This window comes from Polymorphospora sp. A560 (assembly GCF_045781765.1).
Taxonomy (GTDB): Bacteria; Actinomycetota; Actinomycetes; order Mycobacteriales; family Micromonosporaceae; genus Polymorphospora; species Polymorphospora lycopeni.
In genome coordinates, this window is sequence record NZ_CP122282.1 from 1,377,743 (window position 1) to 1,431,899 (window position 54,157).

Sequence of the window (54,157 nt, forward strand, 5' to 3'; positions counted from 1 at the left end):
AGGCGGTCCAGGAAGTCCCGGTAGCGGCGGACGGTGACCCGCAACCGCTCGGTGTCGTCGGCCCCCGAGGACCGCCAGCCACCGAGGTCGTCCTTCTGCTCGGCGAGTGCCGTGGCCAGCGTCTGCACCGCCTCGTCGACCAGGTCCTGCGCCTCGCCGGCGGCGGCGCGCGGATCGTCGACGAAGCGCAACTGGACCTCGCGCCACCGCTGCCGCAGGGCCTGCGCGGTGGCGGCCGGGATCAGCACGGCGACCGGCTCGCCCGGCACGTCACCGGGCATGAGCCCGGACCCGCCGGCCGGTTCCGCCTCCGCCGCGCCGTCGGCCGCGGGGTCGACGGCGACCGGGTCGGGCCGGCGGTCACCGGTCGTCGCGTCGGTCCGGTCGTCGTCGAACCGGTGGTCGACGGCGCCGGTGTCGGTCCGGTTGTCACCGGGCCGGTGGTCGACGGCGACGGTGTCGGCTGGGCCGTCGGTGGTGTCCGTGTCGGCCTTGGAAGCCGTACGGTCGGCGTGGAACCCGTTGACCGCCGGGTCGTGACCGTCGACGCCGTGGTCACCGGCCGGATCGGGCCGGTCCCGTCGCAGGTCCATGGCGTCCGGAGCGGCGCGTCCGGGGTGGTCGTGGCCGGGGTCGGGGGTGTGGTCGTACTCGGGGGTGTCGCGCGGGTCCGACGCGAACCCGTCGGCCCGGCGCGCGGACGTCCGGTCCGGGGCGTCGTCCTGCTCGGGTACGGGCACCGGGTGGGACCGGACCACGTCCGGTTCCCGCAGCTGCTGGTCGTGATGGCGCACGGCTGGCCTCCTCAGCGGATCGTGGCGTCGGCGGGTTCGGGCGACTCCGCGGCCCGGGGCGGCGCGGGAGCGTCGCCGAGCAGGTCGGCGAAGAGTTCCCGGTAGTGGACGATGGCCTGCCGCAGCTCCTCGGTGCTGGCCTCGCCCTTGGCGTTGCGGACCTGGATGTCGTGGGCGTCGCGATAGTGCCCCAGGGTGCGGGCGTGCTCGACGCTCAGGTGGGACACCTGGTCGTCGTAGTCGCCGGTGGGGTAGCCGCGCTCGGCGACGAGGCGGGTGACCAGCTCGTCGGCGGCGCCGACGGCCTCGGCGGGGGAGTCGACGAACCGGGCCTGGATCTCCTCCCACTCCGTGGCGTAGCGTTCCCGGGCCTCCGGCGACAGCGGCGTCAGGGTCAGTTCGGCGTGGCGGCGCTCCCGGTCCCGCAGCTCACGCTCGGCGTCGGCGCGGCTGTCCCGTTCGGACAGCAGGCGGTCGTACTCGGGCCCGAACCTGTTGCGCAGGTTGCGGCGCCGGCCGAACATCAACGCGGCGGCCACGGCGGCCACGACGACGACAACGAGAATCAGGGTGACGACGATCTGGGTGGTCGACATGGTGTCCTCCTTCGACACCGGTAGTTCCCGCTGGGGGGTGGTTGTCAATCCCCCTCCGGCCGACCAGTTGTCATCGATGGGCGAAACAGGTTCGAATCGGTCGAAAGTCGAGATATCAATCCATCGACGAAACGGTACGGATCGATCATCGGTGGTAGTGCCGAGGCCCTGGATTCCGTATCCTGCCCAAGGCGCACGCGCCGGGTCCTGCCGTATCCCCTAGGGCGAGGTCTGATGATTACCCGCAACTGGTCGATCCGGTCGAAGATCGTGGCCCTGGTCACCGTGCCGCTCGCCGCGCTCCTCGCACTGTGGATTTTCGCCACCACGCTCACGGTCGGGCCGGCGCTGAGCCTGCTCAGCGCCCAGTCGCTGCTCAACGACCTGGGCTTCCCCGGCCAGGCCATGGTGTCGGAGCTGCAACGCGAGCGGCGGCTGTCCCTGGTCTACCTGGCCGGCGACACCGACACCACCGAGCTGGGCCAGCAGCGGGTCAGCACCGACCGGGCGATCGCCGAGTTCCGCCGCCGGGCCCTGAACCCCGACTTCCGCGCCGGCGTCGACCCCACCCTCAACGCCCGCCTCGGCCAGCTCGCCACCGCCCTCGACACGCTGCCCTCCGGGCGCGGCTTCATCGACCGGCGCGACCTGGACCGCACCGGGGCCCTCGGCCTCTACACCAGCACCATCGACGCGGCGTTCCGCACCTTCAGCGCCCTCGCCGCCCTGCCCGACGACCAGATCAACAGCGAGGTACGCGCGCTGACGTCGCTCGGCCAGGCCCGCGAGGTGCTCGGCCAGGCCGACGCGCTGCTCGCCGGGGTGTTCACCGCCGGCCGGTTCGCTGACGGCGAGCACGGCCAGCTCGTGCAGATCCTCGGCACCAAGCGCCACCTCTACGGTGCCGCGGTCGCCGATCTCAACTCCGAGGACCGGGCCACCTACCTGCGCCTCGTCGAGGGCGAGACGTTCGTCCGGCTGCAGAACCTGGAGGACCGGCTCATCGCCGAGGGGCGTACCGGCGCGGTCTCCCCGGTCGACCCGGGCAACTGGGCCGCCACCTACGACTCGGCGCAGGAGCAACTGCGCGACTTCGAGTCGACCGCCTCGACCACGCTGGAGCGGCGCACCGTGCCGGTCGCCGTCGACATCCTGGTCCGGCTGGCCCTGGCCGCCGTACTCGGGTTGATCGCGGTCGCGATCTCGTTGTTCATCGCGTTGCGGGTCGGCCGGCAGCTGATCCGTCGGCTGGGCGACCTCCAGGAGTCCGCGCTGGAGATCGCCGACCGGCGGCTGCCGGACGTCGTCACGCGGTTGCGTCGTGGCGAGGACGTCGACGTCGAGGCCGAGACGCCGGTGCTGGAGTACGGCAACGACGAGATCGGCCGGGTCGGCCGGGCGTTCGACCAGGTGCACCGGCGGGCGGTGCGCTCCGCGGTCGACGAGGCGGACCTGCGCCGTGGCCTCAACGAGGTCTTCCTCAACATCGCCCGGCGCAGCCAGACGCTGCTGCACCGCCAGCTCGCGCTGCTCGACAAGATGGAGCGGCGCACCACCAACCCCGACGAGCTGGAAGATCTCTTCCGGGTCGACCACATGGCCACCCGGATGCGGCGGCACGCCGAGGACCTGGTGATCCTCGCCGGTGCCGTGCCCGGCCGGGGGTGGCGCAACCCGGTTCCGATGATCGACGTGGTGCGCGGTGCGGTGTCCGAGGTGGAGGAGTACGTCCGCGTCGACGTACACGCCATCCAGCCGGTGTCGGTGGTCGGCCGCGCCGTCGCCGACCTCACCCACCTGCTCGCCGAGCTGATCGAGAACGCGACCTCGTTCTCCCCGCCGCACACCCGGGTGCAGGTCGCCGGCCAGAAGGTGCCCAACGGCTACGCGATCGAGGTCGAGGACCGTGGCCTCGGCATGGTGCCGGACGCCCTCGCCGAGGCCAACCGGCGGCTGGCCGAGCCGCCCGACTTCGACCCGGCCAACAGCGCCCGGCTCGGGCTCTTCGTGGTCGCCAAGCTCAGCGCGCGGCATGGCATCCGGGTGCAGTTGCGGCCGTCGCCGTACGGCGGGGTGACCGCGGTCGCGCTGCTGCCGACGGAACTCGTCGTCGTCGCCCCCGACGCCCGGGCGCTGCCCGGCCGGGCCGGGGGACAGCCGGCGGTCGACGTCGACACCATGGAGGTCAAGGCACTGGACCCGGCCCGCCGGCCGAGCCCGATGCTGCTGCCGGCCGGACCGCCCGCGGCCGCCCCCGCCGAGCCCGAACGGCGGATCCGTACGACGACCCGGCTCACCGCCGTACCGACCCAGCCCTCGCCACGCCGGGAGATGCCGGCGCCCACGCCACGGGGTCCGGTGGCGCCGGCGACGCCGGTCGGCGACGACGGGCTGCCCCGCCGGGTCCGCCAGACCAGCCTCGCGCCGCAGCTCCGGGCCTCCGCGACCGACGACCTGGCCGGCCTCGCCAGCGAGGTGCGCGACCGGTGCCCCGAGGAGGTCCGGGCGAGGATGTCGGCGCTGCAGGCGGGCACCGCCCGGGGCCGGCGCGAATCCGAGGGCCTGACGAATCCACCGGCCGGCCAGCCCGGTCCGGTGACCGAATCCCAGCCGGTGCCGCCCGCTCCGGCCGCCCCCGACGGCGCCGCGGTGCCCGACGGGGCGCCAGCCGATTCCGAAAGGAACGCGTAGTGGTGTATCCGCACCCGATCAGGTCTGCCTCGAATCTCGACTGGCTGCTCGACGATCTCATCGAGCGTGTGCCGTCAGCTTCGCAGGCCGTGGTGCTCTCGGCCGACGGCCTGCTGATGGGCTCGTCGAGCGAGTTGAGCCGGGAGGACGCCGAGCACCTGTCGGCCATGGCCGCCGGCTTCCAGAGCCTGGCCAAGGGAGCCAGCCGGCACTTCGCCGCCGGCCCGGTCCGCCAGACCGTGGTGGAGATGGAGTCGGCCTACCTGTTCGTGACCGCCGCGGGGCAGGGCGCCTGCCTGGCGGTGCTCAGCACCGCCGACGCGGACATCGGCCTGATCGCGTACGAGATGGCGATGCTGGTTACCCGGGTCGGGCAGAACCTGAGTTCGCCGACCCGGCCACCGGCGGTGCACTCCGATGCGCGGTGACACATCGGACCCGCATCACTGGCTCGACGGCGACGCCGGGCCGGTGGTACGGCCGTACACGGTGACCGCCGGCCGGGCCCGCCCGGCCGCTGGCGGGTTCGACGTGGTCGCCTTCGTGGTCGCGGGTGCGCCGCCGGCCACGGCGGACCCCCGGCTGCAACCCGAGCACCACGCGATTCTCGGCAACTCCCAGCAGCCGATCTCGGTGGCCGAACTGGCCGCCCAGGTCGACCTGGCGCTCGGCGTCGTCCGGGTGCTGCTCGGCGACCTGCTCGCCGAGGGGCTGATCGCCATGTACGAGCCGCAGCCGGCGGCCAACTTCCCCGACGACAAAATTCTCAAGGCGGTGGTCAATGGACTCCGTGCGCTCTGACCGGCGGGGCACCGGCCCGCGCATCCCGCTCGCGCTGAAGATCCTCATCGCGGGTGGTTTCGGGGTGGGCAAGACGACGCTGGTGGGCTCGGTGAGCGAGATCCGGCCGTTGCAGACCGAAGAGGTCCTCACCGACGCGGGCATCGGCACCGACGACCTGACCGGCGTCGAGGCCAAGAACACGACGACCGTGGCGATGGACTTCGGCCGGATCACCATCAACTCCGACCTCCAGGTCTATCTCTTCGGCACGCCCGGGCAGGACCGGTTCTGGTTCCTGTGGGACGAGTTGTCGTTCGGGGCGCTCGGCGCGGTCGTGCTCGCCGACACCCGGCGGCTCGCCGACTGCTTCCCGTCGGTCGACTACTTCGAGCAGCGGGGTACGCCGTTCGTCGTCGGTGTGAACTGCTTCGAGGGGGCGCAGCGGTTCAGCCCCGATTCGGTCCGCAACGCCCTGGACCTCGACCCGGAGGTGCCGGTGGTACTCTGCGACGCCCGTGACCGGCAGTCCGGCAAGGCGGTGCTGGTGTCCCTTGTGGAGTACGTGGCCAGCCGGCGGGGGCATCCGGTCCCGGCGTACTGACCGTCGGGGCGGGGGCGCGAAGTGATGCTTCCCCGGCGCCCGGCCGCCGGTTCTGGTTGGATCGTAACCGGGGCCAATGCGGCGGATCAGGCAGAAGACGGAGCTTCGAGTGGCTGACAGTGGCGAACTGGTGCATATCGGGTGTTACACCCCGCAGGGCGGCGGACGCGGCAAGGGTATCGTCGCCGCCCGCCGCGACCCGCGTACCGGCCGGCTCGACATTCTCGGCACGGTCGCGGCCACCCCGTCACCGTCGTTCCTGACCCGGCACCCCCGGCTGCCGGTGCTCTACGCCGTCGGGGAACTCGACGACGGCGTGGTCACCGCCTGGGGCATCGGGCCGGACGGCGGACTGGCACCGCTCGGCAGCCAGCCGACCGGTGGCGCCCACCCCTGCCACCTCGCCGTCTCCGCCGACGGCGGCCACCTGTTCAGCGCCAACTACGGCGGGGGGAGCGTGGCCGTACACCCGCTGGACCCGGCCGGGGTCCCTGGCCCGCGCTCCGACCTGATCGAGCACCACGGGCACAGCGTCGACCCCGACCGGCAGGCCGAGCCGCACGTCCACATGGTCTCGCCCGACCCGGACGGCGGCCCGCTGCTCACCGTCGACCTCGGCACCGACGCCGTCTACCGCTACCAGCTCGACCCGGCCACCGGGCGGCTCGGCTCCTACGGCACCCCGGTGCGGACCTCGCCCGGCACCGGTCCGCGCCACCTCGCCAGGCACCCCGACGGCCGGTTCTTCCTGGTCGGGGAACTCGGCGCGACGCTCCACGAGTACGGCCCCGATGGCGCCGGCACCGTGCACGAGAGGTCCCGGGTCCCGGCCAGCGAACGCCGCGGCCACGTCCAGCCCTCGGAGGTCGCCGTACGCGGCGACGGCCGCTTCGTCTACGTGGGCAACCGGGGCGTCGACACGGTGAGCGTGTTCGCGCTGGACACCGCGCAACCGCGGCTGGTGGCCGAGGTCGGCAGCGGCGGGCACTGGCCCCGGCACCTCGTCGTCACCGGCACCCACCTGTACGTCGCCAACGAGCGTTCGGACACGATCGGCGTCTTCGCCGTCGACGCGGAGAGCGGGGTGCCGACGCCGCTCGGCGAGCCGGTCCCGGTGCCCAGCCCCACTTGCATACTTACGACCACCTGACGGCCGCTATGCGTAATAAGTGTGAAGTGTCGTCTCATTCGCCGGTTGGGTGATTGCTGAAACGCCCCGGGATCAGGGTGCTACCAGCGGTTACTGAAATTTCCTCCGAGGTTCCGCCTCCGTAACTTTCGACCGAACGTACGTGGCAGTCGCCGGGCGGCTTCAGCACTATGGGGACCGTGCCGGGCCGCCATCGCATGCGAAAAAGCTTCCGTGGAACGAGCGCCATCGCGTCCGCGATGGCGCTCGTCGTCGTAGCCGCCGGAGGTTGGTTCGCCTACCGGACCGTGCTCGGAGCCGACTGCTCCGGCCGGGTGCCGCTCAACGTCGCCGCCGCACCCGAGATCGCGCCGGTGATCGAGGCCGCCGCGGCCGAGTGGGTCGAGGACGGCGCGGCCGTCGACGGCACCTGCGTCGCGGTCACGGTCAGCGGCACCGACTCGGTCGACGTCGCGGCCGCCGTCGCCGGACTGCACGGCATCTCGCTCGCCGGGGTCGGCCGGGCCAGCGGCACCGCCGTCATGCCCGACGTCTGGGTGCCCGACTCGTCGACCTGGCTGCTGCGGCTGAGCGCGGCCGCGCCCGGATTCGCCCCGACCAACAACGCCCCGGTGGCCCACAGCCCGGTCGTGGTCGCGATGCCCGAGCCGGTCGCCACCTCGTTCGGCTGGCCCGACAAGCAGCTCACCTGGGCCGACCTGCTCCAGCAGATCACCACCGGTACCCAGCTGCGGACCGGCATCGTCGAGCCGACCCGGGACTCCGCCGGGCTGTCGCTGCTGCTCGCCGTCGGGGCCGCCGCCAGCGCCGCCGGCGAGGGCGCCCAGCAGGCCACGACGGCGGCGCTGCGGGCCCTGGCGACCGGCCGCTCCGCACTGCGTCAGGACCTGGTCGCCCGCTTCCCACGGTCGGCCGACCCGGCCTCCGTCGCCTCCGCGCTGGGCGCCGCCGCGCTCTCCGAGGAGGACGTGATCGCCTACAACGCGGCCCGGCCGCCGATCACGCTCGCCGCGCTCTACCCGCAGCCGGCGTCGATGGCGCTGGACTACCCGTACGCGATCCTGCCCGGCACCGATCCGGCCCGGGCCGCCGCCGCCGAGGGGCTGTTCTCGGTGCTCGACACCGCGGCGTTCCGGGACCGGCTCGGCGCCCGTGGACTGCGTGGCCCGGACGGCACCTGGGGCCAGGGCTTCGAGGCGCCGCGCGGGGCACAGGCCGGACTGCCGTCCCCGCCGTCCGCCGCACCGGGCACGAGCGCGTCACCGGACCCCGGCGGGTCGGCGTTGCCCGGCGCACCGGCCCGCGGCCCCGATCCGGCGGCGGTCGAGCGCGCCCTGTCCACCTGGACGGCGGTGACCCTGCCCGCGCGCATGCTGGCGGTGATCGACGTGTCGGGATCGATGCTGCAACGGGTGCCCACCGCCGGCGGCGCCACCAGGATGCAGGTCACCCTCCAGGCCGCCCAGCGCGGGCTCGGTCTCTTCGACGACTCCTGGGCCGTCGGGCTGTGGACCTTCTCCACCGAGTTGTCCGGCGGGCGGGACTACCGCGAGGAGCAGCCCGTCGGTCCGCTGAGCAGCCAGCGGAGCAGGCTGCTCAGCTCGCTCAACGCCATCACCCCGAAGCCGGACGGCGACACCGGCCTCTACGACACCGTGCTGGCGGCGTACGAGAGCATGCAGGAGGGGTGGGAGCCCGGGCGGGTCAACTCCGTCGTCATGCTCACCGACGGTCGCAACGACGACGACAACGGCATCTCGCAGGAGAAGCTGCTCAGCGACCTGCAGGCGCTCGTCGACCCGCGCCGGCCGATCCAGGTCGTCATCATCGGCATCGGCGACGGGGTGAGCCGCGACGAACTGGACGCGATCACCAAGGTGACCGGGGGTGGCGTCTTCGTCACCGAGGACCCGGCGAAGATCGGCGACATCTTCCTCCAGGCGATCGCGCTGCGTCCGGCCGCACCCGGCTGACCTGCGACTCAGCGATGGACGACAATGCCGAATCACGTTGAGTGGTGCCGTGGCTGCGATCTGCTCCCGCGGATGAACCTATGGCCGCAATCAAGTGACAGTTTTTTGTCGCAAGGTCTGGACGAGTACCCACGTAGGCAAAGATGACTGAGTGCCCGGAGCAGCCGGCTCGCGTTCATGAGCCGGGTGATGTTCCGGGTTTTCGTCGACTTCTGACCTGGGGGTGGATTGGTGTCGTCGGCGACGCTTTCGAGCCCCGCCGCGGTCCAGGCGGGCGCCGGGCCGCAGGCCCGGGCCGAATCGCTGCGGATACGGCAGCGGGCGTACATCCGCGCGATCTTCGTCCTGGACACGGTCGTCCTGGTGCTGGCGGTGCTCGGCGCCTACCTGATCCGGTTCGGCACCTCCGAACCGCGTGGCCGCGGCTCCGACATCTCCTACCTGATAGTCGGACCCGCCCTGGTGCTCGTGTGGCTGCTCTCGCTCAAGCTGCTGCACTGCTACGACGACCGGGTGCTCGGCTACGGCGCCGACGAATACCGCCGGGTCACCTCGGCCAGCCTCCGGCTCGCCGCCACCGTGGCGATCGCCGGATACATCGCCGACGTCGGGGTCGCCCGCGGCTTCCTCGCCCTCTCGTTCGCGCTCGGCATCGCCGGAATGCTGGTGGCCAGGTTCGCCGCCCGCAAACGGCTGCACCGGGCCCGCTCGCGGGGCGCCGGCTGGTCCCGGCAGGTACTCGTCGTCGGTGACACCGCCCACGTGCTCGAACTCGTGCACACCTTGCGCCGCGAGCCGTACGCCGGCTACGAGGTGGTCGGCGCCTGCATCCCCGACGCGCTGCTCGCCCCCGTACCCCAGCGGCTCGGCGACGTACCGGTCGTCGGCTCGTTCCGGGGCATCCCCGACGCCGCCGCCGCGACCGGCGCCGACACCGTGGCCGTCACCGCCTCCGGCGAACTCACCGCCACCCGGCTGCGCCGGCTCGGCTGGCAGCTCGAGGGCACCGGCATCGACCTGGTGCTGGCACCGGCGCTGACCGACGTCGCCGGCCCGCGCATCCACACCCGGCCGGTCGCCGGATTGCCCCTGATCCACGTCGAGGCGCCCGAGTTCCGCGGCGCCCGGAAGTTCATCAAGGGCCTGGTCGACCGCTCGTTGTCGCTGATCGCGCTCACCCTGGCGCTGCCCGTACTCGCCGTCATCGCGCTGACCATCAAGCTCGACAGCCGGGGCCCGGTCATCTTCAAACAGGTCCGGGTCGGGCAGGGCGGCAAGGAGTTCGGCGTCTACAAGTTCCGCACCATGGTGGTCAACGCCGACGCGCTGCTCGCCAAGCTGGCGGCCAGCAACGAGACCGACGGCCTCATGTTCAAGATGCGCGACGACCCCCGGGTCACCCGGGTCGGCAAGTTCCTGCGCAAGTGGTCGCTCGACGAGCTGCCCCAGCTGGCCAACGTGCTCTTCGGGCACATGAGCCTGGTCGGCCCGCGCCCGCCGCTGCCGTCGGAGGTGGCCCGCTACGACGGCGACGTGGCCCGACGGCTGCTCGTCAAGCCCGGCATGACCGGCCTGTGGCAGGTCAGCGGCCGATCCGACCTGACCTGGGAGGACGGCATCCGCCTCGACCTCTACTACGTCGAGAACTGGTCGCTCGCCGCCGACCTCGCCATCCTCTGGAAGACCTTCGGCGCGGTGGTCAACAGCCGCGGCGCCTACTGAGCCCGCCGCTCCGCCCCACCCGTCCGGGGATGCGGGGGAGCGGCGGCGGTCAGTGCTGCGGGCCGGTCCAGTCGAGGCAGACGGCCACGGCGTCGTCGACCAGGTCGCCGGAGACGAAGGCACGCACGTCGCCGAGCAGCGAGCGCACCGCCTCCAGCGGTGCCAGCGGGCGGGTACGCCGGACGAACCGCTCCAGCGCCGACTCGCCGTACCGGGTGTTCGTCGCGGTGGCGTCGGAGATGCCGTCGCTGAGGACGAACAGCCGGTCACCGACCTGCAGGTCGAAGCTCTGGGCGTGGTAGATCGTGCCGTCGAACATGCCGAGCGGGAACTGCGCCTCCAGCCGCTGCTCGACCACCTCGCCCTCCCGCAGCAGCAGCACCCGGGGCGAGCCGGCGTCGACGGCGAGGACCTTCCCGGTGGCCAGGTCGAGTTCGAGCAGGAGCGTCTCGATGTGCTGCACACCCCGGTGGTGGGCGTAGACGGCCTGGTCGGCCAGGGACGCCTGGTCGGCCAGGGACAGCCCGGCGCGGCGGGCGTTGCGCAGCGCCTGGATCGCCAGGGTGGTCAGGGTGGCGGCGGTCACCCCTTCACCCATGCCGTTGACGGTGGCGAGCCAGGCCCGGTGCCCGTCGTCGGCCCAGTCGAAGCTGTCGCCGCGCACCGCGTACGCCGGCTCCAGTTGGCCGGCGAGGCTGAACGACGACCGGGACCGGCTGCGGCCGGGGAGCAGCTCCCACTGCATCTCCGCCGCGAGGGTCAACCGGCGGGTACGCGCCGCCACCGAGTAGCGGTCGGTGCTGGAGCGTACGGCGGCCAGTTCGTGCCCGAGCGACGTGGCGATCTCGGCCAGCTCGTCGCGTAGTCGCGGGTCGTCGGGTACGGCTCGCAGGCGCAGCACCCCGATCCGGTCGCCGCGCATCGTGACCGGCAGGTAGAGCGTGTCCTCGTGGAGGATCTCGGCCTGGTGGTCGAAGCTGCGCCAGGCCGGGTCGCCGGGCGACGTCACCGGCCCGTCCCCGCAGAGCGGCAGGAGCGCGGCGATCCGGTAGTCGACCTGGAGAAGTTCCGTCCCGGTGACGCCGTACGCCTTGGCCAGCGCCCCGCCGAGGCACTCGACGATCTCGTCGGCGGGTGCCGTGGTCAGGGATCGCCGCACTCCGATCAGCCGCTCGTACATGATCCGCCCCCTGGCTTGTCCGGCGGCGGGTGCCGCGAGGGTAGTGTCAGGCCCACCATGGCCGAACACCATGGTCCAGACGGGCCGGAACCGAGTATCGCCGCCGAGGTGGACGCCGCGGCGGAAGCGTTGCTGTCCGTGTGGGATTCGGCACGTGAGCGGGCCACCAGCCGGTTGTCCGGATCACAGCTGCGCGCGGTGATCATCGTCGAGCAGTACGACGGGATCAACCTGCGCGGGCTGGCCGAGAGCATGGGCATGATCCTGTCGTCGGCGAGCCGGCTCTGCGACCGGCTGGTCGCGGCGGGGGTGCTCGAACGGGTGCCCGGCCGGGCCGACCGGCGGGAGATCTCGCTGCACCTGACCCCGGTCGGTCAGACGTTGCTCGCCGAGCTGCGCCGCGACCGGCGGGAACGGCTGGCGGCGGTGCTCGACGCGATGAGCGCCGGCAGCCAACAGGCGCTGCTGCGCGGGCTGCGTGAGTTCGAGTCGGCGGCCCGCGCCGAGACGGCCGAGGACGAGGCCCGTTCGGCCTGACCCCGGATCCGGGCGGGCGCCTCGCCGATCACGGCCGGGCGGGCGCCGCACTGGTCACGGCCGGGCGCGGACACCGTCACGGGCGGGCGGGCGCCGTCACGGCCAGGCGGCACCGCCCCGGTCACGGGCGGCCGCCGGCCAGCCAGCGGGCCGGCCGGTCCAGCACGGCCCGTACGACGGATCCGGCCGCACCCACCACCGCCGCGTCGCCGCCGAGCCGGGAGGCCCGGACGGTCACCGGTGACCATCCGGCGGTCAGCACCCGGTGGTTGACCTCGTCCTCGACCGCCGGCGCGAGCCAGGGGGTGAGGGGGGCGTAGACACCGCCCAGCACGACGGTGTCTACGTCGAGCACGTTGATCACGCCGGCCACGGTGACGCCGAGGGCCGAACCGGCGTCGGCGAGGGCTCGCAGCGCCGCCGGGTCGGCCGCCTCGGCGAGGCTGGTCAGCCGGGCGACGGCCTGGTCCGCGGTGTGGCCCCGGTCGGCCAGGCCGGCTGCGGCCAGGATCGCGTCCTGCCCGGCGTACCGCTCCAGGCAGCCTCGGGCGCCGCAGCCGCACGGCGGGCCGTCGGGCCGTACCGCGACGTGGCCCAGTTCGCCGCTCCAGCCGCGGGCGCCGCGCAGGAGGGCGCCGTCGAGCACGATGCCGGCGCCGATCCCGATCTCGCCGGAGACGTAGAGGAAGCTGGCCGGGCCGGCGGTGTGCAGTTCGCCGAGGGCGGCCAGGTTGGCCTCGTTGTCGACGGTCAGCGGCGCCCCGGCCAGGGCGGGATGCCCGTGCACGAGGGCGGGTACGTCGACGTCGCGCCAGCCGAGGTTGGGGGCGAGCCGGACGACGCCGTCGGCGGTGACCAGTCCGGGTACGGCCAGCGCGGTGCCGGCGTGCGCCAGCCCCTGCCGTTCGGCCTCGCCCCGTACGGCGGCGGCGAGGTCGGCGACCCGGGCCAGCACGTCCCGGGGCCCGGCCGGGCGCTGGTCGGCGCGGTGGACGACGCGGTGCCGGACCCGGCCGGTCAGGTCGACGACGCACGCGGCGAGGTAGTCGACGTTGATCTCCAGCCCGAGCCCGGCCGGCCCGTTCCCGGCGAGCACCAGGCCGAGCGCGGGCCGCCCGGCGCCGGCACGTGGGGTGGGAGCGACCTCGGTGACCAGCCGGCCACCGATCAGGTCGTCGACGAGTGCGGAGACGGTGGCCCGGGTCAGCCCGGTCGCGGCGGCGATGTCGGCCCGCGACGGCACCCGGCCGCCCGCCGCGGCCGTCCCGCCGGTGCCGACGGTCCCGCCGGCCGCGTCGGTGCCGCCGGCCGTCGGCGGACCGGTCGCGATGTGTCGCAGGACCAGGCCGAGGTTGTGTTCGCGCAGGCTGGCCTGCCTCACCGGGGTGTTGCCCGACCGTGTGCCAGCCTGCGCCATGACCTTGACAGTGCCATAGCCGCGCCAAATAATTCAACGAATAAACAAATCAAACGTGTTACGTGGAGGTCGCCATGGCAGCCCAGCCCACGCCCGCTGACAAGTTCTCCTTCGGCCTGTGGACGGTGGGGTGGCCGGCCCGCGATCCGTTCGGCGACGCGACCCGGGCCGCGCTCGACCCGGTCGAGGCGGTGCACCGGCTCGCCGAACTCGGGGCGTACGGCATCACGTTCCACGACGACGACCTGATCCCGTTCGGTTCCGACGACGCGGCCCGCCACCACCACGTCGGCCGCTTCCGCAAGGCGCTCGACGAGACCGGCCTGGTGGTCCCGATGGTCACCACCAACCTGTTCACCCACCCGATCTTCAAGGACGGCGGCTTCACCAGCAACGACCGGGACGTACGCCGGTTCGCCCTGCGCAAGGTGCTGCGCAACATCGACCTCGCCGCCGAACTCGGGGCGCGCACCTTCGTGATGTGGGGTGGCCGCGAGGGCGCCGAGTACGACGTGGCCAAGGACATCCGGGCCGCGCTCGACCGCTACCGCGAGGCGGTCAACCTGCTCGCCGGCTACGTGCTCGACCGCGGCTACGACATCCGGTTCGCGATCGAGCCGAAGCCCAACGAGCCGCGCGGCGACATCCTGCTGCCGACCGTCGGTCACGCGCTGGCGTTCATCAACGAACTGGACCACCCGGAGCTGGTCGGCCTCAACCCCGAGGTCGGGCACGAGCAGATGGCCGGGCTCAACTACGCGCACGGCATCGCCCAGGCGCTGTGGGCCGGCAAGCTGTTCCACCTCGACCTCAACGGCCAGCGCGGCATCAAGTACGACCAGGACCTGGTCTTCGGCCACGGCGACCTGCTCAACGCGTTCGCCCTGGTCGACCTGCTGGAGAACGGCGGCCCGGACGGCGGGCCGGCTTACGACGGCCCCCGGCACTTCGACTACAAGCCGTCGCGGACCGAGGACTTCACCGGGGTGTGGGCCTCGGCGGCCGCCAACATGCGCACCTACCTCCTGCTCAAGGAGCGGGCCGCGGCGTTCCGCGCCGACCCGGAGGTGCGCCAGGCGCTGGCCGACAGCCAGGTCGACGCCCTCAACGAGCCGACGCTGAACGCGGGGGAGACCTACGCCGACCTGATCGCCGACCGGTCGGCGTACGAGGAACTCGACGCCGACGCGGTCGCCGCGAAGGGCTTCGGCTTCGTACGTCTCAACCAGCTAGCCGTGGAGCACGTCCTCGGCGCCCGCTGACCCCACCCTCGATCACCGTGATCAGGGAGTATTTCCGGCGTGTCGACGGCGCGCCGGCGTACCCACTCCCTGATCACGGTGATCTTGGAAGAGGGCGGGGCAGCGGGTAGAGTTTCGGATCTGTCGATGCGGAGGCCAGTCATGCCGTACGTCGCCGGAGTCGACTCGTCGACCCAGTCCTGCAAGGTGGTCGTCCGCGACGCCGAGACCGGCGCGCTGGTCCGGCAGGGCCGGGCCGCCCACCCCGACGGCACCGAGGTCGAACCGGCCGCCTGGTGGGCGGCACTCCAGGAGGCGATCGACCAGGCCGGCGGGCTCGACGACGTGGCAGCCGTGTCGATCGCCGGCCAGCAGCACGGCATGGTCTGCCTCGACGAGGACGGCAAGGTGGTCCGGCCGGCGCTGCTGTGGAACGACACCCGCTCGGCCGGCGCCGCCGCCGACCTCGTCGCCGAGTTCGGCGGCGACCGGGCCGGCCGGCGCGCCTGGGCCGAGGCGGTCGGATCGGTGCCGGTCGCCAGCCTGACCGTCACCAAGCTGCGCTGGCTGAGCCGGCACGAGCCGGCCGCCGCCGACCGCACCGCCGCCGTCTGCCTGCCGCACGACTGGCTCACCTGGCGGCTGGCCGGCGCGCCCGGCCTCCCCGCCCTGCGCACCGACCGCGGCGACGCGAGCGGCACCGGCTACTGGTCGCCGGCCACCGGTGCCTACCGCACCGACCTGCTCCGGCACGCCTTCGACGGGCGCGAGCCGGCCCTACCCAGGGTGCTCGGCCCGACCGACCCGGCCGGCACCCTGCCGGCCGGCGCCCGGGTCGGCCCCGGCACCGGCGACAACGCCGCCGCCGCGCTCGGGGTCGGCGCCCTGCCCGGCGACGTCGTGGTGTCGATCGGCACCTCCGGCACGGTCTTCAGCGTTGCCGACCGGCCGGCCGCCGACGAATCCGGCGCGGTCGCCGGATTCGCCGACGCCACCGGCCGGTTCCTGCCGCTGGTCTGCACCCTCAACGCCGCGCGGGTGCTCGACGCGGCCGCGACGATGCTCCGGGTCGGCCTCGACGACCTCGCCACGCTGGCCCTGGAGGCGCCACCCGGCGCCGACGGCCTGGTCCTGGTGCCCTACCTGGAGGGGGAGCGGACCCCCAACCGTCCACACTCGACCGGCGCGGTGCATGGCCTGACGCTGCGCACCGCGACCCCGGCCCACCTGGCCCGCGCCGCCGTCGAGGGCATGCTCTGCGCCCTCGCCGACGGGCTGGACGCCCTGGTGGCGCAGGGCGCCGCCGTCAACCGGGTGATCCTGGTCGGCGGCGGGGCCCGGTCCGAGGCGGTCCGCCGGATCGCGCCCGAGGTCTTCGGCGTCCCGGTGCTGGTCCCGCCGCCCGGCGAATACGTGGCCGACGGCGCCGCCCGCCAGGCCGCCTGGGTCGCCCTGGGTGGTGCCGAGCCGCCACCGTGGTCGGCGAGCCAGGCCCGGGAGTACGTCGCCACCCCCGCCCCGCACGTCCGCGAGCAGTACGCCGCAAGCCGCGACCTGGTCCGGGACCGTCCGGTCACCGGTTAGCGCGTCGCCGGCCCCGGGTGTTGCCGGTGCCGGCGGCGTGGGTGATCCTGGTGCGGTGCCGAGGATGACCAGCGGGGTCGGGCCGCGTGGGGGCAGCCCGGCCCACCGGTTCTACAGCGTCGTCGTCTTCGTCGTCCTCGCCTCGCTCGACAACGTCGCGATCGGGCTCGTCCCACCGCTCTACGGGCCGATCTCCGAGTCGTTCGACGTACCCGTCAGCGCCCTCGGCCTGGTCACCGCACTCACCTTCCTCGTCAGCGCGGTCGCCTCCGTCGCCTGGGCGTACGTCGGCGACCGCACCGACCGCAAGCCGCTGCTGGTCGCCGGCACCCTGCTGTGGGCGGCCGGCACCGCCGGCAGCGCGCTCGCCGGCGGCGCGGTCGGCGGGCTGGCCACCGGCTACGCCGGCTTCGTCGTCGCGCAGATCGTGGCGGCGATCGGGCTGGGGGCGGTCGGGTCGGTCGGCTTCTCGGTCGTCACCGACCTGATCTCACCGCGCCGCCGTGGCCTGGTGATGAGCTTCTGGGGGCTGTCGCAGGGCATCGGCACCCTGACCGGCACCCTGGTCGCCGGGCTGCTCGGGTCCGTCGACTGGCGCCGCCCGTTCCTGGTGCTCACCGTGGTCGGCCTCGCCGCGACCGCCGCCTACCTGTTCACGTACGACATCCGGCGCGGCGCGAGCCAGCCCGAACTGGCCGGTGTGCTCTCCGCCGGCGGCGACTACGACTACCGGATCGGCCGTGCCGACCTGCCGAAGATCGTCGGCCGGCGCAGCAACGTGTGGCTGATCCTCCAGGGCCTCACCGCCCAGGCGGCGTTCGGGTCACTGGTCTGGCTGCCGGTGCTGTTCCAGCAGCGGGCTCTCGACCAGGGTTACTCGACGCCCACCGCGATCGTGGTCGGCAGTGTCTTCGCGACCCTGTTCCAGCTCGGCGGGGTCTTCTCCATCGTCGGCGGCCTGGTCGGCGACGCGCTGCAACGGCGTACCCCGCGCGGCCGGGCGATCGTGGCCTCGGTCGGCATCCTCGCCGCGGTGCCGTTCTACGTCGCCCTGTTCTTCGTGCCGATGCGCATCGACGTGCCGGACGGGGCCGGCGGCGGCGCGGTCACCGCCGCCGTGCTGCGCAGCGTGGTGTCCGAGCCGACGGTCGGCCTCAGCTTCCTCACCGCCGTCCTGGCCCTGGCACTGACCTCGGCGAACTCCCCGAACTGGTTCGCCCTGATCGCCGATGTCAACCCGCCCGAGCACCGGGGCACCGTCTACAGCCTCGGCAACCTGGTCAACGGGGTGGGCCGGGCGGCCGGCAACGGGCTGGTCGGCGTCGTCTTCGGCGTACTGCGCGGGGCGTTCCCACCCCCGCTGAACTACGCCGTGGGGCTCGCCGCCTTCCAGCTGTTCTTCGTGCCGACCGGGATCATGTACTGGCTGGCGTCACGCACCGCCCCCCGCGACATCGTCGCCGTGCACGACCTGCTGACCGCGCGGGCGGCGGGGGCCGGACCGGACCGCACCGACCGGTCGGCCGAGGGCACTTCCGGCCGTTGATCGGCAAGCTTGGCAGCATGCAGAACGCTCACCCGCTGCCGGCCCGTGTCGCCGGCTGGTTCGGGCTCGTCGCACATCTCGCCACCCTCGTCTGGTACGCCGCCAGCGGCCTGCTCGCACCCGGCTGGGCGGTGCTGCTCCTGCTGCTGGTGTGGGCCGGGCTGCTCGTCGTCGCGATCGTGCTGCTGCGCCGCCGTCCGGCGTACGTGCCGCTGGTGCCGGTCGTGGCGGCGCTGTTCTGGTTCGGCGCCATCTCGGCCGGGGAGGCCTGGCTCGGCTGGACCGGCTGACGACACGCTCGTCACACCGGCCGGTCCCGGGCCCGGAACCGGCCGGTCGACGTGTCTCAGGCGCGGGCCCACACGGTGACGTCGGTCGGCACCCCGCCGTCGGAGTCGAGCGGACCGCTGCTGAGCAGCGGCTGCGTGCCGGCCGGCAACCCGACCGGATCGGCCCCGAAGTTCGTCACCACGAGCAGGTCGCCGTTACGGAACGCGAGCACGTCGTCGGCGGTGTCCACCCAGGACAGCGTGCCCCGGCCGAGCCCGTGTTCGCGGCGCAGCATCAGCGCCGCCCGGTACATCTCGTACGTCGCCCCGGCCACCTCCCGCTGGCGGTCCAGCGCGTACTCGGCCCACAGCGCCGGCTGCGGCAGCCAACTGGCGTCGGTCGGCCCGAAGCCGTACGACGGCGCGTCCGCCTCCCACGGGATCGGTACCCGGCAGCCGTCGCGGCCCCGCTCGGCGCCGCCGCTGCGCTTCCAGGTCGGGTCCTGCCGGGCGTCGTCGTCCATCGTGGTGTGTTCGGGCAGCCCGAGTTCCTCGCCCTGGTAGAGGTAGGCCGATCCGGGCAGGGCGAGCATCAGCAGGGTGGCCGCCCGGGCCCGGCGCAGCCCGACCGCGGCGTCCGGCTGCGGGTCGCCGGCCCCGATCCCGTTCGGCTTGGGCGTGCCGGGCGGCAGCCCGAGCCGGGACGCGTGCCGTACGACGTCGTGGTTGGACAGCACCCAGGTGGTCGGCGCCCCGACCGCGTCGGTGGCCGCCAGCGAGCGGGTGATCACCGCGTACTGGGCGGGCGCGGTCCAGGCCGCCAGCAGGTACTCGAAGTTGAACGCCTGGTGCATCTCGTCGGGGCGGACGTAGGCGGCCAGCCGCTCGGCCGGCTGCACCCAGGCCTCGGCGACCAGGATCCGCTCGCCCGGATAGCTGTCCAGCAGCCGGCGCCAGTCCCGGTAGATCTCGTGTACGCCGTCCTGGTCCCACATCGGCGGCCGTACGCCCTCGCTGCCGCCGCCGCTCAGCGGCTCCTCCGGGTAGTGCCAGTCGGCGAGATCGGCCTGCTTCACCAGACCGTGCGCCACGTCGACCCGGAAGCCGTCGACGCCACGGTCGAGCCAGAACCGCAGGACGTCCTCGAACTCGGCGCGTACCTCGGGCAGGTCCCAGTTGAGGTCGGGCTGGCCGACGTCGAACAGGTGCAGGTACCACTGGCCGGGCCGACCGTCGGGGTCCGGCACCCGGGTCCAGGCCGGCCCGCCGAAGACGCTGCGCCAGGTGTTCGGCGGCTCGGCGCCGTCGGTGCCCTTGCCGTCGCGGAAGACGTAGCGGGCGCGGGCCGGGCTGCCGGCCGGGGCGGCGAGTGCCTCGACGAACCACGGGTGCGCCGACGAGGTGTGGTTGGGCACCAGGTCGACGATGACCCGCAGGCCCCGGGCGTGCGCCTGCGCGATCAGCTCGTCGGCGTCGGCCAGCCGCCCGAAGATCGGGTCGACGTCGCGGTAGTCGGCGACGTCGTAGCCGGCGTCCGCCTGCGGCGACGGGTAGAACGGGGACAGCCAGACCGCGTCGACCCCGAGTTCGACGAGGTGGCCGAGGCGGGCGGTGATGCCGGGCAGGTCGCCGATGCCGTCACCGTCGATGTCGGAGAACGAGCGCGGATAGATCTGGTAGATGACGGCGTCACCCCACCAGGCGGGCGGGACGGCGGCGGGCCCACCCTGGGCCGGGGAATCCGTGGCGGAGGTTTCGTGCGTGTTCAGGGCGCTACTCCCGTCAGTTCGTGCCGGATCGACCTGTTTCCACCGTACTGGTCGAGCCGCTGGATCCGGGTGGACCGGTCGTGGCGCGGTCGACTCTCTCAACCTGCCCGCGGCGGCGCCGTCGACTCCCGTACGACCAGCCGAGTGGGCAGGATCACCGGCGGCTCGACGGCGTCGGCGGGATCGCCGTGGCCGAGCGGGCCGAGCAGCAGGCGGGCACCGATCCGGCCCTGCTCGGCGGCGGGCTGCGCGACGGTGGTGAGCCCGACGACGCCGGCCACGTCGTGGTCGTCGATGCCGATGACGCTGATGTCGTCGGGCACCCGCAGCCCGGCCTGCCGCAGCGTGGCCATCGCTCCGAAGGCCATCTCGTCGCACGCGGCGAAGATCGCGGTGGGCAGCGGGCCACGGCGCAGCAGTTCGGCGGTGGCCCGGCTGCCCCCGTTGATGGTGAAGTCGGCCTCGATGTCGAGCCGGGGATCGGGTTGCACACCGGCGGCGAGCAGTGCCCGCCGGTGGCCGATCCGCCGGTCGATGTGGGTGGTGAAGGCCAGTTCGTCGGACGGGTCGCCGGAGATGTGCGCGATCTGCCGGTGCCCGAGGGCGAGCAGGTGGTCGGTGGCGGCCGCGGCGGCCGCCCGGTCGTCGATCAGCACCCGAGGCCACCCGGGTACGGCGGTGCCGGAGCTGATCGTGACGCCGGGCAGGGCCAGGTTGGTGACCGCCACGAAGTCGGCCGGCCCGAGCGGGGTGGCCACCAGCATCACGGCATCGACCCGCTTGTGGAGGTTGGCGGTGTGCAGCAGCCGCTGGCGGGCGTGCTCGCGGCCGCCGAGGTTGTACAGCAGCAGGTCGTAGCCGGCGTCGTGCAGCGTCTCCTCGGCGGCCTCGACGACCGTGGCGAAGAACCAGCGGGTGACCCGGGGGATCACCACCGCGACCGCCCCGCTGCGGCCGCCGGCCAGCCGGGAGGCGCTGGGGGAGGCGGCGTAGCCGAGTTCGGCCGCCGCCTCCAGCACCCGTTCCCGGGTGGCCGGCGACACCGTCGGCAGCCCGCGCAGGGCCCGCGAGACGGTGGCGGTGGAGACGCCGGCCCGGCGGGCCACGTCGTCGATCCTGGTCACCGGACCACCCCCGCCACCGTCGCGCGCAATGGTGCCGCGGTCAGCCCTTCACACTGCCGGCCAGCAGGCCGCGTACGAAGTAGCGCTGGAGGGACAGGAACACGATCAGCGGTACGACGATCGAGACGAACGCGCCCGCGGTCAGCCGTTGCCACTCGTTGCCCCGGGTGCCGGCGAGTTCGGCCAGCCGCACGGTCAGCGGTGCCGCCTCGTTGCCGCCGCCGGCGAAGATCAGGGCGACCAGCAGGTCGTTCCATACCCACAGGAACTGGAAGATACCGAACGCGGCCAGGGCCGGGGTGATCAGCGGCAACACGATCGAACGGAAGATCTTCGGGTGGGTGGCGCCGTCGACCCGGGCCGCCTCCATCAGGTCGCCCGGCAGCTGCGCGATGAAGTTGTGCAGCAGGAAGACGGCGAGCGGTAGCGCGAAGCAGGTGTGCGCGAACCAGACCTGGATGAACCGTTGCTCGTCGTCGAGGTCCCAGGCCGGCATGATCTGGACACCGCCGACGCTGACGCCCTGGGAGAAGAAGCTGAGCAGCGGCACGAGGGCCATCTGCAGCGGCACGATCTGCAGCGCGAAGATGCCGATGTAGACCCAGTCCCGGCCCCGGAAGTTGATCCACGCCAGCGCGTACGCCGCCAGCGCGGCGAAGGCCAGCGGGAACAGCACCGACGGCAGGGTGATGACGACCGAGTTGACGAAGTAGCTGGCGAGCTGTCCGGCGGAGGACGACCGGCCGAAGAGAACGTCCTGGTAGTTCTCGAAGGTGATCTGCGGGTCGGTGAAGAAGGTCCACCAGCCGGTGGTCTTGATCTCCTGCTCGGGGCGGAACGACGAGACGAACAGGCCGAAGGTCGGCAGCGTCCACAGCACCGCGATGACGATCGAGACGAGGCTCGCGACCCGGGTGTTCAGCCGCCTGCGGACCCGCCCGGCGGCGGTCTTCGGCCGGTCGGCGCCGCTCTTGGCCACCGGCGGCGCGGGGGTGGTGGTGGTCATGTCAGCCCTCCCGCTGCTGGCGCAGGTTGCGGATCTGGTAGATCACGATCGGGATCACCAGGACGAAGAGGAACACCGCCAGCGCGGAGCCCTGCCCGACCTGTCCGAACCGGAACGCCTGGTTGTACATCTCGTTGGCGATCACGCTGGTGTTGAAGTTGCCGTTGGTCATGGTCCGGACGATGTCGAAGACCTTGAGGGTGGCGATCGAGATCGTCACGACCACGACGATCAGGGCCGGCCGGATGCTGGGAAGGGTGACCCGCCGGAACATCTGCCAGGCGTTGACGCCGTCGAGCCGGGCCGCCTCGACGATCTCGGCCGGGATGGCCTTGATCGCGGCGGACAGGACGACCATCGCGAAGCCGGCCTGGATCCAGACCATGACGGCGATCAGCAGCAGCGTGTTGAGGGGGGAGTTGAGCAACCACTGCTTGGGTTCGCCGCCGAAGGACACCGCGATCTGGTTGAGCAGGCCGATCTGCTCCTGCTCCTCGGAGCGGTAGGCGTAGACGAACTTCCAGATGATGCCGGCGCCGACGAACGAGATCGCCATCGGCATGAAGATCAGCGACTTGGCGATGGCTTCGAACCGGGCCTTGTCCACCAGTACGGCGTACAGCAGCCCCATGCCGGTCGCGAGCAGGGGGACGAGGACCACCCACATCAGGGTGTTGGTCAGCACGTCGAGGATCTCGGGCTGGGAGAACATCCAGCCGTAGTTGCGCAGCCCGACCCAGTTGTCGCTGCCGCCGTCCATCAACGACAGCAGGGTGGTGCGTACGGCCGGCACGACCAGGCCGATGAGCAGCAGCACGATCGCCGGGAACAGGAAGAAGGCGGCGAAGAGCCCCTCCCCGCGGCGGGGGCGGGCGACCGGGGCGGGGGAGTCCCCACCGGGCCCGCCCTTGGCGGTGCTCGCCGCGATCAGCCGCTGCTCGCGGCGCCGGGCGAAGTAGTTGGGGATGGCGTCGAGCAGCAGGAGCAAGCCACCCACCACGACGACGAACGCCACCAGGCCGTACAACAACATGAGAAGCTTCGGGGCTTCGTCGGCGAACTCCATGCGTCCTCCCGCACGCGGAACCTACCGGGCCGGTGGCCCAATGGACGGTGGTCCGGCCCGAGCGGGCCGGACCACCGGAAAATCACTGGGGCCAGGATTGCTCGACGAAGGTCAGCGTGCTGGCGGTGTCCTTACCGTTGATCCAGTCGATCATGCCCTTCCAGAACGTGCCGGCACCGACGGCCGCCGGCATCAGGTCCGAGCCGTCGAAACGGAAGACGGCGTTGGTGTCCTGGAGGATCTGGACCGACAGCTTGTCGATCGGGTTGGCCACGTTGTTCAGGTCGACGCCCTTGTTGGCCGAGACCCAGTTGCCCAGCTTGGCGCGGGCGTTGGCGTGGTCGGCCGAGGCGAGGTAGGTCTGGAACGCCTGGACCTCGGGGCGGTCGGCGAACGCCGTGACGAACTCGCCACCGCCGAGGACCGGCTTGCCCTTGCTCGGGTCGACCGGCGGGAAGTAGAAGGCGAATACGTCGCCGTCCTCGGCGACCCGGGTGCCCTGCGGCCACTGGTTGGCGTAGAACGACGCCTGCCGGTGCAGGGTGCACTTGCCCTCGACGATGGGCAGGCCACCCTCCTGGAAGGAGGTGGTGGAGATGCTCTTGACGTCGCCGTAGCCGGCGTTGACGTACGCCGGGTTTTTCAGGATGGAGCCGGCGCGCTCGAACGCGGCGGCCACCCGCGGGTCGTTGAACGGGATACCGTGCTCGACCCACTGGTCGTAGACGTCAGGGGCGTTCTCGCGCAGCATGATGTCTTCGATCCAGTCGGTGGCCGGCCAGCCGGTGCCCTCACCGGACTCGATACCGACGCACCACGGCTTCTGGCCGTCCGCGACGACCTTGTCGCTGAGCGCGATCAGTTCCTGCCAGGTGGTCGGGACCGTGTAGCCCTTCTCCTGGAAGGTCTTCGGCGAGTACCAGACGAAGGACTTCACGTTGGACCCGAACGGCGCGCCGTAGAACTGGCCGTTGACGGTGCCGTACTTCAGCCACTCGGCCGGGTAGTTCTGCTCGGCCATCGTCTTGGTCTCGGCGGAGGTCGGCTTGAGCTTGCCGGCGTCGGCGAAGCGCTTGATCAGACCCGGCTGCGGGATCAGGGCGATGTCCGGCGGGTTGCCGCCGTCGACGCGTACGGGAAGCTGGGCCTCGAACTCGCCGCTGCCCTCGTAGTTGATCTCGATACCGGTGCAGTCCTGGAACTGTGCCCAGGACTGTTCCAGCAGATCGGCCTCCGCGTCGCGGATCGACGCGTAGACGGTCACCTCGGTGCCGTCGTGTCCCTTGTATGGCTCGTACGCGGCGCACTCCGGGGAGTCCGCGTCGGTACCGCTGCTGTCGTCGCTGGAGCACGCGGCGGCACTGAGGGCAATGCCGAGCACGCTGGCGATCACGAGGGCTTGGCGTGGTCTGGTGAAGACCGCCATGCCGTCCTCCTTCCTTGCCGGCGCCGTTTCCGAGCCCCACGGCTCACACGCCGGCCCCGACTCCTGTGGGCGTCCTCACATGTAAGCGCTTGCAACATTCGGAGTCCAGTCCAGAAAGGCATCGGCAAGTAACAATCAGGAAACTCGAAGAGATTGCTCTCCGTAGCCATTTGCGCACCTGATGCTCATGGGAGCGCTCCGACCAGCGGATTCAGTCACCGAGGATGGCGGCGAAGCGGGTTTCCGCAAGGTCCAACTGGTCGAAGATGTGGTCCTTGGCGCGGGTGGACAGCGGGGTGTCGGGGCGTCCGATCAGCTCCCGGAAGAGCGGGACGAGCGGCCGGTACTTGCGGGCGAGCCGCGCCACCCGGTCGCCGGTGGTGTGGATGATCCCCACCCCGTTGTCGGTGAAGTCGGAAACCTTGATCACCCGTGCCCACGGGTGCCGGTCCAGGCTCTCCGCCACGTGTGCCCGGTACTGCTCGTGCCGGTCGCGGTCCGGGGCGTACTCCGGGTTGGTCACCGCCCGGACCAGGTCGGCCACCCGCGGGTTGAACCGGCGGGCCAGTTCGGCCAGGGCGGCCCGGGTCGCCACGTCGTACGGCTGGCCCGGCGGCAGTCCGGCCAACTCCTCCGGGTGGTCCTCGACCGCGTCGTGCAGCAGGGCGGCGACGATCACGTCGACGTCGTCGACCTCGTAGTACCGGATGATCCGGATCGCCACCCGGAGCAGGTGGTTGAGGTACGGCTCGCGCACCCGGCGGTCGTCGCGGTGCAGGTGGGCGGCGAGTTCGGCGGCGGCCGCCAGGCGTGGCCGGTCGGCGGGGGAGAACCGGGCGAGTTCCTCGTCCAGGCGGTCTCGCAGGCCCGGTTCGCCGTAGACCTCGGTGATCGCGTGCAACGGCATGGACATCAGGTACGTCGGCGAGGCCATGGCCAACAGGTATACCGGATCATCGCCACCGGAACTGGCGTGAACTTGCCAGAGCCCCTTCCGCCGCCTGCAGCTTTCTGTCAACATCCATCGAAAGATCGACAATTATTACCGTTGTTTGGAGGATCTGGATGTTCAGACGTCTGCTCACGCTCTCCGCCGCGGCGCTGATGGCCGCCGCCGCCGTCATCATCCCGGCCGCGCCGGCCGCCGCCGCACCCACCTTCAAGGTCCCGTTCCCGTGCGGGCAGACCTGGTCGGGCCAGACCCGGACCAACCACAGCCCGCAGAACTCGATCGACTTCAACCGGACCAACGACGTCGACGACCCGGTCGTGGCCAGCGCCGCCGGCACCGTCGACCGGGTCACCAACCTCGGCAACACCAGCTACGGCAAGTACGTACGGATCAACCACGGTGGTGGATACCACACCTACTACGCGCACCTGAACGCGTTCCGGGTGTCGGTCGGCCAGACCGTGCGCCACGGCACGGTGATCGGCACCGTCGGCAGCACCGGCGGCTCCACCGGCCCGCACCTGCACTACGAGCAGCGGCTCAACGGCGCCGACATCAAGATCCGGTTCAACGGCACCCTCGCCCTCTACTGGGGCACCCGCAACTACACCAGCGACAACGGCTGCTCCGGCGGCAGCACCGCCGCGGGCACCGTGCGCACCGCCGGCACCCCGCTGACCGTACGCTCCGGCCCCGGCACCGGCTACGCCTCCGTCGGCACCCTCGCCACCGGCACCAACGTCACCATCCACTGCCAGACCACCGGTACGTCGGTGACCGGCACCTACGGCACCAGCAACATCTGGAACCGGATCGGCAGCGGCCGGTTCATCGCCGACGCCTACACCTACACCGGTCACAGCGGCTTCATCCCGGGCGTGCCCCGCTGCTGACCGACCGATCCGCGTACGGGCGCCGTGGCCGGGCCGGGCACGGCGCCCGCCGGATCGGTTCATCCGCCACCCGGCGAGGGATCAGTTCATCGGCACACGGCGAGGGATCAGTTCATCCGCCACACGGCGAGGTTGAGCGCCGCCGCGAACGTCACCCACGCCCAGTACGGCACCAGAAGCAGCGCGGCCGGGCGGCTCACCCGCCAGAAGAGCGCCACGGTGGCGCCGACCAGCGCCCACAGCACGACGATGTCGAGGAACGCGAGGCCGTACCGGCCGGCGCCGAAGAAGATCGGCGTCCAGAGCGCGTTGAGCACCAGTTGGGCGGTCCAGACGTAGAGGGCGGGGCCGAAGCCCACCCGCCGCCAGACCAGCCAGCCGGCGAGCGCGATCATCGCGTAGAGCACGGTCCACACCGGACCGAAGACCGACGACGGCGGCGCCCACGACGGTCGGGCGAGCCCGCCGTACTCCTGCGCCGTGCCGCTCACGCCCAGGCCGCCGATGCCGGCGGCCACCACGACGGCGGCGGCGAAGCCGGCGAGCGCCCACCACCGCCGGTGGCCGTGCCGGGCGTCGACGCTGAGCGTGTCCATGTCCGATGCGGTTCCCGCTGTTGGAGGCGGGCAAACCGGGCCCGGCCCCGGACGGCAAGGCGCCGGGGCCGCTGCCGGCCGGCCGTCCATCGGGGAGGACGACGACCTTCCGGCAAGCGACCCCGGCGGGTCCAGGAGGGGAATTGGAAACGAGGGGTGGGAGGGACGGAGAGGGGATTGGACGGCGTCAGGTGAAGAGGCTGACGCCGCCCGGGCCGACGAGCAGCCCGACGATGATGAGGACGATGCCCCACAGGATCTGCCGCCGGAAGAGCGCGAGTACGCCGGCGACGACCAGTACCACTGCGAGAATCCAGAGAATCAGGTCCATGGCGGCGGATTACCCGACCGCCCAGCGCCGGAAACCCGCCGGTCAGTGACCCTGGTCGCCCACGTGGAAGACGCTGTACGCCTGCTTGATCACCGGATGGGCGACGTTGCGGACCCGTACCCCGCCCGGCGTGGTGCCGCGTTCGCTGCCGGAGTGCGCGTGCCCGTGGATCGCCAGCGCCGTCGGCGCCGCATCGATCGCCTGACCCAGCAGGTACGACCCCAGGAACGGGTAGATCTCCGGCGGTTCGCCGGCCAGCGTCTCCGGCACCGGCGCGTAGTGGGTGAGCGCCACCCGGATGTCGCACCGCAGCCCGATCAGCGCGGCCGCGAGGCTGTCGGCGCTGTCATCGGTGGTCTTTATGAACGCCTTCATCTCCGGCTCGCCGAAGGCACTGGCGCTGCGGCCGGCGAATCCGCCCCCGAACCCCTTCACCCCGGCGACCCCGAGCCGTACCCCGTCGTGCTCCACCACCGTGGCGTCGCCCTCCAGCACCAGGATGCCGGCGTCCTCCAGCACCTTCACCACCTGCGGCACCTGGTCGCAGTGGTGGTCGTGGTTGCCGAGGACGGCGATCACCGGTACGCCGAGTCCACCGAACTCGGTGGCCACGCAGCGCGCCTCGGACTCGGTGCCGTGCCGGGTCAGATCTCCGGCGAGCAGCAGCACGTCGGCCTGCTCGGGCAGTTGGTCCAGGGCCGGGCGGAACCGGCCGACGACGTCCTCGTCCATGTGTACGTCGCCGACGGCGGCGATCCGGATCACGGCAGTTCCTCCGCTTCGGTCGGCGCGGCGGCGCGGGTCACCCCGATGTCGGAGGCCAGCCGCAGGTCGGGGTACCGCTCCTGCACCAGGCGCAGGATCTCGTCCCGGCGTTGCGGGCTCTCCACCTCGCCGCACAGGACCAGCGTGTTGTCCCGCCGCGACGCGGTGATGCCCTGTTCGGCGATGTCGGCGTTCTCGGTCAGCAGATGTTGGATCTCGGCTTCCAGGTACTCGTCGCTCACGGCTCCTCCTCGATCCGCTCGGTGTTCACGTCGGCACCGCCCGGTCGGCCCCGTACGGCACCACGTCCAACCGGTCCAGCAGCACCAGGAACGCCTCGGCGTACGGGGAGTGCTCCGTCTCCTTGCGTACCCGGTCCCAGTCGATCTGCTCCCGCAGCGAGCGGGCCAGCGGCAGTCCCCGGGCGAAGTCGCAGTAGTGCTGGGAGAAGCTGAGCAGCTTGTGCACCATCAGCTGGGTCGCGGACAGGACCGGCATCTGGATGGCGTCGACGGGGCGTACGACGGTGTCGGTGAACGTCTCGTCGGTGACCGGGGTTTCGATCGGCCGGTGGATCAGGTCCACCATCCGGCCTTCGTCGTAGACCTTGACGAGCCAGTCCTCCGGCGGACGCTCCGCGGTGAATCCGGCCTCGACGAGCGCCTCCAGGCAGCGCTCGACGTCCTGTTCCCGGATCAGGAAGTCGACGTCGTGGTCGCTGGAATGGCCCCCGTGGGCATACACCGCGAAGCTGCCACCGAGCGCGAACGGCACGTCGGACTGTTTCAGTACGGCGGCTACGCGTTTGAGGGTGTTGAGAAGGCCCTCGTCCACGCGGTGAGACATGGCGGTCTCCCGTGGGTAGGTGTCTGTTGAAGGTCTACCGGTACCCGACCGTCGGCCCGCTGACACCTGGGCAGGGGCTCAGGAGCGCATTCCCCGTACGGCCCGGGGCTAACCCGCCCGGCCCCGGACCGGCCCTTCCGGTCGGCGGTGACCAGCCGGTCACCGCCCGCCGTACCCGTCGTCGAGGTGACCGCGCAGCTTGACCAGGGCCCGGGCCAGCAGCCGCGAGACGTGCATCTGCGATACGCCGATCCGGTCGGCGATCTGCGACTGGGTGAGGTTGCCGTAGAACCGCATGGTGAGGATCTGCTGCTCGCGCAGGTCGAGGGAGGCCAGCGCCGGGCCCAGCGCGACCCGCAGCTCGGCGAGGGCGAGTTCGTCGTCCTCGCCGCCGAGCAGGTCGCCGAGCTCGGCGGCACCCTCGGTGTCGTTGGTCGGGGTGGACAGCGAGACGGTGTTGTAGGCGCGGGCCCCCTCCAGGCCCTCCAGCACCTCTTCCTCGGTGATGCCGAGGTGCCGGGCGAGGTCGGCCACGGTGGGCACCCGGCCGAGCCGCTGCGGCAGCGTCTCGGTGGCCTCCGAGATCACGATCCGCAGTTCCTGGATGCGGCGGGGCACCCGGACGTCCCAGGTGCGGTCCCGGAAGTGGCGTTTGATCTCCCCGACGACGGTCGGGATCGCGAACCCGGCGAACTCCACCCCGCGCCCCGGATCGAACCGGTCCACCGCCTTGATCAGCCCGACCGTGGCGGTCTGGACCAGGTCGTCGACGGGCTCGCCGCGGCCGGCGAACCGGCCGGCGAGGTGCTGGGCCAGCGGCAGCCACTGCTCGATGGCCTCGGCCCGCAGACGGGGGCGGAGCGGATCGTCGGGCGCGAGTGCGTGCAGTTCGCCGAGGAGCGCCGAGGCTCGTTCGTCGAATTCGCGTTCGGCTGTGGTGCGGACATGTGTGCTGCCCACTGGAGGCCTCCCCTGCGCCAGATTGCACCCATCTTAAGACGATAAATTGGTGAATACCGGCAAAAGTACCGTGTCTTTGCCCTGCACAATCGCTTTTCGTCCCGACGTCCGCGTGCGTCCGCCCGGTACCGTTGCGGACTGTGGCCCCGGTACGAGAGCACCACAGCACGAGTGGGAACGACGCGGGCACCACCCGCAGGCCGCGCGCGATCGCGTTGGTCGGCATCGATGGTTCGGGCAAGACGACCCAGGCGCACCAACTCGCCGCGCTGCTGACCGCGCACGGGGTGCCGGCGACCTACTGGCAGAACGCCGGCGGCCGGCGCTGGCTCGGCCGGATCGCCCGCCGGGTCGGCCGGCGCGACCCGCAGCACCTCCTCGGCCGCACCGGCCTGCTGTTCGTCGAGTCCGTGCTGCGCTGGCTCGCCATCGCCCGCGCCCTGCTGCGCTCCACGCTGCGCCGCCGGGTGGCCGTCATGGACCGCTACGCCGTCTGCCAGTACGCCAGCATCCGGGCCCACGGCGGGCACCGGTCGGAGGCGCTGGCCCGGGCGTTCTACCGGATCTTCCCGCCCCCGGACGTCACGTTCCTGCTCGAGGTCGACCCGGCCGAGGCATACCGGCGGATCGAGACGCGCGGCACCGACCACGAGACCATGGAGTTCCTGTCCGCCTCGGTCGCCGCCTACCGGTCGCTGCCGGAGCATCCGAGCTTCGTGGTCATCGACGCCAACGGCACGCCGGCCGAGGTCACCGCGGCGATCGTCGACCACCTCCTGGAGCGGTACCGGCCGCGTCCGGAACCGGGTGCGGCCGGAACCGTCGAAGAGGTGCCGCCGGCCGGCCCGGCGGCGCCCGGACCGGGCCTGGCCCGGATCGCTACGCGCTCGGCGTAACCGTTCCGCCGAGGGTGAACGGAACTGTCGCCGGCCCGCGGTCGCGGGCGAGGATCGCCCGCATGCGACTTCTCATCCTCGGTGGCACCGTCTTCCTCGGCCGCGCGATCGCCCGGCACGCCCGCGACGCCGGCCACGACGTCACCGCCGCCGCCCGCGGCGTGACCGGCACGCCCGTGGACGGGGTCCGGTTCGTCCGGGTCGACCGCGACGACCCGGACGGCCTTGCGGACCTGGACGGGACGTACGACGCCGTCGTCGACGTGTCCCGCCGGCCCAGCCACGTCCGTCATGCGGTGGCGGCGCTCGGCGACCGGATCGGGCACTGGTCGTTCGTCTCGACCGGATCGGTCTACGCCGACGCCGTGACGCCGGGGCAGCGCGCGGCGACCGCGCCGCTGGTCGATCCCGCGCCCGCCGACGTTGACGACCCGTCCGGCGACCGGATGGAGTGGTACGGCCCCTGCAAGGTCACCTGCGAGTCGATCCTGCGCGACGGGGTCGGCGCCGACCGTGCGTTCATCTGCCGGGCCGGGCTGATCGTCGGCGCGGAGGACATCAGCGACCGGTTCCCGTACTGGGTCCGGCGGCTGGCCACCGGTGGCGAGGTGCTCGCTCCCGGCACCCCCGACGAGCCGGTCCAGTTCGTCGACGTGGCCGATCTGGCGGCCTGGCTGGTCCGCGCGGCGGAGACCGGGCTCGCCGGCACGTACGACGGTGTCGGGCCGGCGCTGCCGAGAGGCCGGTTCCTCGCCGAGGTGGCCGCCGGGCTGGGGCGGCCCGATCCGGAGCTGACCTGGGTCGACCAGGAGTTCCTGGCGAAACACGACGTACGCCCCTGGTCCGGCGAGCGGTCCCTGCCGCTGTGGCTGCCGCTGCCGGAGTACGGCGGTTTCATGTCCCGCGACGTCTCCGAGTCGCTGGCCGCCGGGCTGGCGCCCCGTCCGCTGGCCGAGACGGTGCGCGACACCCGGCAATGGATGACCGATCATCCGGATGCCGTCAAGGCGGGCGGTCTGGCCCCCGGCGAGGAGACGAAGGTCCTGCGGGAATGGCACGGACGGTTGGCGTGACCGCACCCCGGCGCCGGCCGGGTGGGCGTACTTTCGCAGGTGCCGACAGTCACGGTTGACTCTCCGGCATTTGTGAAAGTAAGTTTCATCCGTGGCGAAGACTGCGAAGGTTTCTGCGACCGGTGGGGCGCGCGGTTCGACGGCCTCGGAGACGCGAGCTTCCGCGGCCCACGACACCGGTGGGCTGATCGTCCACATCAGCGGCCTGCTGCCGTCACTGTCCCCAGCCGAGCAGCGGGTCGCCCGCCTCGTGGTCGCCGACCCCGCCGACGCGGCCCGTCGTACGATCACCGACCTGGCCACGGCCGCCGAGACCTCCGAGGCGACCGTGATCCGCTTCTGCCGCTCGGTCGGCATGGAGGGCTACCCGCAGTTGCGGATCCGGCTCGCCGCCGAGGCGGCCCGCCGGATCGAGCCCCCGGACGCCCGCGTCGTCGGCGGCGACATCCCGCCCGGCGCCGACCTCGCCCAGATCATCGCCACGATCGCCTTCAACGACGCCCGGGCCGTCGAGGAGACCGCCGAGCAACTCGACGCCGAGGTCTGTGAACGGGTGGTCGACGCGATCAACAACGCCGAGCGGGTCGAGATCTACGGGGCCGGCGCGAGCGGCTTCGTCGCCTCCGACTTCCAGCAGAAGTTGCACCGCATCGGCCGGACCGCCTTCCACTTCCCCGACGTGCACGCCGCCCTGACGTCGTCGGCCCTGCTCAGCCGGGGTGACGTCGCGATCGGCATCTCGCACACCGGCACCACCTCCGACGTGATCGAGGTGCTGGAGCAGGCCCGGGCCCGGGGCGCGACGACCGTGGCGATCACCAACTTCCCCCGTTCGCCGATCACCGAGGTCGCCGACTTCGTGCTGACCACGGCCGCCCGGGAAACCACCTACCGGTCCGGCGCGATGGCCAGCCGGCTGGCGCAACTGACGATCGTCGACTGCCTCTTCGTCGGGGTGGCGGCGCGTAACCGGGCGCGGGCGAGAAAGGCACTGGAGGTGACCGCCGAAGCCGTGCAGGCACACCGGCTCGGCGGCCACCGGAGGAAGGCATGACCCGGTCCGCACGGGCCGGTCACGGTGCCGGCCGCGGCACGGCCGGCGGGATCGGAGTCACCGTACGGCGCGGCGGACGGCCCGCCGTGCACCGGCAGCGCAGGCGGGGGATGGCATGACGGCGGAACCGACCAGGCTCGATCCCATTCCCGCGCCCGGCCCGGCGCCGGCCGGCACCGAGCTCGGTGCCGCCGGTGGTGCCGAGCGGCCCCGGGCGGCCGTACGGGTCGCCGCCCCGACCGAGCGGTCCAACCCGACCAGCGTGGACCTCGACCTGATGTCGACCCGCGAGGTCCTGCGCGTGATCAACGAGGCGGACAGCCGGGTGCCGGTCGCCGTGGCGGCCGTCCACGACGAGGTCGTCACCGCTGTCGAACTCGCCGTGACCGCGCTGCGGGCCGGGCACCGGGTGCACTACTTCGGCGCGGGCACCTCCGGCCGGCTCGGCGTGCTCGACGCCGCCGAGCTGTCGCCGACCTTCAATTCGCCGGACCACTGGTTCCGGGCCCACCTGGCCGGCGGCCCGGACGCGATGTGGCGGCCGGTGGAGGACGCCGAGGACGACGCCCCGGCCGGACACGCCGAGGCGCAGTCGGCCGTACGCGGCGGCGACCTGGTCGTCGGGCTCGCGGCGAGCGGCCGTACGCCGTACGTGCTGGGGGCGCTGCGGGCCGCCCGGGCACTCGGCGCGTCGACGGTACTGCTGTGCGCGAACCCCGGCGCCCCGGCCGCCGGTGAGGTCGACGTCTTCATCGGGATCGACACCGGACCGGAGGTCGTCACCGGCTCTACCCGGATGAAGGCCGCCACCGCCCAGAAACTGGTGCTCAACGCGTTCTCGACCGCCGTCATGGTGCGGCTCGGCCGGGTCTACTCCAACCTGATGATCGACATGGTGGCCACCAACGCCAAGCTCCGGGGCCGGATGATCTCCATCCTGATCGAGGCGACCGGCTGCACCGAGGACGTGGCGGAGCAGGCCCTCACCGAGGCCGACGGGGACCTGAAGGCCGCCCTGGTGTCGCTGGTGTCCGGCGCCGGCGTCGAGGATGCCCGGGCCGCCCTGGCCCGCTCCGCGCACCGGGTACGCGACGCCCTCGCCCTGCTCGCCTCCTGACCGATTCCCGACTGATTTCGGTCTGATTTCCGCCCCGGACGGCGTCCTGTCCGGCGCATGTCAACCCGCTGTTCTCTGCCGTCTGCGACGTTCGTCACGGCGGGAAGCGATGATCCTGCCCGATTGTTCCTTCCATGGCGGGGTACTCCAAAAGCGTGGTGAACCGGAAGCGGTAATCGAACGTGTAGCTGAGGTGACGAGGATCGCAGCCCTCCCGGTGACCAGGGTCGCTGCGCCGGCCAGTCGGTCGGTGTTGTCGTTGACCGGGGTCGCGAAGGTGGATCGCCATGCATGCGGAAGTGCCCGGCTCCGAATCGCCCTGAACGGCGACGCTGACAGCAAACGTCAATCGCGCTCTCAGCAAATCTTCAGGCGTTCGTGACACTTTCCAATGACGAGACGGAATCGCCGACACGTCTCATCTGTTGTGTAGGTGTCAGGACGACAGGGCACAGCAGAGGTTACGGGGGAGGGCTGATGAACGTGGAGACCAGAGGCAAGAGGGCAATCGGGGCAGACGAGGGGACCGTGGGCAACGTGGAGAAGAAGATGGTCATGCGGACCGACGAGGTTGCCGAAGAACGCGACCTGGTCGGCGTCTACCTGCACGAGATCTCCCGGACGCCGCTGCTCGACGCGGCCACCGAGGTCAACCTCTCCAAGTCGATCGAGGCCGGCCTCTACGCGGAGCACCTGCTCGAGACCGACCGGGTGCCGGACGGGGTCGACCGCGAGGAACTGGAGCGGCTCGTCGCCGACGGCGAGCGCGCCAAGGACCTGTTCATCCGGGCCAACCTCCGGCTGGTCGTGTCGATCGCCCGGCGCTACGTGCGGTCCGGCATGCCGATGCTCGACCTCATCCAGGAAGGCAACACCGGCCTGGTCCGCGCCGTCGAGAAGTTCGACTACGAGCGCGGCTTCAAGTTCTCCACCTACGCGACGTGGTGGATCCGCCAGGCGATCAGCCGGGCCATCGCCCAGCAGGAGCGCACCGTCCGCCTGCCGGTGCACCTGGTCGAGGACGTCAACCGGATGCGTAACGTCGCCCGGCAGCTCACCCGTGAGCTGGGATCCGACCCGGAGCCGGAGCAGATCGCGGCGGCGCTCGGCGTTCCGGTCGAGCGGGTCCACGAACTCGTCCGCTGGTCGCAGGACACCGTCTCGCTGGACACCCCGGTCGGTGACGACGGCGACACCAACCTCGGCGACCTGGTCGCCGACAGCGACGCCCCGTCGCCCGAGGAGGTCGTGCTGACCGCCCTGGAGCGCCAGCGCATCGAGGGCCTGCTCAACCACCTCGACGACCGGTCGGCCGGCATCATGCGGGCCAGGTACGGCCTGGAGGACGGCCGCGAGCACTCGCTCACCGAGGTGGCGTCGCGGTTCTCGCTCTCCCGGGAGCGGATCCGCCAGCTGGAGATCCAGGCGCTCGGCCGCCTGCGCGAGCTGGCCCGGGCCGAGGGCCTGCAAGCGGCGTAACAGATCCGGCCACCCCGTACGGTCAAGCGGCCGGCACTCCCCGCGGGGAGTGCCGGCCGCTTCGTGCGTTCAGCCCACCGCCGCCGGGGCGGGGTCGGGCAGCCAGCCCAGCCCGACCCGGGCCAGGTACGCCCACCAGCCGGTGTGGCGTCCGTAGCGGCCCCGGATCTCGGCGGCCGACGGCGGCGGATCACCGTAGACCGCCCGGGCGACCAGCTCGAACTGGGCCATCTCCAGCGGTGCGTCGTCGGGCCGGCCGAGCACCCGCAGCAGCAGCGAATGAGCGGTGAACGGGCCGACGCCCGCGACGCCGAGCAGGGCCGCGCGGACCTCGTCGTAGGGGGCGGTGTGCAGCCACTCCTCGTCGAGGGCGGCGATCCCCTCGACGACGCCCCGCAGGCGCTCGGTGCGCTGCCGGTGGCCGGTGTAGCCGGTCAGCTCGTCGTCGGTCAGCCGGGCGATGGTCGCCAGCGAAGGGAACGCGGTGTAGGCGGTGCCGTCGAGCCGGACGGTCGTGCCCAGGTCGGCCATCAGGCGCCGTTTGCGGGCCGCGGCGAACCACTGCGTGCTGCGCTGGGTGAGCGTGAAGTAGACCGCGCCCTCGGCGAGTGACGCGAACCGGACCTGGTGCAGGCCGCGAAGCACCGGCAGCAGCGGGGCCATGGCCGGGTCGGTGTCGGCGGCGGCCAGCAGCGGCGCCGGATCGTCCGCCAGGCTGAACCAGCGGGCGACCAGCCGCTCGACGGCGCACAGGTCGGCCGGCGCCAGCGGGATGTCGGCGAAGACGGTCAGGGTGACACCGGGCGGGCCGGCGGCCGCGGCGACCTCGACCACGACCGCCCGGTCGGGACGGCCGGCGGGAGCGGGGAGCAGCAACGCCTTGCGGACCGCGTCGTCGGTGCGGCGATGGTCGCCGGCGCCCGGGCCGAAGCCGTCGAGGGCACGCAGGCTCAGGTCGAACGAGAACGGGGGCAGAGCAGGCAGAACGGTCCGATGGACCGCAGGGAGGTCTGTCATGCCGGCCAGCATGGGGCGGTCCTACGACAATCGCCGTTCAAGATCGCCGTTTCGGCGCCGAATGTGCACTCGACTGCGTTATCGGCGCCGAAACGGCGATCTTGCGGTGTTCGCGATCCGGCCACCGGACCGCCCGACGGTCCCCGCGTGCGACTGGCACGGCGGGGCCGCCGGGCGGCAGGAGTGGTCTAGCGCACCCGGCCGTAGCCGTACGGGGGCATCATGTCGACGCTGGAAATCTTGACGCTCTCGCCGAAGGTCGGTGCGTGGATCACCTTGCCGCTGCCGACGAAGATGCCCACGTGGCCGAGGTTGCTGTAGAAGACCAGGTCACCTGGCTGGAGCGCGCTCCGGCTGATCTTCGCCACCCGGTCCCACTGCATGGCCGCGTTGTGGGGCAGCGACTTGCCGGCCGCCCGCCACGCCGCCAGCGTCAGACCCGAGCAGTCGTAGCCGTTCGGGCCGGAGGCCGCCCACACGTACGGCTTGCCGATCGCGCCGTACGCGAACCGGACCGCGACACCGGCCTGCCCGGAGACCGCCGGGATGCTGCCGGTGTAGGAGCTGCCCGGGTTGGTGGCCGCGCCGTACGCCCGCTCCCGCATCTCGTACAGCTTCTTGAGGTCGGCCTCGATCTTCTTCTTGCCGGCCTGGAGTTCCTTGGCCTGGGCGGTCTCGCGGGCCAGGGTGGCGTCGAGCCGTGCCTGCTCGTCCAGGTATTCGCGCTGGGTCGCGGTGAACCCGCTCACCTGCGACTGGCGTTCGCGGGCGAGCTGTTCCAGGGTGCCCAGGCGGTCGACGAGCGACCCGTTCTCGCTCGCGGTGAGGATCGCCTGGATGGTGTCCAGGCCGCCCGACTTGTAGGCCCGGGCGGCGATCGTGCCGACCTCGACCTCGGTCTGGGCCAACTGCTCCTGCAGCGGTCCGAGCTTGGCCTCCACCGCGGTCTTGGCCGCCTTGGTTGCCTTGATCTCCTCGTTGAGTTTGTTGTAGGACTCGACGACCTTCTCCAGCTCGGTCGACGACTTGTTGATCCGCTGCGTCAGCTCGCTGACCGACGGTTCGGCGGCGGCACCCGTGGCGGGTACGACGAGGCCGATGGTGATGCCGGTCAGGACGACGGCGCGCAGCAGCATCCGGGCGGGCGACAATACAGGCAGAGCCTTTCTTCCCCGGGTCACGCCCGATCGACGTGATCCAGCCGCCTACCGGGTTAGCTGACGGATTCGGGCGGGAAGATCGCCCTACCACGAAACGTGGATTCACCCCTTGGTGCCGGTGGGTTCCCGGTTCACCGGTCCGGTCGACTGCGCAGCGTGATCGGATGTCGACAATGGATGACCGGTGATTCGGCGGCGCCGGGCCGGCGCCTCCCGAGGGGGTTGGCTGACGACCGGACCAGCGGCTCCAACCTAGTCGTGGTCCGGATCAACCGAAAGAGGGCGGCTGCGTGATGTGGAGCGAAGTTGCCTGGTCGGGGCGCGATGTGCTTACTGTCCGTTGTTGTCGCTGCGCGCTGCGTCGATTGCCGGCTCGATCGGGATCGCGGATGGACCGCGCGGCGGACGCTGCGATCAAAAGTCGATCTTGCCAAGATTGATTGTTGTTTGAGGCTATTTGTCGCTCTTGGCGGTATCAATCGGATCAAATGTGTGCAATGTGGTGGCTATGGGTGTCCAGGGGGCCACCTGCCGCCTGTAAAAGTGCCAGGTTGCACATTGCCCCCCTTCTCTTTTGGCGCGCGGGTCCACACAATGGTGTTAGGCCGTAAAGGTTTCGCGGAACCGGCGCCGCAACGAGAAGGCGATCGGCACCTGACTGCCATCAGATGCCGATCTTTCGAACCGCATGTGGATCTTTCGGGACACGTGCCGACCCCAGAACACTGGCGATTTTGATCTACGTCGATTTTGATCTACGTCGCTCTCGATCTGCGTCGCCGACCCGCGTCACGAGCCCTTGGAGGCATCTCGTGAATGCTACCCGCCAACCCACCCGCCCAACAGAGGCCATGTCCGGAAAGCCCGAATGGGTAACCCGCCGGACACCTGCCACGATCTACCGCCAGCCCGGTCTCTACATCACGACGGAGTGGTTCGTGATCGGCAAACGGCGCTACCCGATCTGGGAGTTGACCAACCTGCGGACCGGGCGTGGCCGACGGGATCCACTCATCGTCCGGTCGATGCTGGTCACCGCGGCGGTGGTCGCCGGAATCGGAGTCACCCTCGGCTTCGTCCGCGAACTCCACACCATCAGCCCCGCCACCTACCTGGCCCTCGGCGCCGCCGCCATGGTGCCCATGCTGACCGCCGCCGTCGGATACCGGCTGCGGCCCAGGCCGTACGAGCTGTGGGCCGACATCCGCGGCCGGGCGGTCATGGTCTTCAGCACCGACCAGGAACGGGTGTACGGACAGGTCTCCCGGGCGTTGCTCCGGGCCAAGGAAGCCGCCCGGTACGGCGGCATCGCCGACCCGCTGGCCGCCGCCGGCCAGTGGCCGACCGTACGCTGACCGCACCACGACGCGGACGGATCCCTGCCGGATCCGTCCGCGTCCGCGTGTCCGGCCCACCCCGGGCTCAGCCGAGGTCGTCGGCGATCCGCGCGATGCGCGCGAGCGACGCCGCCGGCTCCAGCGACATGCCCTGGAGGGTCCGGAAGGCAGCCACGTAGGGCTCCACCGTGTCCGACGTGTCGGTCAGGTCCTGCGACAGTGGACTGCCGACGAAGACCACGTCGGTGTCACCCGTACCCGGGAACCGGACGACGATGAACGGGGCGCGTACCGCGTAGTCCGGCACCTGGAACGGCAGCACCTGGATCGTGATGTTGGACCTGCGGCCGGCCTCGACGAGATGCCGCAACTGCTCGCGCAGGCAGGGCGCCCCGCCGGTCTGCCGGTGCAGCACCGACTCGTCGAGTACGACCTCGATGGACGGCGGGTCGGCCCGGTCCAGCACCTCGTGCCGGCGGCGTGCCCGTACGTCGTCGACGATGTCGAGATCGAACGGCTCCACCGCGAAGCGCAACGAGGCGACGGTGCTGGCCCGCGCGTACGCGTCGGTCTGCAACAGCCCCGGAATCCCGACCGACTGGAAGACCAGCAGGCTCGACGCCTCGACCTCGAGCCCGATGTACGACAGGTACGGCGCCGGCAGCCCGTCGCGGTATCGCGACCACCAGGCCCGGCGACGGGAGACCCGGGCCAGGGCGACCAGCTCCGCGACCTGCTCGGAGTCGGTCAGCCGGTAGTGGCTGATCAGCGCCTTCACGTCGTTGGTGGAGACGGAGACGGCGCCGGCCTCGATCCGGATCACCTTGGACAGCGACCAGTCCATGGCGTCGGCGACCTGTTCCTGGGTGAGGCCGGCACCCTCCCGGGCCGCCCGCAGTGCCGAGCGCAGTCGCCGGCGTCCGATCGTCGCTCCGTGTAGCGCGGTCATCGGTGGCCTCCTCACCGAACCGGAGCCGGGGATCGTCAGCCGATCTGGCGGGCGATCCGGTCGATCGTGGCGATCGACTCGTCGCGCCCGAGGGACATCTCCCGGAGCCGCTGGAACGTCTGTTGGTAGGGCGCCACGAGGTCGGGCCGGTCGACGATGTCCTGGGCCAGCACGCCCTCGAGGTAGACGACCGGAGCGTCGTCGGAGCCGGAAAAGTCCAGCACGATGAACGATCCCTGACTGGCGTACGTGCCTGCGGTGAAGGGCAGCACCTGGATGTTCATGCTGGGTTCGCTGCCCATCGCGACCAGATGCCGCAGCTGCTCGCGGATGCAGGCCGGCCCGCCGGTCTGCCGGTGCAGCACCGCCTCGTCGAGCACGACGTTCACCTGTGGCGGCTCGGGGCGGCTGAGCATCTCGCGTTGGCGGCGCATCCGGACCGCCACCCTCGTTTCGATCTCGCTTTCGTCGATCGGGAAGACGGTCGAGGTCGTGGCGGCCGCGGCGACGGTCGCCCGTGCGTATCCCTCGGTCTGCAGCAGTCCGGGGATGCCGGAGGACTGGAAGAACGAGAGGGTGGACGCCTCGAGTTCCAGCCCGATGTAGGCGATGAAGGGGGCGGGCAGGGTTTCCTTGTACTGCGACCACCAGGTCCGCCGGCGGGCGACCCTGGCCAGTTCCAGCAGTTCCGAGACCTGCTCGGGATCGGTCAGCCGGTAGTGGCTCAACAGCGCCTTGAGGTCGTTGGTCGAGATCGACACGGTCCCGGCCTCGATCCGGATCAGCTTGGACAGCGACCAGTCCATCGCGCCGATGACCTGTTCCTGGGTGTAGCCCGCCCTCTCACGGGCCGCGCGTAGCGCTGACCTCAGCCGCCGTCGTCCGACCGTCGGTCCGTGCACCGTCGTCATTCGCTCAGCCTCCGTGCGCGCGCGATGCACAACCGCGCCGGTTCTGCTGCTCGAGCGGGTGCCGCTCGGGCAAAATCCGCCACTGCTCGAGCGGGTGCCGCTCGGGCAAATCCGCCACCTGGCTAGCCGCAACCTGCCACATAGCGAGTCCTGTGCAGGTTACACCCGTCGTCGTCGCCTTTTCCAGGGTCTTTGCGCCCCGCGCGTCATCGGCCTCTCGCCCGGCTAGATCAACTGTTCGGGTTCGGGTGGTGGGTAATCGTGATCGTCGGTAGTCGGACCGGGTGCTTTGGCGGGTGCTTTCCGGGGCCGAACGGTTCCGTACGGTGTTTTTGAAAACCGCCCTCCGCGTGTCGACGTATTGCGGGCGGTCGGGAAGTAGGCTGCCGCCTGGTGGCATCCGGCCACGTTTGAGATCACGGCAAAACGTAGAGGGAGCTAGAAGGATGGCTCAGGCAGGTCCTGCCATAGGCGAGTGGGTAAAAAGCAGCCGGTGCGAGGCGCACAACTGCGTGGAGGTTGCTCGCCGTAGTGGTGAGGTCGCGGTCAGGAACAGTGCGCTTCCGGTGGACCAGGTGACCTTCACCGAATCTGTCTGGGCGGATTTCATCGCCGGTGTTCGGGCCGGCGGATTTGATCTTCGATAGGTACTGACGCACCCAGACGACGGTCGGCGGGCCATTCCACGCCCGCCGGCCGTGCCAACTCCCTCCCGAGAACTCCCGAACACCTTCTGAGCAGGGAACTCATTCACTCACGTGAGCGACCTTTACCGCTTGTGGCCGTCGTGCAGAATTGACGGTGACGGCGGAGGTGTGGATGGCACACCACGCTTTCGCCTGAACCGGGGGGAGGGACAGGTGAATGTGATGGACCAGCCAGCAATGTGGCGGCGGAGCCGTCGCTGCGAGTCGCACAACTGCGTCGAGGTGGCCTACCGGTCCGGGCAGGTGCTCGTACGCAATTCGCAGTACCCCGACGGGGGGGTTCTCGCGATCGACCCGGACAGTTGGACCAGTTTCTGTGTCGCACTCAGGACGGGAGAGTTGCACGGCTGACCGTGCGACGGAAGTGACCCGGGTGCCGGTGGTCGGCCGGCGTCGTCGCCGACCGCTCACCGGCATCAGTCCGAAGCGGGTCAGCTGGCGGCGGGCTGCGGCTCACGCACCCATCTCGCGACGACCCGCTCGGCCCAGAAAGACACGAACGGCACGGTTCCGGCCAGCATGACCAGTGCCATCCTGCTCAGCGGCCACTCGGCCCGCCGCCCCAGGTCGAAGGCGGCCACCAGGTAGACCATGTAGAGGAAGCCGTGCCCGGGGCCGATCGTCTCGACGACGATCGGGTCGTCCCAGAGGTACTTCATCGGCATACCGACCACCACGAGCGCGATCAGCACGACACCCACGATGTAGGCGATCACGCGGTATCGGGTCAGGGCTCCGCCCACGGTGTTCCTCTCCTTCTTGTCCTTCTCGCTGCCCGGGGTCAGCCGGGGTAGTCGCTGATGCGCGCGTCGGGGTTGGCGTTACGCCAGGCCAGATAGCGGTTGTACTCGTCCAGCTCCGGGTCCTCGTCCGCGGTGGTGGTCCGGCGGACGGCGCGTACCGGCCGGCGGATGCCAGCCGCGCCGCCGGGCCCGCGGGCATCGGCGGGCGCACCCACCGGCCCGGCCACGCCGGTCGCGGCCAGTGGCCGGGCCGGTTCGGCGGTGTCCAGCGGGCCGGGGGCGGAATCGGTGTCGGGGGAGTCGCCGCGCAGGGTGTGCCGTACCTCGCGGATCCATACGAAGATCACGAAGCCGGCGAAGACCGGCCATTCCACGGCGTACGCCCAGCTCAGGGCGTTGCCGGCGACGGCCCGGCTGATCTGCCACCAGCCGAGCGCGCTGAAGGCGACCACGAGCGCGACCGCGCCGACATGCCGGGCGATCCACGACGGGGTCAACAGCCGCTTCATGGCCACGAGCGTACCGGTGGCGGCGGACGGTCTCCGACGCGCCGTCGTAGTTGGTGTCCGCGCGGGCGGGTTTGGCGCCGTGTGCTCCGGGCAACCATCCCGGAAAGACGCACGGTAACGAGACACCGGGAGCGACGATGACCGAATCAGTACGCGACGTGAGCCCGGAGCAACGGATCGGGGAGTGGGACGGCGACCACATCCGCGACGGGGTCGGCACCGCGACCGGTCTCGCCGAGGACGAGATCGGGATCGACCCGACCACCCTTCCCGAAGAGGACCTGATCCGCGAGATGAGCAGCCTGCACCGGACCCGGCTCGACACCCTGCGGCACGCCCCCGACAGCGCGCTCGCCACCCACCTGCGGCGGACGGCGGAACTGGAGACCGAATACCTGGCCCGGCATCCCGGCCGCGAGGTCGACGCCGGGCGCCTGCGCGGCGGGTTCTGACATGCCGGTCGACACCCAGCGGAGCATGTCCGCGCCCCCCGAGGTGGTCTTCAACACCGCGACCGACCCCGACCGGATGGGTGCCTGGCTGCCCGAGCCGCTGCTGAAAGCGGACCACCGGACGCCGACCGACCAGTCGATGCAGGCTCGCTGGGACACGGCCGCTGACGACGGTCCTGGGACGTCACCCGCATCAGGCGGGCGCAACTGGTCGGCGCTCCTACGGGTCGAGGACGTACCGGCGGGTGGTGCGCTGGTGCGGCTCCGGCTCGACGCCGACGCCGACACCCCGCCCGACCGGCTGACCGGGATCGCCGAGGAGGCGCTGACCTGTCTCGCCCGCGAGGTCGCCGACAACCTCACCGCCGGCTGATCACCACTGGGAGTACCCACATGCGGATCCGTGACCGGCTCGGCCGGCTCCGGCGGGCGTACGCGCCCCACGAACACCGCCCGTTGGGTGGCTATCTCGGCGCGATGGGGACGTACGCCGCGGTGGCGGCGGGGCTCGGCGCGGCCGCGAAGGCGACCCGCCGCCCGGTGCCGGAGCGGCCCGCGACCTCGGACGTCGTACTGCTGTCGATCGCCACGCACAAGCTGAGCCGGCTGCTGTCCAAGGACGCCGTGACCAGCCCGCTGCGGGCACCGTTCACCAGCTACGACAAGCCGATCGGCAGCGGCGAGGTGATGGAGCAGGTACGGGACGGGGGCAGCGCTGCCCGGCACGCCATCGGCGAACTGCTGAGCTGCCCGTTCTGCCTGGCGGTCTGGGTCGCCACCGGGCTGACCGGCGGCCTGGTGCTGGCGCCCCGGCTGACCCGCCTGGTGGCGACCGCGCTGACCGCCGTCGCCGTCTCGGACTTCCTGCAGATGGGGTACGCGGTCGCGCAGCGGGCGGCGGACGGCCCCCGCCACGGTGGAGGTACGCCGTAGGCCGGGACCGGCAGGGGCCGGCCGGGTGGGCTACGGCTCCTCTTCGAGGCCCGCCCAGCCGCGCGGTGCCTCGGGTTCGCGGTCGACGTCCTCACCGGTGAGGACGTCGTCGTCGACCGCGGTCTGGTCGTGTTCGTCGGCGAAGTCGCCGTCCTTCTCGGCGCTGGAGGGGGTCGGCCGGGTCGCGTCCGATCCGGTGGCATCCGGGCCGGTCGCCTGTTCCTCGGTGGCGCCGGGGCGGGTCGCCTCGACCGGCTCGCCGAGGGGGGCCAGGAACTCGTCGGCGGGGTCGTCGCGTTTCATGTTCATCTCCTCGGTACGGCACCGGTCGGCCGGCGGCCCGGTGACCGGTCGGGCCGTGGCCGGTTGGGCGGGGCGGGGGAGTGGCGGTGACCGCCGGTACCGGTCAGGCGACGCTGCCGCCCAGCAGGTCGGCGGCCTCGTCGATGGCGTACTCGCCCTCGGGCATCGCACCGATGCGGGTGAGTAGGCCGGCGGGCAGGTCGGCGGCGACGGCCCGCCGGTAGATCTCCGCCTGGGTGACCCGCTCCTGCCCGAAGTAGATGTCGTCAAGCAGCCGGTCGAGGTCGCGGTTGGGCAGTTCGTCGGTCACGGTGGATCAGCTACCCCGGTTCCGGAGCAGCAAACGCTGTGACGGGCGGCACAGAACGGGCCGGAACACCGGCGGGGGGACGGCGGTTGTACCCACCGTCGGCGTGTCCAGTGTCCCCGGGCCTCACCCAACTGCCTTCGCGGAATACCGTCCGGCTGGAGCCGCGTCGTGCCACTCGCCGAGAGGCGACCTGCACACCGACACCGGGCGCCGCCCAGGGTCACCGCCCTGGGCGGCGCTCTTTTTCGTCCCGCACCCCGCCAGCGGGTCGGGGGTCGGGGATAGTACGGCAGATCGACCATTTCTCATCATATGGTGAACTGTCCGGATTACCCTCGGAGCAGCATGATCCCGGCAGGGCGGCCCACGAACCGGTCCGCGGGGGTGCCGGGCTGCTTCGAGGAGGAGTCATGATCGGCACAATCCTGTGGGCGCTCATCGCCGGCACGATCATCGGCATGCTGGGCCGGCTGCTGCTGCCCGGCCGGCAGAACATCTCGATCTGGGTCACCATCGGCGTCGGCGTGGCGGCCGCGCTGCTCGGCGGCATCATCGCCGACGTCTTCGGGGTGGGCGAAACCGCCGGCATCGACTGGATCCGGCACGCGATCCAGGTCGGGCTCGCGGTGCTGTTCGTCTACATCGCCGCCCGCCTGACCGGCAGCCGGCCCGCCGGTGGCCGGACGCCGCGCTGACCCCTCGCCGCCGCGGCGAAACGTCCGCGCACGTGACCCGTACGCCGGACCCGGGCGGGCATCCGGTCCGATGCCCGCCCGGTCGGAAGGTCACGCCTGAGCGGCCCCGATCGTCGTACGGCGGGCGGCCACCGCCGCCGCGAGGGTGGTGAGCACCGAGTCGGTGCGCTCCCAGCTCATGCAGGCGTCGGTGATCGACTGGCCGTAGACCAGCGGGCGGGTGGGGTCGAGATCCTGCCGGCCCTCGACCAGGAACGACTCCAGCATCACCCCGGTGATGCCCCGCTGGCCGGCCGCCAACTGCTCGGCGATGCTCTCCACCACCACCGGCTGCCGGCGGTGGTCCTTGCCGCTGTTGTCGTGGCTCGCGTCGACGACCAGCCGCTCCGGCAGACCGGCCGCCCGCAGCAGTGCCAACGATTCCCCGATCGACTCGGCGTCGTAGTTCGGGCCGCCGCGCCCACCACGCAGCACCAGGTGGCAGTCGGCGTTGCCCCGCGTGTGCAGGATCGCCGGCGTGCCCGACAGGTCGATGCCGGGGAAGACGTGCGGCACCCCGGCCGCCCGGATCGCGTCGACCGCGGTGCCGACGCTGCCGTCCGGGCGGTTCTTCATGCCGATCGGCATGGACAGCCCCGACGACAGTTGCCGGTGCACCTGGCTCTCCACCGTCCGGGCACCGATCGCGCCCCAGGCCACCGTGTCCGCGATGTACTGCGGGGTGATCGGGTCGAGGAACTCGCAGCCGACCGGCAGGCCGAGCCGCAGCACGTCGAGCAGCAGCGACCGGGCTTTACGCAGGCCGGTGTTGACGTCGCCGGAACCGTCCAGGCCGGGATCGTTGATCAGGCCCTTCCAGCCGACGGTGGAGCGGGGCTTCTCGAAGTAGACCCGCATCACGATCAGCAGGTCGTCGGCGAGCCGTCCGGCCGTCACCCGCAGCCGGTCGGCGTAGTCCAGGGCCGCGGCCGGATCGTGTACGGAGCACGGGCCGACGACGACCAGGAGGCGATCGTCGACCCGGTCGAGTACCCGGGCGACGGCTCGTCGACCGTCCAGTACGGCCGTGGTCAACGCGTCGTCGAGCGGCAGCTCGTGGTGCAGCAGGGCCGGGGTGGTCAGCGGTACGACGCGGTCGATGCGCTGGTCGGTGACCCGGGCGGTGCCGGTGCTGATCATCGTGGGTAGTCCCTCCGCCAGCCACCCGGGGCCGGTGTCCCGCGGTAGAGCCGGCTGCTCGTCGCATGCGAAAGGGCAGGGACGATGCCCCTGCCCTGGCCGGCTCTGGTGTGTGGTGACGTCAGGTCATAGCCGAGTCACCGGCACCAGGGCCGGCTGACCAAACCATCGATAGGAGCGCCACACGCGGCCAACCCTACCCGACCCGGGCCTGCCCGCCCCCCACCGTTCCGCGTCCTGGGACGCCCGCCCGGCGGCCGCGCGGCGCGGATCCCCGGCGCCCCCGCGGTCGCCCGCGTGGCGGACCGCCCGGCGGGGTATGGAAGGTCGGTATGAGTGCAGAGACCACCGAACGGGACCCGGACCGGGAACGGGCCGAATCGCGAGCGCTCCGCCTGCTTCCCGAGGAACTGGCGGCCGGCAGCGACGACGCGCGGGCCCAGGCGACGGCCATCCTGGCCGAGTCCGACCGGCGTACGGCGGATCCGGGGGCCGCGCCCGACACGATCCTGGAACGGCGTACCTCCGAACAGACCGTGACCGAGCCGCCGGACTGACCGCATCCCCGGACTGACCGTAGCGCCGGCTCAGCCCAGCGGGAACTCGTCGAAGAGCACCACCGCCGAGTCGGGTTCCCTGGTGTCGAACCGGTACGACCGTACGACGCCGGCCGCCGAGTCGAGGATCGAGAACGCGGTCACGTCGTTGCTGGCGACGTACGGCAGCGGCCGGCCCGAGGCGTCGGTGAGCGGGGCGACGGTCGGGAGCACCGGCGCCAGCCCGCCCGGATCGCCCTGCAGCGGGTAGCCGTCCGGGGCGTCGCGCAGGCGGCCGGAGGTCACGTCGTACGCGCCGTAGCTGTTGCCGACGTTCGACGTCTCCAGCCAGTTGACCCCGGCCGGGGTGCGGAACCGGTTCCAGATGTGCGAGTGGCCGTTGAGCACCAGGTTGACCCCGGCGGCGTCGAACAGCGGCGCCAGGTCGCGCAGGATGTGGTCCGCCTCGAGCGGGTAGTCGTACCGCACCTCGGTGACCTCGCCGGTCACCTCGTCCCGGACCACCGTCCGTACCGGGTCGGTGTACGCCGGCACCGAGTGCGTGCCCAGCCCGTGCGCCGGATGGTGGAACATCACCACCCGGTAGCGGGCCGCCCGCGCCGGGCCGCCCGCCAGCTCCCGCTCCAGCCAGGCGAACTGCGCCGACCCGCGCCGGACCGGTTCGAAGAGGAACTGGCCGCCGCCCCAGCGTTCCGGTGTCGCCAGCCGGTCGGTCGGCTCCCGGTAGCGGCCCTCGCCGCCGTACCCGCCGTTCGGCCGCCAGACCAGGGTGGCGAAGACCGAGGCGACCCAGACGTCGCCGATCGTGCGCGACCACCAGCGCGGCCCGCCCTCCGGGCTCGCCGGCAGCGGAAAAAGCTCCGAGTACGTCGTCACGTCCCAGTCGTCCGGTGCCGGATCGTTGAACTGCTCCCCCAGCGTGGTGGCGTCCGACCAGCGGCCCATCACGTCGTGGTTGCCCGGCGTGGGATAGATCGGGGTGTGCTGGAGGATCGGCGCACCCCGGTAGAGGCGGCCGGCGAGCCGGTGCTCGGCCCGCCCGCCGAACGCAGCGAAGAAGGCCCGCCCGGTGCCGCTGTCGAACCACTCGCTGGCCCGGTCCGGCACGTTGACCATGTCGCCGGCCATCAGCACCCCGTCCAGTTCCACCCCGGCGGTCTCGGCGACCTTCTCCAGGTTGGCGGGGACCATCCGCTTGAGCTGGTGGTCGCTGCTCAGCAGCAGGCGTACCGGCTGGTCCGGGCCGGCGACCGGGGCGAGCCGGTAGGTGGCGGTGACCGTGGCCCGGCCGACCCGGCCGGCGGCGACCACCCGGTACGGCGTACGGCCCGGCGGCAGTTCGGTGACGGTGGCCAGGTGGCGGTAGACGGGCCGGCGCCGGACCCGGTGGTAGTGCCGGCCGGGCACCCGGGAGTCGGTGTCCTCCCGCATCCGGCTCAGCGCGGTGGTGACCGCCACGACCCGCCGCCAGCCCGGGCCGTCCGCCTCCGGTCCGGTCGCCGCGGCCAGCGCCGCCGCCTCGGACAAGCCGGACACACCCGGTCCGACCAGTACCACCTGGACGGGCCCCGGCGACTCGGTGTGCCACACCACATGCGCCCGGTCCGGCCCCGGATCCAGCAGATACGGCGTACACAGAAGATCCACGCGGCCATTATCGGGCCAGCCGTGCCACCCTGCCCGACCGTGATCGGATAGCGTCGGCCCATGTCTGTGACCGGTTATCCGTGGCCGATCGAGACCACCCGCCTCGACAACGGGCTCCGGGTGGTCGTCAGCGTGGACCGCAGCGCCCCCGTCGTGGCGGTCAACCTCTGGTACGACGTGGGGTCCAGGCACGAGCCCGACGGGCAGACCGGATTCGCCCACCTCTTCGAGCACCTGATGTTCGAGGGATCGGTCAACGTGGCCAAGACCGAGCACATGAAACTGATCCAGGGCTCCGGCGGGTCGCTGAACGCCAGCACCAACCCCGACCGCACCAACTACTTCGACACCGTTCCGGCCGAGCACCTCGCGCTCGCGATGTGGCTGGAGGCCGACCGGATGGGTGGCCTGGTGCCGGCGCTGACCCAGGAGACGCTGGACAACCAGCGCGAGGTGGTCAAGAACGAGCGCCGGCAGCGCTACGAGAACGTGCCGTACGGCGACGCCTGGCTGCGCCTGCTCCCGCTGCTCTACCCACCGGGACACCCGTACCATCACCCGACGATCGGGTCGATGGACGACCTCAACGCCGCCGACCTGCCGACGTTCCAGGCGTTCCACACCACCTACTACGCGCCGAACAACGCGGTGCTGACCGTCGTCGGCGACACCTCGGCCGACGAGGTGTTCTCCCTCGCCGAGCGCTACTTCGGGGCGCTGGAGGCACGCCGCGACATCCCCGCCGCGCCCGACGGGCGCCAGGTGCCGGCCACCGGCACCCCGGTCCGCGAGACCGTCCGCGCCTCGGTGCCGGCGCCCCGGATCTACCTGAGCCACCGCACCCACCCGTTCGGCAGCCCCGGATACGACGCCCTCACCGTGCTGGCCGCCGTCCTCGGCAGCGGCCGGGGCAGCCGGCTCTACCAGCGGCTCGCCGACGGCGCCCGGATCGCCCAGCCGGACAACATCGCCGCGTACGGCGTCGATCTGGCGCACGCCCCCGCGCCGCTGATCGTGACCGCGACCGCCCGGCCCGGCGTGACCGTCGAGGAGCTGGAGGCCGGGCTCGTCGAACTGCTCGACGAGGTCGCCGCCGGCGGGGTGACCGAAGCCGAACTCGACCGGGCCAAGGCGCTGCTCACCACGAGCTGGTGGCGCGGGCTGGCCCGGGTCGACGGCCGCGCCGACCTGCTCAGCCGCTACGCCACCCAGTTCGGCGACCCGGCCCGCGCCGCCGACCGGCTGCCGAACTGGCTCGCCGTCACCACCGACCGGGTGGCCGAGGTCGCCGCCGAGGTGCTGCGCCCGCAGGACCGGGTCACCCTGACGTATCTGCCCGAGGAGGAGAGCGCGTGACGCTCATCAGCGAACGCCCGGCGCCGGGCGAGCCGCGGTCGTACCGCTTCCCACCGGTCGTCCGGCGGGCCGTGGCCGGCGGCGAGGTCGTCGCCGCGCACCTGCCCGGCCAGAGCCTGGCCGTCGCCACGCTGCTGCTCGACGCCGGTGCCGGCCGCGAACCACTGGGCCGCGAGGGGCTGGCCGGGGTGGTCGCCAAGGCCCTGGAGGAGGGCACCATCGACCGGGACGCCGCCGCCTACGCGCTGGCCCTGGAGGGGCTCGGCACCGAGCTGTCGACCAGCGTCGACTGGGACTCGTTCCGGACCACCGTCCAGGTGCCGGTCGACCGCCTCGCGCCGGCCGTCACCCTGCTCGCCGAGGCGGTCCGTACGCCCCGGCTCGACCCCGCCGACGTCGAGCGGGTACGCGACGACGAGGTCACCTCGCTGCGGATGTACTGGGCCAACCCCGGCCCCCGGGCCGACGCCGCCCTGCGGGCCGACCTGTTCGGTGCCGAGGTCCGGCACGGCCGCCCCATGGACGGCGACCCGGAGTCGGTCGCCGCGCTGACCGTCGACGACATCACCGGCTTCCACGCCGGCTGGCTGCGCCGGCCCGGCACCCTGCTCGTCGCCGGTGACCTGGACCGGATCGACCTCGACGCGCTGGCCGCGGCGGCGTTCGCCGGCACCGGCGGCGACCCGGTCGAGGCCGGCGCCCCGATCGACGTCCAGGTACGCACCCAGCGGCGGATCATCCTGGTCGACCGGCCCGGGTCGGTGCAGTCGTCGCTGCGGCTCGGCCACACCGCCCCGCCCCGCTCGCACCCCGACTACGTGCCGACGCAGCTCGCCGGCACCGTGCTCGGCGGCGCCTTCACCTCCCGGCTCAACCACCTCATCCGCGAGGTGCGCGGCTACACGTACGGCATCCGGGCGGACTTCGGGATGTCGCGCCGGTTCGGCCGCTTCACCGTCAGCTCGAGCGTGCAGACCGCGGTCACCGCACCCGCCCTGGTCGAGGCGGTCGGCGAGATCGCCCGTACGCAGGCCGACGGGGTCACCGAGGAGGAGCTGGCGGTCGCCCGGTCGTGGCGGGCCGGGCAGCTCTCGGTCGAGCTGCAGACCCCGGCGGCGATCGCGTCGGCGCTGGCCACCCTGGTCGTGTACGGCCTGCCCGACGACTACCACGCGCACCTGCGCGAGGCGATGCTGTCGGCGCCGCTGGACGTGGTGTCGGCCGCCGCCGCGGCACACCTGCACCCGCACGGGCTGACCCTCGTGGTCGAGGGCGACGTCGCCCTCATCCGCGACGAACTGGTCGCCTCCGGCCTCGGCGAGGTCGTCGACGACGGTCCGAGGTGATGGGAAAGACCTTGCCGTATCCGTGGGCGGGGTGGGTAGCCTCGCCTGCATGAGGATCGGCATTGTGGGAGCCACCGGCCAGGTCGGTGGCGTCATGCTGGGGATACTCGCCGAACGGCGGTTCCCGGTGACGGAGTTGCGGTTGTTCGCGTCGGCCCGGTCGGCGGGGCGTACCCTGCCGTGGCAGGACGGCGAGATCACGGTCGAGGACGCGGAGACCGCCGACTACGGCGGCCTGGACATCGTGCTCTTCTCCGCCGGCAAGGGCACGTCGAAGCAGCTCGCCCCGAAGGTCGTCGCGGCCGGCGCGGTCGTGATCGACAACTCCTCGGCGTGGCGGATGGACCCCGAGGTGCCGCTGGTCGTCGCCGAGGTCAACCCGCACGCCGCCGACGACCGCCCCAGGGGGATCATCGCCAACCCCAACTGCACCACGATGGCGGCGATGCCGATCCTGCGCCCGCTGCACGACGAGGCCGGCCTGGTCAGCCTGGTCGTCGCCACCTACCAGGCGGTCTCCGGGGCCGGCCTGGCCGGGGTCGCCGAACTGGACGAGCAGGTACGCAAGGTCAGTGACCGGGCCACCGAGCTGACCTTCGACGGATCGGCGGCCGAGTTCCCGGCGCCGCGCTCGTTCGCCCGCCCGATCGCCTACAACGTGCTGCCGCTGGCCGGCTCGATCGTCGACGACGGCTCCGAGGAGACCGACGAGGAGCAGAAGCTCCGCAACGAGAGCCGCAAGATCCTCGAGATCCCCGACCTGTTGGTGTCCGGCACCTGCGTCCGCGTACCCGTCTTCACCGGCCACTCGTTGCAGGTCAACGCCCGGTTCGCCCGGCCGCTCACCCCGGCCCGGGCCCGCGAGCTGCTCGCCGACGCCCCCGGGGTCGAGCTGTCCGACGTACCGACGCCGCTCGCGGCGGCCGGCCAGGACCCGACGTACGTGGGCCGGTTCCGGGTCGACGAGACCGTCGACAACGGGCTGTCGTTCTTCTGCTCCAACGACAACCTGCGCAAGGGTGCGGCGCTCAACGCCGTACAGATCGCCGAGCTGCTGGCCGCGCGCAGTGCCGGCTGACCGCGAGGCGGGCCTGCTTTCGGTCGTGGGCGGGCACCGGCTCGGGGTGCTCGCCACGATCCAGCCCGACGGGCGACCCCATCTGTCGAACATCATCTACGCGTTCGACCCGGTGGAGCGGCTGGTCCGGGTGTCGCTGACCGACGGCCGGGTCAAGACCCGCAACCTGCGCCGCGACCCCCGCGCGACGCTGCACGTCAACACCACCGAGGGCTGGGTCTGGGCGGCGGCCGAGGGCGTCGCCGAACTGACCCCGGTCGCGACCGACCCGGCCGACGCCACGGTGGAGGAACTGGTCGACCTCTACCGGTCGATCGAGGGCGAGCACCCGGACTGGGACGACTACCGCCGGGCCATGGTCGCCGACCGCCGCCTCGTGCTGCGCCTGCGGGTAGACCGCCTCTACGGCCAGCCGCCGGCCTGATGGTCGAGGTCCGGCGGGCGGTGGTCGACGACGCCGCGGAGCTGGTCCGGCTCCGCGGCCTGATGCTGCGGGCCATGGGGATCGGTGACCCGGGGGCCGAGGACTGGCAGCCGGTCGCGCTGCGGTCGCTGCGTGACCGGCTGGCGGAGCCGGACGGCTCGCTGGTCGCTTTCGTGGTCGACCAGCCGGCCGCCCCTGACGACCAGCCCGTCGACCCCGCCGGGTCGACCGGCCCGCCGCGGTTGGCGGCCTGCGTGGTGGGGGTGGTCGAGCGCCGGCTCGGCACCCCCGACAATCCCAGTGGCGAGATCGGGTACGTCTTCAACGTGTCGACCGACCCCGGCTACCGCCGGCGCGGCTACTCCAGAGCGTTGATGGCGGCGTTGCTCGACTGGTATCGGGAGCGCGGCATCATGGTCGTCGATCTGGTGGCGACCGGGGACGGCGTGCCGCTCTACCGCTCGATGGGCTTCGAGCCGTCGGCGATGCCGCTGATGCACCTGACGCTCCCGATCGACCCGGCCGGGGTGCGGAGCTAGCTGGACGTAGAACGTTTGTTGTCGCGGGGGCGACAACAAACGTTCTACATCCGCTCGACGGGACGGCCGGCGGGCCGGGCCCGTTTCAGCCCTTCAGGCCGGTGTGGGCGAGGCCCTCGACGAACTGCTTCTGGGCGATCACGAACACCGCCAGCACCGGCAGCGCGGTCAGCGAGGCGGCCGCCAGCTGGATGTTCCACATCGGACCGCCGTACGCGTCGACGAACTGGGTCAGCGCCTGCGGCAGGGTGAACTTCTCCGGAGTGGACAGGAACACGATCGGTTCCAGGTAGAGGTTCCAGCTGTGCAGGAACGTGAAGATCGCCACCGCGCCGAGGGCCGGCCGGGCCAGCGGCAGCGCGATCCGCCAGAAGGTGGCGAGCCGGCCGAGCCCGTCGACCCGGGCCGCCTCCTCCAGTTCGCCGGGCAGGGCGATGAAGAACTGCCGCATGATGAACGTCGCCAGCACGCTCGGCGCGCCGAAGATCGGCACCAGGATCAGCGGCCAGTGGGTGTCGACCCAGCCCAGCGTGTTGAACATCTGGAAGAGCGGGACGATGGTGACCTC

General features: G+C 71.9%; 57 protein-coding genes, 1 pseudogene and 1 riboswitch (2 of these 59 cut by a window edge). Of the genes and pseudogenes, 31 read left to right on the forward strand and 27 right to left on the reverse strand.

Annotated features, from left to right (window positions below; genetic code table 11):
- Together QCD66_RS06330 and QCD66_RS06335 are read right to left on the reverse strand one after the other, a co-directional pair.
- On the reverse strand, nt 1–794 hold the 5' portion of the coding sequence (locus QCD66_RS06330; RefSeq protein WP_375734036.1) for a hypothetical protein. The gene continues 13 nt to the left of window position 1, outside the view; only the first 794 of its 807 coding nucleotides appear in the window; the start codon lies at nt 792–794; the stop codon falls past the left edge of the window.
- Between the two features lie 11 nt (nt 795–805).
- Entirely contained in the window at nt 806–1,390 is a 585-nt protein-coding gene (locus QCD66_RS06335; protein WP_375734037.1) for a hypothetical protein, read from the reverse strand.
- A gap of 234 nt (nt 1,391–1,624) precedes the next feature.
- Here QCD66_RS06335 and QCD66_RS06340 point away from each other — a divergent pair, with 234 nt between their 5' ends.
- From QCD66_RS06340 to QCD66_RS06370, 7 genes are all read left to right on the forward strand, one after another.
- Entirely contained in the window at nt 1,625–4,081 is a 2,457-nt protein-coding gene (locus QCD66_RS06340; RefSeq protein ID WP_375734038.1) for a nitrate- and nitrite sensing domain-containing protein, read from the forward strand.
- Nucleotides 4,081–4,509, forward strand: a complete 429-nt coding sequence (locus QCD66_RS06345) for a roadblock/LC7 domain-containing protein (RefSeq protein ID WP_364221730.1) — start codon at nt 4,081–4,083, stop codon at nt 4,507–4,509. The genes QCD66_RS06340 and QCD66_RS06345 overlap by 1 nt, the downstream gene beginning before the upstream one ends.
- Nucleotides 4,499–4,882 carry a DUF742 domain-containing protein gene (locus QCD66_RS06350; protein WP_357543495.1) on the forward strand — a complete coding sequence of 128 codons (384 nt, stop codon included), beginning with the start codon at nt 4,499–4,501 and terminating at the stop codon, nt 4,880–4,882. Before QCD66_RS06345 ends, QCD66_RS06350 begins: the two co-directional genes overlap by 11 nt.
- Nucleotides 4,863–5,465 (forward strand): ATP/GTP-binding protein, encoded by a 603-nt coding sequence (locus QCD66_RS06355; protein WP_364221726.1) that lies wholly within the window; start codon nt 4,863–4,865, stop codon nt 5,463–5,465. The genes QCD66_RS06350 and QCD66_RS06355 overlap by 20 nt, the downstream gene beginning before the upstream one ends.
- Before the next feature lie 109 nt (nt 5,466–5,574).
- Nucleotides 5,575–6,615: a lactonase family protein gene (locus tag QCD66_RS06360; protein WP_364221723.1), complete on the forward strand. Its 1,041-nt coding sequence runs from the start codon at nt 5,575–5,577 to the stop codon at nt 6,613–6,615.
- 239 nt (nt 6,616–6,854) lie between these two features.
- Nucleotides 6,855–8,588 carry a substrate-binding domain-containing protein gene (locus QCD66_RS06365; RefSeq protein WP_375734039.1) on the forward strand — a complete coding sequence of 578 codons (1,734 nt, stop codon included), beginning with the start codon at nt 6,855–6,857 and terminating at the stop codon, nt 8,586–8,588.
- 231 nt (nt 8,589–8,819) lie between these two features.
- Nucleotides 8,820–10,310 (forward strand): sugar transferase, encoded by a 1,491-nt coding sequence (locus tag QCD66_RS06370; protein WP_357543503.1) that lies wholly within the window; start codon nt 8,820–8,822, stop codon nt 10,308–10,310.
- A gap of 49 nt (nt 10,311–10,359) precedes the next feature.
- On the opposite strand, the gene QCD66_RS06375 is transcribed toward QCD66_RS06370, so the two are convergent.
- Entirely contained in the window at nt 10,360–11,490 is a 1,131-nt protein-coding gene (locus tag QCD66_RS06375) for a PP2C family protein-serine/threonine phosphatase (protein WP_375734040.1), read from the reverse strand.
- Between the two features lie 57 nt (nt 11,491–11,547).
- Between QCD66_RS06375 and QCD66_RS06380 the strand changes: the two genes are divergently transcribed.
- On the forward strand, nt 11,548–12,027 hold the full coding sequence (locus QCD66_RS06380) for a MarR family transcriptional regulator (RefSeq protein WP_364221714.1): 480 nt from the start codon (nt 11,548–11,550) through the stop codon (nt 12,025–12,027).
- A gap of 121 nt (nt 12,028–12,148) precedes the next feature.
- On the opposite strand, the gene QCD66_RS06385 is transcribed toward QCD66_RS06380, so the two are convergent.
- Nucleotides 12,149–13,444 carry an ROK family protein gene (locus QCD66_RS06385; protein WP_375734041.1) on the reverse strand — a complete coding sequence of 432 codons (1,296 nt, stop codon included), beginning with the start codon at nt 13,442–13,444 and terminating at the stop codon, nt 12,149–12,151.
- A gap of 74 nt (nt 13,445–13,518) precedes the next feature.
- Here QCD66_RS06385 and xylA point away from each other — a divergent pair, with 74 nt between their 5' ends.
- The 4 genes from xylA (at nt 13,519) to QCD66_RS06405 (ending at nt 18,105) form a co-directional block, all read left to right on the forward strand.
- A complete protein-coding gene (xylA, locus tag QCD66_RS06390) occupies nt 13,519–14,706 on the forward strand; it encodes a xylose isomerase (RefSeq protein ID WP_375734042.1) in 1,188 nt (395 codons plus the stop codon).
- 141 nt (nt 14,707–14,847) lie between these two features.
- Nucleotides 14,848–16,269, forward strand: a complete 1,422-nt coding sequence (gene xylB / locus QCD66_RS06395; protein WP_375734064.1) for a xylulokinase — start codon at nt 14,848–14,850, stop codon at nt 16,267–16,269.
- A gap of 64 nt (nt 16,270–16,333) precedes the next feature.
- Nucleotides 16,334–17,815, forward strand: coding sequence for an MFS transporter (locus tag QCD66_RS06400; protein WP_375734043.1), 1,482 nt, complete (start codon nt 16,334–16,336; stop codon nt 17,813–17,815).
- Between the two features lie 17 nt (nt 17,816–17,832).
- Nucleotides 17,833–18,105, forward strand: coding sequence for a hypothetical protein (locus QCD66_RS06405; RefSeq protein WP_357543515.1), 273 nt, complete (start codon nt 17,833–17,835; stop codon nt 18,103–18,105).
- Between the two features lie 56 nt (nt 18,106–18,161).
- On the opposite strand, the gene QCD66_RS06410 is transcribed toward QCD66_RS06405, so the two are convergent.
- The 6 genes from QCD66_RS06410 to QCD66_RS06435 all read right to left on the reverse strand — a co-directional run bounded on the left by QCD66_RS06410 (nt 18,162) and on the right by QCD66_RS06435 (nt 25,409).
- Nucleotides 18,162–19,766, reverse strand: coding sequence for an alpha-amylase family glycosyl hydrolase (locus QCD66_RS06410; protein ID WP_364221776.1), 1,605 nt, complete (start codon nt 19,764–19,766; stop codon nt 18,162–18,164).
- A 185-nt stretch (nt 19,767–19,951) separates the two neighbouring features.
- Entirely contained in the window at nt 19,952–20,977 is a 1,026-nt protein-coding gene (locus QCD66_RS06415; protein WP_364221701.1) for a LacI family DNA-binding transcriptional regulator, read from the reverse strand.
- Between the two features lie 40 nt (nt 20,978–21,017).
- Complete coding sequence (locus QCD66_RS06420) at nt 21,018–21,983, reverse strand: carbohydrate ABC transporter permease (RefSeq protein WP_364221698.1); 966 nt, start codon at nt 21,981–21,983, stop codon at nt 21,018–21,020.
- 1 nt (nt 21,984) lies between these two features.
- The gene (locus QCD66_RS06425) at nt 21,985–23,049 is read right to left on the reverse strand and encodes a sugar ABC transporter permease (RefSeq protein ID WP_364221695.1); all 1,065 of its coding nucleotides are present in this window, start codon (nt 23,047–23,049) and stop codon (nt 21,985–21,987) included.
- Between the two features lie 82 nt (nt 23,050–23,131).
- A complete protein-coding gene (locus tag QCD66_RS06430; protein WP_364221692.1) occupies nt 23,132–24,475 on the reverse strand; it encodes an ABC transporter substrate-binding protein in 1,344 nt (447 codons plus the stop codon).
- A gap of 211 nt (nt 24,476–24,686) precedes the next feature.
- On the reverse strand, nt 24,687–25,409 hold the full coding sequence (locus tag QCD66_RS06435) for an HD domain-containing protein (RefSeq protein WP_357543525.1): 723 nt from the start codon (nt 25,407–25,409) through the stop codon (nt 24,687–24,689).
- A gap of 131 nt (nt 25,410–25,540) precedes the next feature.
- Here QCD66_RS06435 and QCD66_RS06440 point away from each other — a divergent pair, with 131 nt between their 5' ends.
- Nucleotides 25,541–26,320, forward strand: a complete 780-nt coding sequence (locus tag QCD66_RS06440) for a peptidoglycan DD-metalloendopeptidase family protein (RefSeq protein ID WP_364221688.1) — start codon at nt 25,541–25,543, stop codon at nt 26,318–26,320.
- A gap of 107 nt (nt 26,321–26,427) precedes the next feature.
- Here the strand turns inward: QCD66_RS06440 and QCD66_RS06445 are convergent, their stop codons facing one another.
- The 6 genes and pseudogenes from QCD66_RS06445 to QCD66_RS06470 all read right to left on the reverse strand — a co-directional run bounded on the left by QCD66_RS06445 (nt 26,428) and on the right by QCD66_RS06470 (nt 29,818).
- The gene (locus QCD66_RS06445; protein ID WP_364221685.1) at nt 26,428–26,916 is read right to left on the reverse strand and encodes a TspO/MBR family protein; all 489 of its coding nucleotides are present in this window, start codon (nt 26,914–26,916) and stop codon (nt 26,428–26,430) included.
- 187 nt (nt 26,917–27,103) lie between these two features.
- Entirely contained in the window at nt 27,104–27,247 is a 144-nt protein-coding gene (locus tag QCD66_RS06450) for a GPGG-motif small membrane protein (protein WP_357543531.1), read from the reverse strand.
- A pseudogene (locus tag QCD66_RS06455) lies at nt 27,238–27,979 on the reverse strand (metallophosphoesterase). The gene QCD66_RS06450 and the pseudogene QCD66_RS06455 overlap by 10 nt, the downstream one beginning before the upstream one ends.
- A 29-nt stretch (nt 27,980–28,008) precedes the next feature.
- Nucleotides 28,009–28,254 carry a hypothetical protein gene (locus tag QCD66_RS06460; RefSeq protein WP_364221678.1) on the reverse strand — a complete coding sequence of 82 codons (246 nt, stop codon included), beginning with the start codon at nt 28,252–28,254 and terminating at the stop codon, nt 28,009–28,011.
- A 25-nt stretch (nt 28,255–28,279) separates the two neighbouring features.
- Nucleotides 28,280–28,858, reverse strand: coding sequence for a nucleotidyltransferase (locus QCD66_RS06465; RefSeq protein WP_364221675.1), 579 nt, complete (start codon nt 28,856–28,858; stop codon nt 28,280–28,282).
- Nucleotides 28,859–29,017: 159 nt separating this feature from the next.
- Nucleotides 29,018–29,818: a SigB/SigF/SigG family RNA polymerase sigma factor gene (locus tag QCD66_RS06470; RefSeq protein WP_364221672.1), complete on the reverse strand. Its 801-nt coding sequence runs from the start codon at nt 29,816–29,818 to the stop codon at nt 29,018–29,020.
- A gap of 140 nt (nt 29,819–29,958) precedes the next feature.
- On the opposite strand from QCD66_RS06470, the gene QCD66_RS06475 reads away from it, so the two are divergent.
- The 5 genes from QCD66_RS06475 (at nt 29,959) to QCD66_RS06495 (ending at nt 35,437) form a co-directional block, all read left to right on the forward strand.
- Complete coding sequence (locus QCD66_RS06475) at nt 29,959–30,714, forward strand: dTMP kinase (protein WP_375734044.1); 756 nt, start codon at nt 29,959–29,961, stop codon at nt 30,712–30,714.
- 62 nt (nt 30,715–30,776) lie between these two features.
- Entirely contained in the window at nt 30,777–31,787 is a 1,011-nt protein-coding gene (locus QCD66_RS06480; protein ID WP_375734045.1) for an NAD-dependent epimerase/dehydratase family protein, read from the forward strand.
- A gap of 184 nt (nt 31,788–31,971) precedes the next feature.
- A complete protein-coding gene (locus tag QCD66_RS06485; protein ID WP_364221770.1) occupies nt 31,972–32,841 on the forward strand; it encodes a MurR/RpiR family transcriptional regulator in 870 nt (289 codons plus the stop codon).
- A 115-nt stretch (nt 32,842–32,956) separates the two neighbouring features.
- Nucleotides 32,957–33,958: an N-acetylmuramic acid 6-phosphate etherase gene (murQ, locus tag QCD66_RS06490; RefSeq protein WP_375734046.1), complete on the forward strand. Its 1,002-nt coding sequence runs from the start codon at nt 32,957–32,959 to the stop codon at nt 33,956–33,958.
- Nucleotides 33,959–34,435: 477 nt separating this feature from the next.
- Nucleotides 34,436–35,437, forward strand: a complete 1,002-nt coding sequence (locus QCD66_RS06495) for a sigma-70 family RNA polymerase sigma factor (protein ID WP_357543545.1) — start codon at nt 34,436–34,438, stop codon at nt 35,435–35,437.
- A 69-nt stretch (nt 35,438–35,506) separates the two neighbouring features.
- On the opposite strand, the gene QCD66_RS06500 is transcribed toward QCD66_RS06495, so the two are convergent.
- Together QCD66_RS06500 and QCD66_RS06505 are read right to left on the reverse strand one after the other, a co-directional pair.
- Entirely contained in the window at nt 35,507–36,454 is a 948-nt protein-coding gene (locus QCD66_RS06500; protein WP_375734047.1) for a DNA-3-methyladenine glycosylase family protein, read from the reverse strand.
- 188 nt (nt 36,455–36,642) lie between these two features.
- The gene (locus QCD66_RS06505) at nt 36,643–37,605 is read right to left on the reverse strand and encodes an NlpC/P60 family protein (RefSeq protein ID WP_375734048.1); all 963 of its coding nucleotides are present in this window, start codon (nt 37,603–37,605) and stop codon (nt 36,643–36,645) included.
- Between the two features lie 36 nt (nt 37,606–37,641).
- Nucleotides 37,642–37,781, reverse strand: a riboswitch (cyclic di-AMP (ydaO/yuaA leader).
- A 684-nt stretch (nt 37,782–38,465) separates the two neighbouring features.
- Between QCD66_RS06505 and QCD66_RS06510 the strand changes: the two genes are divergently transcribed.
- Nucleotides 38,466–38,969, forward strand: a complete 504-nt coding sequence (locus QCD66_RS06510; RefSeq protein ID WP_375734049.1) for a DUF6232 family protein — start codon at nt 38,466–38,468, stop codon at nt 38,967–38,969.
- Between the two features lie 67 nt (nt 38,970–39,036).
- On the opposite strand, the gene QCD66_RS06515 is transcribed toward QCD66_RS06510, so the two are convergent.
- The gene (locus QCD66_RS06515; protein ID WP_364221653.1) at nt 39,037–39,900 is read right to left on the reverse strand and encodes a helix-turn-helix transcriptional regulator; all 864 of its coding nucleotides are present in this window, start codon (nt 39,898–39,900) and stop codon (nt 39,037–39,039) included.
- A gap of 35 nt (nt 39,901–39,935) precedes the next feature.
- Complete coding sequence (locus QCD66_RS06520) at nt 39,936–40,811, reverse strand: helix-turn-helix domain-containing protein (protein WP_375734050.1); 876 nt, start codon at nt 40,809–40,811, stop codon at nt 39,936–39,938.
- A gap of 446 nt (nt 40,812–41,257) precedes the next feature.
- Here QCD66_RS06520 and QCD66_RS06525 point away from each other — a divergent pair, with 446 nt between their 5' ends.
- Both QCD66_RS06525 and QCD66_RS06530 read left to right on the forward strand, forming a co-directional pair.
- Complete coding sequence (locus QCD66_RS06525; RefSeq protein ID WP_364221647.1) at nt 41,258–41,458, forward strand: DUF397 domain-containing protein; 201 nt, start codon at nt 41,258–41,260, stop codon at nt 41,456–41,458.
- A gap of 222 nt (nt 41,459–41,680) precedes the next feature.
- Nucleotides 41,681–41,869, forward strand: coding sequence for a DUF397 domain-containing protein (locus QCD66_RS06530; protein ID WP_364221644.1), 189 nt, complete (start codon nt 41,681–41,683; stop codon nt 41,867–41,869).
- An 80-nt stretch (nt 41,870–41,949) separates the two neighbouring features.
- On the opposite strand, the gene QCD66_RS06535 is transcribed toward QCD66_RS06530, so the two are convergent.
- Together QCD66_RS06535 and QCD66_RS06540 are read right to left on the reverse strand one after the other, a co-directional pair.
- Nucleotides 41,950–42,261, reverse strand: a complete 312-nt coding sequence (locus QCD66_RS06535; protein ID WP_375734051.1) for a DUF3817 domain-containing protein — start codon at nt 42,259–42,261, stop codon at nt 41,950–41,952.
- Nucleotides 42,262–42,299: 38 nt separating this feature from the next.
- Complete coding sequence (locus QCD66_RS06540) at nt 42,300–42,770, reverse strand: hypothetical protein (protein WP_375734052.1); 471 nt, start codon at nt 42,768–42,770, stop codon at nt 42,300–42,302.
- Nucleotides 42,771–42,907: 137 nt separating this feature from the next.
- Between QCD66_RS06540 and QCD66_RS06545 the strand changes: the two genes are divergently transcribed.
- From QCD66_RS06545 to QCD66_RS06555, 3 genes are read left to right on the forward strand one after another with little or no spacing between them, the layout of a single operon-like run.
- Entirely contained in the window at nt 42,908–43,222 is a 315-nt protein-coding gene (locus QCD66_RS06545; protein ID WP_364221636.1) for a DUF6158 family protein, read from the forward strand.
- Nucleotides 43,223–43,247: 25 nt separating this feature from the next.
- Entirely contained in the window at nt 43,248–43,595 is a 348-nt protein-coding gene (locus QCD66_RS06550) for a hypothetical protein (RefSeq protein WP_407567038.1), read from the forward strand.
- A gap of 20 nt (nt 43,596–43,615) precedes the next feature.
- Entirely contained in the window at nt 43,616–44,155 is a 540-nt protein-coding gene (locus tag QCD66_RS06555) for a DUF1360 domain-containing protein (RefSeq protein ID WP_364221630.1), read from the forward strand.
- A 30-nt stretch (nt 44,156–44,185) separates the two neighbouring features.
- On the opposite strand, the gene QCD66_RS06560 is transcribed toward QCD66_RS06555, so the two are convergent.
- On the reverse strand, nt 44,186–44,458 hold the full coding sequence (locus QCD66_RS06560) for a hypothetical protein (RefSeq protein WP_364221627.1): 273 nt from the start codon (nt 44,456–44,458) through the stop codon (nt 44,186–44,188).
- 103 nt (nt 44,459–44,561) lie between these two features.
- On the reverse strand, nt 44,562–44,768 hold the full coding sequence (locus tag QCD66_RS06565; RefSeq protein WP_364221624.1) for a hypothetical protein: 207 nt from the start codon (nt 44,766–44,768) through the stop codon (nt 44,562–44,564).
- A 410-nt stretch (nt 44,769–45,178) separates the two neighbouring features.
- On the opposite strand from QCD66_RS06565, the gene QCD66_RS06570 reads away from it, so the two are divergent.
- Nucleotides 45,179–45,463, forward strand: a complete 285-nt coding sequence (locus QCD66_RS06570; protein ID WP_364221622.1) for a GlsB/YeaQ/YmgE family stress response membrane protein — start codon at nt 45,179–45,181, stop codon at nt 45,461–45,463.
- A 90-nt stretch (nt 45,464–45,553) separates the two neighbouring features.
- Here QCD66_RS06570 and QCD66_RS06575 read toward each other — a convergent pair whose 3' ends face one another.
- A complete protein-coding gene (locus tag QCD66_RS06575; protein WP_364221619.1) occupies nt 45,554–46,642 on the reverse strand; it encodes a 3-deoxy-7-phosphoheptulonate synthase in 1,089 nt (362 codons plus the stop codon).
- 332 nt (nt 46,643–46,974) lie between these two features.
- Between QCD66_RS06575 and QCD66_RS06580 the strand changes: the two genes are divergently transcribed.
- Nucleotides 46,975–47,199: a hypothetical protein gene (locus tag QCD66_RS06580; RefSeq protein ID WP_357544250.1), complete on the forward strand. Its 225-nt coding sequence runs from the start codon at nt 46,975–46,977 to the stop codon at nt 47,197–47,199.
- Between the two features lie 30 nt (nt 47,200–47,229).
- On the opposite strand, the gene QCD66_RS06585 is transcribed toward QCD66_RS06580, so the two are convergent.
- Nucleotides 47,230–48,846 (reverse strand): metallophosphoesterase family protein, encoded by a 1,617-nt coding sequence (locus QCD66_RS06585; RefSeq protein ID WP_375734054.1) that lies wholly within the window; start codon nt 48,844–48,846, stop codon nt 47,230–47,232.
- 60 nt (nt 48,847–48,906) lie between these two features.
- Here QCD66_RS06585 and QCD66_RS06590 point away from each other — a divergent pair, with 60 nt between their 5' ends.
- Genes QCD66_RS06590 through QCD66_RS06610 form a run of 5 tightly spaced genes read left to right on the forward strand, consistent with a single transcriptional unit; the run spans nt 48,907 to nt 53,589 of the window.
- On the forward strand, nt 48,907–50,202 hold the full coding sequence (locus QCD66_RS06590) for a pitrilysin family protein (RefSeq protein WP_364221610.1): 1,296 nt from the start codon (nt 48,907–48,909) through the stop codon (nt 50,200–50,202).
- Nucleotides 50,199–51,548, forward strand: a complete 1,350-nt coding sequence (locus QCD66_RS06595; RefSeq protein ID WP_375734055.1) for a M16 family metallopeptidase — start codon at nt 50,199–50,201, stop codon at nt 51,546–51,548. Before QCD66_RS06590 ends, QCD66_RS06595 begins: the two co-directional genes overlap by 4 nt.
- A gap of 49 nt (nt 51,549–51,597) precedes the next feature.
- Nucleotides 51,598–52,626, forward strand: a complete 1,029-nt coding sequence (locus QCD66_RS06600) for an aspartate-semialdehyde dehydrogenase (RefSeq protein WP_375734056.1) — start codon at nt 51,598–51,600, stop codon at nt 52,624–52,626.
- Nucleotides 52,616–53,050 (forward strand): PPOX class F420-dependent oxidoreductase, encoded by a 435-nt coding sequence (locus QCD66_RS06605; protein ID WP_364221601.1) that lies wholly within the window; start codon nt 52,616–52,618, stop codon nt 53,048–53,050. The genes QCD66_RS06600 and QCD66_RS06605 overlap by 11 nt, the downstream gene beginning before the upstream one ends.
- Nucleotides 53,050–53,589 (forward strand): GNAT family N-acetyltransferase, encoded by a 540-nt coding sequence (locus QCD66_RS06610; RefSeq protein ID WP_375734057.1) that lies wholly within the window; start codon nt 53,050–53,052, stop codon nt 53,587–53,589. The genes QCD66_RS06605 and QCD66_RS06610 overlap by 1 nt, the downstream gene beginning before the upstream one ends.
- A gap of 85 nt (nt 53,590–53,674) precedes the next feature.
- On the opposite strand, the gene QCD66_RS06615 is transcribed toward QCD66_RS06610, so the two are convergent.
- Nucleotides 53,675–54,157, reverse strand: the 3' portion of a protein-coding gene (locus tag QCD66_RS06615; protein ID WP_375734058.1) for a carbohydrate ABC transporter permease. The gene runs 360 nt beyond the window's last position; 483 of the gene's 843 nt are visible here — the last part of the coding sequence; its start codon lies beyond the right edge, outside the window — the gene reads right to left on this strand; its stop codon occupies nt 53,675–53,677.

What these genes read in the sequence shown, in the direction of transcription:
- QCD66_RS06335 (WP_375734037.1), bottom strand. Translation starts at nt 1,390, where the DNA reads ATGTCGACCACCCAGATCGTCGTCACCCTGATTCTCGTTGTCGTCGTC.
- QCD66_RS06340 (WP_375734038.1), top strand. Translation starts at nt 1,625, where the DNA reads ATGATTACCCGCAACTGGTCGATCCGGTCGAAGATCGTGGCCCTGGTC.
- QCD66_RS06350 (WP_357543495.1), top strand. Translation starts at nt 4,499, where the DNA reads ATGCGCGGTGACACATCGGACCCGCATCACTGGCTCGACGGCGACGCC.
- QCD66_RS06355 (WP_364221726.1), top strand. Translation starts at nt 4,863, where the DNA reads ATGGACTCCGTGCGCTCTGACCGGCGGGGCACCGGCCCGCGCATCCCG.
- QCD66_RS06365 (WP_375734039.1), top strand. Translation starts at nt 6,855, where the DNA reads ATGGCGCTCGTCGTCGTAGCCGCCGGAGGTTGGTTCGCCTACCGGACC.
- QCD66_RS06375 (WP_375734040.1), bottom strand. Translation starts at nt 11,490, where the DNA reads ATGTACGAGCGGCTGATCGGAGTGCGGCGATCCCTGACCACGGCACCC.
- QCD66_RS06380 (WP_364221714.1), top strand. Translation starts at nt 11,548, where the DNA reads ATGGCCGAACACCATGGTCCAGACGGGCCGGAACCGAGTATCGCCGCC.
- QCD66_RS06385 (WP_375734041.1), bottom strand. Translation starts at nt 13,444, where the DNA reads ATGGCGCAGGCTGGCACACGGTCGGGCAACACCCCGGTGAGGCAGGCC.
- xylA (WP_375734042.1), top strand. Translation starts at nt 13,519, where the DNA reads ATGGCAGCCCAGCCCACGCCCGCTGACAAGTTCTCCTTCGGCCTGTGG.
- xylB (WP_375734064.1), top strand. Translation starts at nt 14,848, where the DNA reads ATGCCGTACGTCGCCGGAGTCGACTCGTCGACCCAGTCCTGCAAGGTG.
- QCD66_RS06400 (WP_375734043.1), top strand. Translation starts at nt 16,334, where the DNA reads ATGACCAGCGGGGTCGGGCCGCGTGGGGGCAGCCCGGCCCACCGGTTC.
- QCD66_RS06405 (WP_357543515.1), top strand. Translation starts at nt 17,833, where the DNA reads ATGCAGAACGCTCACCCGCTGCCGGCCCGTGTCGCCGGCTGGTTCGGG.
- QCD66_RS06420 (WP_364221698.1), bottom strand. Translation starts at nt 21,983, where the DNA reads ATGACCACCACCACCCCCGCGCCGCCGGTGGCCAAGAGCGGCGCCGAC.
- QCD66_RS06425 (WP_364221695.1), bottom strand. Translation starts at nt 23,049, where the DNA reads ATGGAGTTCGCCGACGAAGCCCCGAAGCTTCTCATGTTGTTGTACGGC.
- QCD66_RS06430 (WP_364221692.1), bottom strand. Translation starts at nt 24,475, where the DNA reads ATGGCGGTCTTCACCAGACCACGCCAAGCCCTCGTGATCGCCAGCGTG.
- QCD66_RS06435 (WP_357543525.1), bottom strand. Translation starts at nt 25,409, where the DNA reads ATGGCCTCGCCGACGTACCTGATGTCCATGCCGTTGCACGCGATCACC.
- QCD66_RS06440 (WP_364221688.1), top strand. Translation starts at nt 25,541, where the DNA reads ATGTTCAGACGTCTGCTCACGCTCTCCGCCGCGGCGCTGATGGCCGCC.
- QCD66_RS06445 (WP_364221685.1), bottom strand. Translation starts at nt 26,916, where the DNA reads ATGGACACGCTCAGCGTCGACGCCCGGCACGGCCACCGGCGGTGGTGG.
- QCD66_RS06450 (WP_357543531.1), bottom strand. Translation starts at nt 27,247, where the DNA reads ATGGACCTGATTCTCTGGATTCTCGCAGTGGTACTGGTCGTCGCCGGC.
- QCD66_RS06465 (WP_364221675.1), bottom strand. Translation starts at nt 28,858, where the DNA reads ATGTCTCACCGCGTGGACGAGGGCCTTCTCAACACCCTCAAACGCGTA.
- QCD66_RS06480 (WP_375734045.1), top strand. Translation starts at nt 30,777, where the DNA reads ATGCGACTTCTCATCCTCGGTGGCACCGTCTTCCTCGGCCGCGCGATC.
- murQ (WP_375734046.1), top strand. Translation starts at nt 32,957, where the DNA reads ATGACGGCGGAACCGACCAGGCTCGATCCCATTCCCGCGCCCGGCCCG.
- QCD66_RS06495 (WP_357543545.1), top strand. Translation starts at nt 34,436, where the DNA reads ATGAACGTGGAGACCAGAGGCAAGAGGGCAATCGGGGCAGACGAGGGG.
- QCD66_RS06500 (WP_375734047.1), bottom strand. Translation starts at nt 36,454, where the DNA reads ATGACAGACCTCCCTGCGGTCCATCGGACCGTTCTGCCTGCTCTGCCC.
- QCD66_RS06510 (WP_375734049.1), top strand. Translation starts at nt 38,466, where the DNA reads ATGTCCGGAAAGCCCGAATGGGTAACCCGCCGGACACCTGCCACGATC.
- QCD66_RS06515 (WP_364221653.1), bottom strand. Translation starts at nt 39,900, where the DNA reads ATGACCGCGCTACACGGAGCGACGATCGGACGCCGGCGACTGCGCTCG.
- QCD66_RS06520 (WP_375734050.1), bottom strand. Translation starts at nt 40,811, where the DNA reads ATGACGACGGTGCACGGACCGACGGTCGGACGACGGCGGCTGAGGTCA.
- QCD66_RS06525 (WP_364221647.1), top strand. Translation starts at nt 41,258, where the DNA reads ATGGCTCAGGCAGGTCCTGCCATAGGCGAGTGGGTAAAAAGCAGCCGG.
- QCD66_RS06530 (WP_364221644.1), top strand. Translation starts at nt 41,681, where the DNA reads ATGGACCAGCCAGCAATGTGGCGGCGGAGCCGTCGCTGCGAGTCGCAC.
- QCD66_RS06540 (WP_375734052.1), bottom strand. Translation starts at nt 42,770, where the DNA reads ATGAAGCGGCTGTTGACCCCGTCGTGGATCGCCCGGCATGTCGGCGCG.
- QCD66_RS06545 (WP_364221636.1), top strand. Translation starts at nt 42,908, where the DNA reads ATGACCGAATCAGTACGCGACGTGAGCCCGGAGCAACGGATCGGGGAG.
- QCD66_RS06550 (WP_407567038.1), top strand. Translation starts at nt 43,248, where the DNA reads ATGTCCGCGCCCCCCGAGGTGGTCTTCAACACCGCGACCGACCCCGAC.
- QCD66_RS06555 (WP_364221630.1), top strand. Translation starts at nt 43,616, where the DNA reads ATGCGGATCCGTGACCGGCTCGGCCGGCTCCGGCGGGCGTACGCGCCC.
- QCD66_RS06560 (WP_364221627.1), bottom strand. Translation starts at nt 44,458, where the DNA reads ATGAAACGCGACGACCCCGCCGACGAGTTCCTGGCCCCCCTCGGCGAG.
- QCD66_RS06570 (WP_364221622.1), top strand. Translation starts at nt 45,179, where the DNA reads ATGATCGGCACAATCCTGTGGGCGCTCATCGCCGGCACGATCATCGGC.
- QCD66_RS06575 (WP_364221619.1), bottom strand. Translation starts at nt 46,642, where the DNA reads ATGATCAGCACCGGCACCGCCCGGGTCACCGACCAGCGCATCGACCGC.
- QCD66_RS06580 (WP_357544250.1), top strand. Translation starts at nt 46,975, where the DNA reads ATGAGTGCAGAGACCACCGAACGGGACCCGGACCGGGAACGGGCCGAA.
- QCD66_RS06590 (WP_364221610.1), top strand. Translation starts at nt 48,907, where the DNA reads ATGTCTGTGACCGGTTATCCGTGGCCGATCGAGACCACCCGCCTCGAC.
- QCD66_RS06600 (WP_375734056.1), top strand. Translation starts at nt 51,598, where the DNA reads ATGAGGATCGGCATTGTGGGAGCCACCGGCCAGGTCGGTGGCGTCATG.
- QCD66_RS06610 (WP_375734057.1), top strand. Translation starts at nt 53,050, where the DNA reads ATGGTCGAGGTCCGGCGGGCGGTGGTCGACGACGCCGCGGAGCTGGTC.